Source organism: Marinobacter excellens LAMA 842 (assembly GCF_001574445.1).
Lineage (GTDB): Bacteria > Pseudomonadota > Gammaproteobacteria > Pseudomonadales > Oleiphilaceae > Marinobacter > Marinobacter shengliensis.
In genome coordinates, this window is the sequence record NZ_LOCO01000015.1 from 22,762 (window position 1) to 80,432 (window position 57,671).

Here is a 57,671-nt window from a genome sequence, read left to right on the forward strand (position 1 = left end):
GCCGCGGCCAATCTGGTTGGCCATCTCAGCGGTCTGGCCGTTCCGGCTATAGTAAAGCACAAGAACGTACGGTGTAGCGTTGCTCATGTCTGCTCCAAGGGGGTAGCTCAAAGAATATCCAGTACCTTCTCTGGCGGACGCCCGAGGGCTGCCTTTCCATTGGCCAGAACGATAGGGCGTTCGATCAGTTTCGGGGTATTTACCATGGCCTTGACCAGCTCTTCCCGGGTCAGTTCCGGGGCGTTCAGGCCAAGTTCTATGTACTCGGATTCCTTGGTACGCATCAGCTGGCGGGGTTCACAACCCAGAAGATCAAGAATGCGTAACAGTTCCTGCTCTGTCGGTGGTGTCTCGAGGTAGCGTATAATCTCCGGCTCGACACCCTTTTGCTGAAGCAGCTCAAGGGTCTGGCGTGATTTTGAACACCGTGGGTTATGGAAAATGCGGGTTGGTTCTGTCATGGTCATGCCCGGTTAACAGTGATGAGTACGGTCTTTAATGAGGGCCGTAGTCTAACAGGAGGATTTACCTTGCAGTACCCTCGGTACCCGTCCGTTCCCCGTCCCAAGGTTTCTGAATGGCCCAGGCACTTGCTGCTGATTCCAGCCGTTATTATGGTGCTGGCCCTGGCGGGTTGCGAGAGAACGGAGTTGCAACGTGCCGATGGTGTGGCGGTGGACTGGGACAGTTACCGTGGCCAGTGGGTGCTGGTTAACTACTGGGCCGAATGGTGCAAGCCCTGCCTGGAGGAGATTCCTGAATTGAATCACCTCGACAAGTCACCGGGAATTTCGGTGCTGGGCGTCAATTTTGACGGTGTTGAAGGCGCGGCACTTGTGGACCTGGGCCAGAAAATGGGTATCGAATTTACCATGCTTGGCCAGGATCCGGGCCCCGATTTTGGCTGGAAAACGCCGATGGCATTGCCCGCCACCTTTGTGGTGGACCCGGCGGGCAAACTGATAGAAACACGCTTTGGTCCCCAAACCGAAGAAGATCTGATGCAACTGATCGGTAGCTGACCATGGCACAGACGTTCGTACATCTTCGCGTACACTCTGAATACTCTATGGTGGATGGCCTGGTACGGGTCAAACCACTGATCAGCCGTGTGGCCGAGTTGGGCATGCCGGCGGTGGGTCTCACCGAACAATCCAATATGTGCTCTCTGGTGCGCTTCTACAAGGCGGCTATGGGTGCTGGTGTGAAGCCGATTATCGGTGCCGATCTCTGGCTGGAAAACCCGGACGAGCCGGAAAACCCATTCCGGCTCACCTTGCTGGCGCGGGATGAGAAAGGCTATCTGCACCTTACCGAAATCATTTCCCTTGGCTACACCGAGGGTCAGCGCTATGGCAAGCCGATTATCCGGAAGGCCTGGCTGGAAGCCCGCGCGGCGGGACTGATTGCGCTTTCCGGCGCAAAAATGGGCGATGTGGGCAAGGCCCTGCTGGCGGGCAAGCCGGAACTCGCCCGGGAACGGGCCCAGTACTGGAAGAATCTGTATCCGGGCAGCTACTACCTGGAACTGCAGCGTACCGAGCGGGCAGGTGATGAGGATTGTCTGCACCTGAGCGTTGAGTTGGCGGCCGAATTGGGTCTGCCAGTGGTGGCAACCAACGATGTGCACTTCCTGACGGCGGACGATTTCGAAGCCCACGAGGCCCGGGTCTGTATCGGTGAGAGCCGCACACTGGATGATCCTCGTCGGGACCGGCGCTTCAGCGACCAGCAGTATCTTCGCAGCGCCGAAGAGATGATCGAACTGTTTTCGGACATCCCCGAGGCTGTTGAAAACACGGTCGAGATTGCCCGCCGCTGTTCGGTCAAGGTCCGGATGGGCGAATACTTCCTGCCGAACTACCCGATTCCCGATGGCATGACCATGGACGAGTACTTCCGGCATGTGTCCGAAGAAGGTCTGGAGATGCGCCTGGAAACCATCCTGAGCAAGGATGATCCGGAGTATGACCAGAAGCGGGAAGAATATTACAAGCGACTGAAGTTCGAGCTGGACATCATTATTCAGATGGGCTTCCCCGGCTACTTCCTGATCGTTATGGACTTTATCAAATGGGCCAAGAACAACGGCGTACCGGTAGGGCCCGGCCGGGGTTCCGGTGCCGGTTCCCTGGTGGCCTACGCGCTGCTGATTACGGATCTTGACCCACTGGAGTACGACCTGCTGTTCGAGCGGTTCCTGAACCCGGAACGGGTTTCCATGCCGGACTTTGACGTCGATTTCTGCATGGAAGGCCGGGACCGGGTGATCGAATACACCGCTGAGAAATACGGCCGGGAAGCGGTTTCCCAGATCATTACCTTCGGTACCATGGCCGCCAAGGCGGTGGTGCGGGATGTGGCACGGGTACAGGGCAAGTCCTACGGCCTGGCCGACAAACTGTCCAAGCTGATTCCGTTTGAAGTGGGCATGACGCTCAACAAGGCTATCGAGCAGGAGCCCCAGCTCAAGGAGTTTCTGGAGCAGGACGAAGAAGCCCAGGAAATCTGGGAGATGGCCCTCAAACTCGAGGGCGTTTGCCGTAACGCCGGCAAGCATGCCGGTGGCGTGGTGATTGCGCCCACCAAGATTACCGATTTCTCGCCCCTGTACTGTGACGACGAAGGCGGCAGCCTGGTCACACAGTTTGACAAAGGCGATGTGGAAGACGCGGGCCTGGTGAAGTTCGACTTCCTGGGTCTTCGGACCCTGACCATCATCAAGTGGGCCTTGCACATGATTAACCCGCGCCGACAGGCGCAGGGTCAATCAGAACTGGACATTGCCACCATCCCGCTGGAAGACAAGCGCTCCTTCGAGTTGCTCAAAAAGGCGGAAACCACCGCCGTTTTCCAGCTGGAATCCCGCGGCATGAAAGATCTGATCCGGCGCCTGCAGCCGGATTCCCTGGAAGATATGATCGCCCTGGTGGCCCTGTTTCGTCCGGGGCCGTTGCAGTCGGGCATGGTAGACGACTTTATCGACCGTAAGCATGGCCGCCAGCCGTTGTCTTACCCACACCCGGATTATCAGTATGAAGGCCTGAAGCCGGTATTGGAGCCCACCTATGGGGTTATCCTCTACCAGGAGCAGGTCATGCAGATTGCCCAGGTGATGGCGGGCTACACCCTCGGTAACGCCGACATGCTGCGCCGGGCCATGGGTAAGAAAAAGCCGGAAGAGATGGCCAAGCAGAAGGCATTCTTCCTGGAGGGTTGTGCCAATAATGGCATCGATGAAACCCTGGCGGAAAACATCTTCGATCTGGTGGAAAAGTTCGCCGGCTACGGTTTCAACAAATCCCACTCCGCCGCCTATGCTCTGGTGTCGTATCAGACCTTGTGGCTCAAGGCCCACTACCCGGCCGAATTCATGGCTGCGGTACTCACCGCCGATATGCAGAACACCGATAAGGTGGTCACGCTGGTGGAAGAGTGCCGGAACATGAAGCTGGACCTGCTGGTGCCAGACGTCAGTCGTTCCGCTTACACCTTTACCGTCAATGACGACGGGCAGATTGTTTATGGTCTTGGCGCCATCAAAGGGTTGGGTGAGGGCCCGATTGATAGCATTGTGGAGGCCGCCAAAGACGGCCCGTTCCAGGATATTTTCGATTTCTGCCGCCGGGTTGACCTGAAGAAGGTCAACAAGCGTGCCATGGAGGCGCTGATCCGGGCCGGGGCCATGGATAAACTGGGTGCCGGGCGCGCGCAGCTGATGGCCAGTATCGACAAGGCTGTGCAGCAGGCAGACCAGCAATCCCGAAACGATGCCGCCGGCATGATGGATATGTTTGGCGAAATGCTGGAGAGCAGCGGTGAGGGTGAAGACCCCTACGCCGATGTGGCCCATGTGCGGGAGTGGCCTGAAAAAGAACGCCTGAAGGGCGAGAAGGATACCCTTGGTATCTATCTCACGGGCCATCCGTTTGATGAATACGAGCGGGAAGTCCGGCGTTTTGTCCGTAACTCCATCGCGGATCTGAAGCCCAACAAGTCACCCCAGCGGGTGGCTGGCCTGGTGGTTGCCCAGCGCACCATGAAAACCCGCACGGGTTCCACTATGTGCTTTATTACACTGGATGACCGCAGTGCTCGTATTGAGGCGACCCTTTTCTCCGAGGCGTTTTTCGAGAACCGGGAACTGTTGCAGTCAGATCAGGTGATCGTTGTCGAAGGGCAGGTTAGCCACGATGATTACTCCGGGCAAATGAAAATGCGCGTCAGTTCAGTGATGGACGTCGCCACGGCCCGACAGCAGTTCAGTCGGGGCATTCGGCTGGCGCTGCGCGCAGATCAACTGCAAAACGGGCTGCTGGACAAACTGGACGATACCCTGCGCCCGTTCCGCAACGAAGGCAGCCCGGTGTGGATTGAATACAGCAGTGCCGAGGCCAGAACCCGCATTGAGCTGGGTGAGTCCTGGCGAGTACAGCCGGATGACAACCTGTTGTTCGAGCTCAGACACCTGGTAGGCGAGAAGTCCGTGGAACTGGTCTATGATTAATACCAATGTCCGCTTTAGCTGTGCCGGTTGCACTGCTATCTTTGTCCCAAATTCTGGTTTTGGTGGGGTGAAACCTGCCTGGCAATCAAATGATGGAACATCATGAACCCTAATTACCTTGATTTCGAACAGCCGATCGCCGACCTGGAAGCCAAGATTGAAGAGCTTCGCATGGTGGGCAACGACACCGACATCAATATCACCGATGAAATCAGTCGGTTGAAGAAGAAGAGTGTCAGTCTGACAGAAAGCATATTTTCTGATTTGCAGTCCTGGGATGTTGCCCGTTTGGCCCGGCACCCGCGCCGGCCCTACACCCAGGATTACATTGATCTGATTTTCGAAGATTTCGACGAGCTGCACGGCGATCGCCGCTACGCCGACGATTTATCCATTGTTGGTGGTACAGCCCGGCTGGACAACAAGCCAGTAATGGTAATCGGCCATCAGAAAGGCCGCGAAGTGCGTGACAAGGTCAAGCGCAACTTCGGCATGCCTCGCCCGGAAGGTTACCGCAAGGCCCTGCGCCTGATGGAAATGGCCGAGCGTTTCAAGATGCCAATCCTCACCTTCATTGACACGCCGGGTGCCTACCCTGGTATCGGCGCCGAAGAGCGTGGCCAGAGTGAGGCCATTGCCTTCAACCTGGCGGTCATGTCCCGGTTGAAAACGCCGATTATCTCTACAGTGATCGGTGAGGGCGGTTCCGGTGGTGCCCTGGCCATTGGTGTGTGTGATCAGCTGAATATGCTGCAGTACTCCACCTATGCCGTTATTTCGCCGGAAGGCTGCGCTTCCATTCTCTGGAAAAGCGCCGAGTATGCAGCCCAGGCTGCCGAGGCCATGGGTGTCACCGCCCAGCGCCTGAAAGAACTGGGTGTTGCCGACAATGTGATTGAAGAGCCCCTGGGCGGTGCTCACCGTAATCCGGAGAAAATGGCGGAAACCCTGAAGGCCCGGTTGGCCAAGGGTGTCGCGGAACTGAGCCGGTTACCTCTGGACGAATTGGTTTCCCGCCGGTACGAGCGCCTTACCAAATATGAAAGCGGGCGGTAACACCGCCCGGGAATCTGGCTGGCCCGAGGATCTTCTCGGACCGGTCAGCTCACTCCCTGACAGCTCCCGCATCCTGGTCGCCCTCAGTGGTGGCCTGGATTCCAGCTTGTTGTTGTATGTGGCGGCAGCCTGTCACCGCAATGTCTGTGCTCTGCACATTAATCACCAACTCCAGCCCAATCACTCGCAGACTGAGCAGTTCTGCCGGTCGCTCTGTGAGCGGTTGGCGGTTCCCCTCCTTGTTGAGCGTGTGGACGTTTCAGTGGGCGAGTCTGGCTCCGGTGGTCTTGAGGAGGCGGCCAGGATGGCCCGATATGACGTGTTTCGGCGGGTACTGGGGGCTGGCGACCTGTTGTTGATGGCCCACCACGCAGACGATCAGGTCGAAACGGTGCTGTTTCGTTTGCTCCGGGGAACCGGTGTAACGGGTCTGGCGGGCATGCCTGAAAGCCGCCGTCTTGGCCAGGGAGCCCTGTTTCGACCCTGGCTGGCGGTAAGCCGTGACCGGCTGGAGCAGGTTGCCCGGGATGTCGGTCTCTCCTGGGTGGAAGATCCCAGCAATACCAGCCTGGCATTTGATCGCAATTACCTGCGCCACGCTGTGCTGCCGGGGCTCAAGGAGCGCTGGCCGGGCCTGCTGAAACGGGTGGAGCACAGTGCCAGGGCCTGCGCCGAAAGCGACATTCTCAATCATCGGTTGGCGGAATTGCAGTGGCAGATGTGTTCTGATTCAGGTCAGCTCCGACTGGCGTCGATTCAGGCCCTGAGCCCGTTGGAGCAGAGAAATCTGGTTCGATGGTGGATTCACCGGCAGGGTTTGAAAATGCCTGCCCTGGCAGATTGGGATCAGTCGCTGGCGGAGTTGGTTCAGGCCGGCGAAGACCGGACGCCGGAGATTCGTGGTGATGGTTTCAGTTTGCGGCGATATCGGGGCTACCTGTACCTGGTGCCAAACGTGGAAGTGCCGGCGCACTCCGCTGGCCTTGATCCCGGCCGCCCAATGCAATGGGGCCCCTGGACACTACGGCTCACGCCAACAGCCACTACACCGGAAGCAGCGCCCCCGCCAATACGGGTATCTACGAGGCAGGGCGGCGAAAGGCTTCGCTTTGAGGAGGGCGGACACTCTCGATCGTTGAAAACCTGGTTGCAGGAACAAGGAGTGCCGCCCTGGGAGAGGGCTTTACTGCCGCTGGTTTACCACGAAACACCCGGTGCCAGTGAGCTGATTGCCATTGGCGATTTGTGGTGTTCTGAACAATACTCGGGAGGCGCCCCTGCCACCGGTTGGCGGCTGATTGTGGAGAGGGATTGTGATTGAGTACAGGGGGGCTTTCTGGTAGTCTGGCGACCCATCTTGAGATGAACAATCTCCCTCCTTCACCGAACCAGATAATCACGGAATCTGCATGACGCGTTATATTTTCGTCACCGGCGGTGTCGTGTCCTCATTAGGCAAAGGTATTGCGTCTGCCTCACTGGCAGCCATCCTCGAGGCACGCGGCCTGAAGGTCACTATTCTCAAGCTGGACCCGTACATCAACGTGGACCCCGGCACCATGAGCCCGTTCCAGCACGGTGAGGTTTTTGTCACCGAAGACGGCGCGGAAACCGACCTCGACCTGGGCCACTACGAGCGCTTTATTCGTACCCCCATGAGCAAGCGCAATAACTTCACCACCGGCCGGGTGTACGAAGAAGTTATCCGTAAAGAGCGTCGCGGTGATTATCTTGGCGGTACCGTGCAGGTGATCCCGCACATTACCGACGAAATCAAACGCCGTGTGGTGGAAGGCGCAGCCGGCTCCGATGTGGCCCTGATTGAAGTGGGCGGCACGGTCGGGGATATCGAATCCCTGCCGTTCCTGGAGGCCTGTCGTCAGCTGAAGGTGGAAGTAGGTTCGCAGCGCGCGCTGTTCATGCACCTCACTTTGGTACCTTACATCGCGACCGCCGGCGAGATCAAAACCAAGCCGACCCAGCATTCCGTAAAAGAAATGCGCTCCATCGGCCTGCAGCCGGATATCCTGCTGTGCCGCTCCGAGCACGAAGTGGACGCCAGCTCCCGTCGCAAGATTGCCTTGTTCACCAACGTGGAAGAGCGGGCGGTTATCCCGATGCAGGACGCCAAGTCCATCTATGCCATTCCGCGCATGCTGCACGAATACGGCCTGGACCAGCTGGTCATCGACCGCTTCGGCCTGGATGCCCGTGAAGCAGATCTGGGCGAGTGGGATGCCGTTGTGGAATCGTTGATGAATCCGCAGCAGGAAGTCACCATTGCCATGGTCGGCAAGTACATGGAGCTGCTGGATGCGTACAAGTCGCTGATTGAATCCCTGCTGCACGCCGGCATCAAGACCCGCACCAAGGTCAATATCAACTACATTGACTCCGAAGACATCGAGCGTGATGGCACCCGTGTGCTGGAATCCGCCGATGCCATCCTGGTGCCGGGCGGTTTTGGCGAACGGGGCGTGGAAGGCAAGATCCGCACCGTTCAGTACGCCCGTGAAAACAAGGTTCCGTATCTGGGCATCTGCCTGGGTATGCAAGTGGCGGTTATCGAATACGCCCGCAACGTGGCCGGCCTGAAAGACGCCCACAGTACCGAATTCCGCGAGCACACCCCGGAGCCGGTGGTTGGGCTGATCACCGAATGGCTGGATGCCAGTGGTGCTACCGAAGCGCGTACCGAAGCCTCTGACCTTGGTGGTACCATGCGCCTGGGCGCCCAGGACTGCATTCTGACAGACGGCTCCACGATCGCTGCCTGCTATGGCAAGAAAACCATCCGCGAGCGCCATCGCCACCGCTATGAAGTCAACAACCACTTCCTGCCCAGCCTTGAGGAAGCCGGCCTGAAAATCTCTGGTCGTTCCGCAGATGGCAAACTGGTTGAAGTCGTTGAGGCGCCGGAACATCCGTGGTTCGTGGCATGCCAGTTCCACCCGGAATTCACCTCAACACCGCGCGACGGCCACCCGCTGTTCAAGGGCTTTGTTGAGGCGGCACTGGCCAACCGGAAAGGATCCTGAGCATGGCGCAGAGAAAGGTAAACGTCTCGGGCATTGAGGTTGCCAACGACAACCCGTTCGTATTGTTCGGTGGTATGAACGTACTTGAGTCCCGGGAACTTGCCTTTGAGGTTGCTGAAAAGTACGTGGATGTTTGCGGTCGCCTCGGCATCCCGTACGTTTTCAAAGCTTCCTTCGACAAGGCCAACCGCTCGTCCATCAACTCCTTCCGGGGCCCCGGCCTTGAGAAGGGGTTGCAGATCCTGGCGGACATCAAAAGCAAGTTCGGCGTGCCGATCATCTCTGATGTGCACGAGCCGGAGCAGGCTGCGCCTGCAGCTGAAGTCTGCGACATCATCCAGTTACCGGCATTCCTGAGCCGCCAGACCGATCTGGTGGTGGCCATGGCTAAAACTGGCGCGGTCATCAACATCAAGAAAGCCCAGTTCCTGGCGCCCCAGGAAATGAAGCACATCATCACCAAGTGTGAAGAAGCCGGCAACGACAAGGTTATCCTGTGCGAGCGCGGCAGCAGCTTCGGTTATAACAACCTCGTGGTGGACATGCTGGGCTTTGGCATCATGAAATCGATGAATGTGCCGGTGATGTTCGATGTGACCCATTCGTTGCAAATGCCCGGTGGACGAGCAGACTCAGCTGGTGGCCGGCGTGCGCAGGTTACCGACCTGGCGCTGGCGGGTATGTCTCAAGGCCTGGCAGGCTTGTTCCTGGAGGCCCATCCGGACCCGGACAAGGCCATGTGCGACGGCCCGTGCGCTTTGCGCCTGAGCCAGCTGGAGCCGTTCCTGCAGCGGGTGAAAGCTGTAGACGACCTGGTAAAAAGTTTTAAACCTATCGACACCGCCTGATTGGCGGTGTTCGTTTTTGTTTGCTTGGGGGGAACCGAGCGGGCGGGGATGGCTTTATGAAACACGCTCCTTGCGGCACGTCCATGTGACGCTTGGGCTCCGCCATCCATGGCTCCGCACAGTTTCATAAAGCCATTCCCGCCCGCTCTCGATCAAACTAATTTATAACCTTTAAGATATTGAACAAACGGAGATTCACTGGAATGACCAAGATTGCCAACATCAAAGCCCGTGAGGTTCTGGATTCCCGCGGCAACCCTACCGTTGAAGCCGATGTTATTCTGGAAGACGGCACCATCGGCACCGCTTGTGCGCCTTCTGGTGCATCCACCGGTTCCCGCGAGGCGTTGGAGCTGCGTGATGGTGATGCTTCTCGTTATCTGGGTAAGGGCGTCCTGAAAGCGGTTGATGCGGTAAACAGCAAGATTCGTGATGCATTGGTCGGTAAAGATTCTGCGGATCAGCGTGGTCTGGACCAGATTATGCTGGATCTGGACGGCACCGAGAACAAGGCCAACCTGGGCGCCAACGCCATTCTGGCAGTCTCCCTTGCAGCGGCCAAGGCGGCTGCTGTTTCTCTGAAGAAGCCGCTGTATGCGCACATTGCTGATATCAACGGCACTCCCGGCGAATTCTCCATGCCGGTACCGATGATGAACATCCTGAACGGTGGTGAGCACGCGGATAACAACGTGGACATCCAGGAGTTCATGGTTCAGCCGGTTGCTGTGAAGAGCTTTGCAGAGGCTCTGCGTGTCGGCGCCGAGATCTTCCACAGCTTGAAGAAAGTGTTGAAGTCTCAGGGCCTGAACACAGCGGTGGGCGACGAGGGTGGTTTTGCGCCGAACCTGCCGTCCAATGAAGCGGCCCTGGCTGCGATCAAGCAAGCTGTTGAAGACGCTGGCTATGAACTGGGCAAAGACGTAACCCTGGCGCTGGATTGTGCCTCTTCCGAGTTCTACAAAGACGGTCAGTATCAGCTGTCTGGCGAAGGCAAGAGCTTTGATTCTGAAGGCTTCGCCGATTACCTGGCAGGCCTGTGTGAGCGTTATCCGATTGTGTCCATCGAGGATGGCATGGACGAAAGCGATTGGGATGGCTGGAAGATCCTGACTGACAAGCTGGGCAGCAAGGTGCAGCTGGTTGGTGATGATCTGTTTGTCACCAACACCAAGATCCTGAAGCAGGGCATCGAGAAGGGCGTTGGTAACTCCATCCTGATCAAGTTCAACCAGATCGGTAGCCTGTCTGAAACTCTGGATGCCATCAAGATGGCTCAGGACGCCGGCTACACGGCGGTGATTTCTCACCGTTCCGGTGAAACGGAAGACACCACCATTGCTGACCTGGCGGTTGCGACCTGCGCCGGCCAGATCAAGACCGGTTCTCTGTGCCGCTCAGACCGGGTTGCCAAGTACAACCAGCTGCTGCGTATTGAAGAGGCGCTGGAAGGTAAGGCACCTTACCGTGGCCTGAGCGAGATCAAGGGTCAGGGTTAAGACCCGCGACATTTTTGAGTCTGCCAGCGCGCGCTGGTAAGTAACAAAATGTTAAGGCCATCGCGTTCCGGATGAAAATTCGGACACGATGGCCTTTTTGTACAGTGACTTACAAGAATTTGTTGCTAATCTACTATAAGGTCTATACTTGACCTTCGACTCTTTCGATAAATCTGGTTATTTTCTGAGCTGATTTGGCATGAAAACGCTTTGGGCCATTCTGGTAGTGCTGATTCTCCTGCTGCAGGTTCGCCTGTGGGTCGGGGAGGGTAGCTTTGCGCAGGTTTGGTCGTTGGAGAAGGCGATTGCTGAGCAGCGGGCGGAGAATGCCGGGTTGGCGGGGCGTAATGACCGGCTTTATGCGGAGGTGCGGAATCTTCGTAACGAGCAGGGGGCGGTGGAAGAGCGTGCCCGCATGAATCTCGGGCTAATTCGCGAAGACGAGACATTCTTTCTGGTCGTCGAGAATTAGTTCTGGAGTTAGAAGCGCCGGGGGTGTCCTTTCCGGGAAACGCTACGAGCACCCGCAAGCGGGTCCGGCCAGCAATCGCAGATTGCTGTCGTTCGGCTGCGCATGAAGCTATGCTTCATTAACGCTTGCCTCACCCATGTGCGCTTCTCTCAGGCCATCCATGGCCTTCGAAATTCCCGGAGAGACACTCCCCGGCGCTCTCCTGACACAGTGCGGGCCTTCCGATTATGAAACCTCAACTTTGGCTTGTTGTTCCTGCCGCCGGCATCGGCCAGCGCATGAAAGCTGAATGTCCCAAGCAGTACCTCAAGATCAATAACCGTTTTATCCTCGATATCACGCTCTCCCGTTTACTGGATAACGCGCCGTTCAAGGGCTGTATGGTGCCGTTGAGTCCGGCGGATCACTGGTGGCCGGATAGTGAATCCTCCAGAGACGATCGTATCCAGACCTGTACTGGTGGCAAGGAGCGGACGGATTCGGTGCTTTCGGCGTTGCATGCGCTGGCGGAGCAGGCGGGTGATTCCGATTGGGTGCTGGTGCATGATGCGGCTCGGCCGTGTTTGCATGCCGATGATCTTTCCAACCTGATCGATACGCTGTCTGGCCACCCTGTTGGCGGGCTTTTGGCGGCGCCGGTGGCGGATACTTTGAAGCTGGCGGATGACGGCGTTCCGCCAGAGGTGGCGCAGACGGTGGATCGGAGTCGGTTGTGGCGGGCGTTGACGCCGCAGATGTTTCGGTTTGGTGCGCTCAGGGCCGCTCTTGAATCCTGTCTGGAAAGTGGTCACGGGGTTACCGATGAGTCCTCTGCGATGGAGTTTTCCGGTAAGATGCCTGTTCTGGTGGAAGGGCGGCCGGATAATCTGAAGGTTACGGTGCCGTCGGACCTTGCGCTGGCCGAGTTTATTCTGGGTCGGCTGTAGGGTTTTCCCGCCTCTTGTTTATTTCTGTTTTTCTCGGAGACGATGATGCGCATTGGTCAGGGCTTTGATGTCCATGCCTTTGGTGAGGGCAGTTCTGTCATTCTGGGTGGTGTTGAGATTCCCCATAGTCATGGCTTGAAAGCCCATTCGGATGGCGATGTGCTGTTGCATGCACTGGCGGATGCCCTGCTCGGTGCGGTGGCGCTGGGTGACATCGGGCATTTTTTTCCGGACACCAGCGACGAGTGGGCGGGGGCCGATAGCCGGGATCTGTTGCGTCGGGTGATGCAGCGGGTATTGGAGGAAGGCTTTGCTGTGGTGAATGTGGATACCACGATTATTGCCCAGGCGCCGAAGATGGCACCTCATGTGGAGGCGATGCGTCTCAATATTGCTGAGGATCTGGGGGTGCCGGTGAATCGGGTGAGTGTGAAAGCCACCACCACGGAGAAGCTTGGCTTTACCGGGCGCGGTGAGGGCATTGCCTGCCAGGCAGTGTGTTTGCTCGAACCGGTGGCCATGTGAGTCAGGATAACGGTGGGCCCCGCTGGCGGCTTGAGTGGCCCACGTCTTCGGGCAAGCGCCCGGGCAAGGCGCAATTAAAGTCGGTTCCTGAGGATTTCCGGGTTACGGAGAGACTCTGGCCAGATTCTGAATTGCCAGGTTCCGTGCATGGAGGGGCCGGTGAGCACTTGTGCGTGCGTCTTGAGAAGTCTGGCGACAATACCGAGTATGTTGCCCGGGAGTTGGCGGCCTTGGCGGGTTGCAAGGCGTTTGAGGTGGGCTTTTGTGGTTTGAAGGATCGCCATGCGGTTACCAAGCAATGGTTCAGTCTCTACTGCCCGGGCCGGGAATCCGAGGATGCTGCGCTGCTGCAAGCCATTGGTGCCCGGTGGCCAGTGTTGGCGAGTGGCCGCCATGCACGCAAGCTTCGCCGGGGCGAGCATCTGGGCAATGAATTTGATCTGGTGTTAAGGCAAGTCAGTGGCAATAGAGTGGACATTGAGCAGGCGCTGACGTTGCTTGGCGAGCGGGGAGCCCCAAATTATTTCGGGCCGCAGCGGTTTGGCATTGGCGGCGGCAATCTGGAACGGGCAGTGAATCTTGACCCTTCCCGATTGAACCGGAAGAAAGGCGGCCGTCGCGGCGGTGGCGGAAGCGGTTCGAAAAACGTATTGTACTTTTCGGCGGCACGTTCCTGGTTGTTTAACGAAGTCCTGGCTGCTCGGGTTGAAGCGGGCAACTGGTTCAACGGTGTGCCCGGAGAGCCCTCTGAAGACGGCCAGCCTACCGGGCCACTGTGGGGCGATGGTGGCACTCTGGCAACTGGAGAATTGGCGGAGCTTGAGCGGGCAGTGGTGTCAGAGCACCCGGAGTTTGAGCGGCTGTTTCTCAGCACCCGCATGAAACCGGAGCGTCGGGCCCTGGTAACCCGGCCTGAGCAAATGAACTGGCAGTGGCAGGATGACAATGCCCTGCGGATACAGTTTTTCCTGCCACCGGGGCAGTATGCCACCACGGTGCTGGGAGATATTTTTGAGCTGCAGGACATGAGCCTCAGCCGTGATAATAAGCAAGAAAGCTAGCGGAGAACACTGTGCGTATTTTGTTGTCCAATGATGATGGCGTGCATTCGCCGGGTCTTGTGGCCCTGTTTGAAGGCCTTGGGGGCCTTGGTGTGTTGGAGGTGGTTGCGCCGGACCGTGACCACAGCGGAGCCAGTAATGCCTTGACGTTAAGCCGCCCGCTGACGGTGGAAGAGCACCCCAACGGGTTTCACTCGGTTGATGGTACGCCCACCGATTGCGTGCATCTGGCGGTGAACGGCCTGTTCGATCAGCCTTTTGATCGAGTCGTGTCCGGTATCAACACCCACGCCAACCTGGGCGACGACATTATCTATTCCGGAACGGTAGCTGCGGCCACTGAAGGTCGTCACCTTGGGCTACCGGCTATTGCCGTATCACTGGTTAACGATGGCCATTTCCATTATGACACCGCCGCACGGGTGGTTCGTTTGCTGCTGGAGGACAAGCGGGCCCTGGCGTTGGGGCCTCGTTCAATCCTCAATGTGAACGTTCCTGATCTGCCTTGGCACGAACTCTCCGGTATCCAGGTCACTCGCCTGGGCCATCGGGAGAGGGCAGAAGGGGCGGTTCCGATGACTTGTCCCCGAGGCAAGCAGCGCTACTGGATCGGTGCCGCAGGCCGCGGCGGCGATGCCGGGCCTGGCACGGATTTTCATGCGGTACGTGAGGGTTATGTTTCCATTACCCCTGTCCACGTTGATATGACCCGTTACGAAGCACTGCCGGGGCTGCGGGACTGGGTAGATGGTTTGGAAGGTGCCAGGGGGGCGACATCGTGATCGCTCAACTTGAAGGGATCGGTATGACGTCCAGGCGCACCCGCCTGCGACTGGTGCAGCGGTTACGGGAAGCTGGCATTGAATCAGACCGGGTACTGGAGGTGATTGGTCAGGTACCCCGGCACATCTTCCTGGACGAAGCCCTTGCCCACCGCGCCTACGAGGATACCTCACTACCCATCGGCTATGGCCAGACCCTCTCCCAGCCCTACATTGTTGCCCGCATGACGGAGCTGCTGCTGGCGCATCAGCCGGCCCGGGTGCTGGAGCTGGGCACCGGTTCCGGGTATCAGACCACGGTGTTATCGCAGTTGTTCGATGACATCTACAGCGTTGAACGCATACGCCCGTTGCAGGAGCGAGCCCGGGACCGTCTGCGGCAGCTCAATATTCGCAATGTCATGCTCAAGCATGCGGATGGTGGTATGGGCTGGCCCGAGCGGGGGCCTTTTGATGGCATTATCGTGACCGCTGCGCCGGTAGACGTGCCACAGGAATTGCTCGATCAGCTAGCCGACGGTGGTGTACTGATCGCCCCGGTTGGCGAGCACCAGCAGGTTCTGGTGGAGATCATTCGTCGTGGGGAACGTTTTGAGCGGCGCGAACTGGAGCCTGTTCATTTTGTACCCTTGCTGGGTGGGGTTGTTCGCTGATGCAGCCTAAGCCCGATAGCGAAACAAACCGCGCACATCACCCGGCCGCGGTATTCCTGCGGGGTATGGCCATGGGCGCTGCGGATATCGTGCCGGGGGTGTCTGGCGGCACCATTGCGTTCATAACGGGCATCTATTTCCGCCTGCTGGAAGCCATCAGCGCCACACCGGTGGCCTTTGTCCGGAAACTGCTCAAAGGGGATGTGGCCGGCTTCTGGCGCTCGGTGGATGGTACCTTCCTGGTGTGCCTTCTGGCCGGTGTGTTAACCAGTATTGTCAGCCTGGCCTCGCTGATTACCTGGCTCCTGGAGAGCCATCCGGTGTTGATCTGGAGCTTCTTTTTCGGCTTGATTGTTGCGTCTGTCTGGCATGTGGGGCAACAGATTCGACGGGCAACGCCGGCAATGTTGGTTCCTTTGGCCTGCGGTATTGTGTTTGCCTGGTGGGTAACCACGTTGCCAGCCAGTGAGCTGGCACCAACGGGCATTGCCTTCCTGGGTGCGGGGGCACTGGCTATCTGTGCGATGATCCTGCCGGGTATCTCCGGCAGCTTTCTGTTGTTGATCATCGGTATGTATGCACCGGTCCTGGCGGCAATAAAATCCGTGGAACTGATCCATCTGGGGTTGTTTGCCACGGGCTGCCTGATCGGCCTGCTGTCGGTGGCCAGGGTAATCACCCTGGCGTTCCGGCATTTTCACGACACCGTATTAGCGCTATTGACGGGCTTTATGGTGGGGGCGCTGAGCAAGGTGTGGCCGTGGCAGAAAACCCTGAGTTGGCGTACCAATAGCGCTGGTGAGCAGGTGGCCGTGAGCCAGGCTCCGGTAGGCCCGGAAACCTGGGCCAGCCTGTATGGCCAGGACCCGCAGATAATGCTGGCCATCGCCATGGCCATTGCGGGTTTAGTCGTTGTGCTTGCGTTGGAATGGTTTGGGCGGATATCGGCCCGACGGCACCAGAATGTCGGGCCTTGACCGATAAAAGTGTTACCTGACGCACAAAATGTCGTTCCGGACGGTAACAAACCTGTGCGCAGAGTAACTTGGAATTGATTACAAAATGTGCAATATATTAGTAGGTTAGTCCTGAAACATGAGAAATTGCATCGAAAGTGATCAGTTTCTTAGATAGATTTATCATAATCAGGCGTTTGTTATTACGTGATTCTCTTTAGCCGGCACATTCAAGCTGTTCTTCCTATCAGGCTGCCGCCTGCTACGGAAGCGTTCTGCCGGCGGCGCACCGGCCTGCCCGTTGTGGTATCTGCTGTCCTGTTGCTGTTGGCAATGCTTGGCTTATCCGGCTGCAACACCAACGCGATCTATGGCGACGACCTTTACAACCCCCCTGTGTATTGGGGTAGTCATGTTGTGAAACCCGGGGAAACCCTGTACGGCATTGCCTGGCGTTATGGTCGCGACTATCGGGAGCTGGGTGATGCCAATGGCCTGGCGCCACCCTGGAACATCAAAGCCGGGCAGGTGCTCCGGCTCGACAGGAAGGGCACCATTCGCCAGACCGCGCAGGCATCTCCTCCGCCCAGACAATCCGCGCCTGCTCCCAGGCCCAGCACCAGCACGAGGGCACCAGCGCCCACAGCCTCCAAACCGGCTGCCAGAGCACCGGCCCCGGCGCCTCAGACGCGCACGGGTGGCCAGGTGGCTTCTGACATCCGCTGGAACTGGCCGCACTCTGGCACCGTTATTGCAAACTTTTCAGAGTCAGGAAAAGTCAATAAAGGTATTGATATTGCCGGGAATCCCGGTGATGCTGTGAAGGCGGCGGCGAATGGAAGTGTGGTGTATGCCGGTAACGGGTTGCTGGGTTACGGGAACCTGATTATCGTTAATCATAACGAGCACTACCTGAGCGCATACGCACACAACCGCAAGATTTTGGTGCAAGAAGGGGAGGATGTAAAAGCCGGACAGGTAATCGCGGAACTGGGAAGTTCTGGCACCGACAAACCGATGTTGCATTTCGAGATTCGCAAGAACGGCAACCCGGTTGACCCTGCCAGATACCTGCCACGACGTTGATTGATCAGAAAACTGGATATTTCTGAACAGATTACCGGTAAGGCCTGACTGAAAACCGCAAAGTAAAAAAAACAAGAACGGCAACTGTGATTGCCAGCCAACAAGCTAATGTCCTGAAGAAAACCAAACCGGAATAGGCCCGCAATAACAAGAAGTATCGGGCGTAACAGGATTATTGAGAGGCGGGGTAAACCATGTCAGCAGAGCAAGAAGACATCATTATTGATCGTGTTGCAGATCTGGATGAAGCAGACGATCATCTGTTAGCGGAAGATAAGCCTGAAAAACCATCGGCAGACGACTCGGTGGCAGAAGCGGAAGACGATTTTCCCACCCAGGGAAAGTATTTCACCAGTCAGAAACAGCTCGATGCTACGCAGCTGTACCTCAATGAAATCGGTTTCTCACCACTACTCACGCCTGAGGAAGAAGTCTACTTCGCGCGGCTCGCCCGTAAAGGCGAAGAGTCCGGTCGCAAGCGCATGATCGAAAGCAACCTGAGACTGGTTGTGAAAATCGCCCGGCGCTATGTGAATCGTGGGCTGACCCTGCTCGACCTGATTGAAGAGGGTAACCTGGGCCTGATCCGTGCCGTTGAGAAATTTGACCCGGAGCGGGGCTTCCGGTTTTCAACCTACGCCACTTGGTGGATTCGCCAGACCATCGAGCGGGCGATCATGAACCAGACCCGCACCATCCGCCTGCCCATCCACGTGGTCAAGGAGCTGAACCTTTATCTTCGGGCAGCCCGGGAGTTGACCCAGAAGCTGGACCACGAGCCCACCGCCGAGGAAATCGCACGCATGGTGGACAAGCCGGTGGCGGATGTGAAGCGCATGCTCGGCCTGAATGAGCGCGTGGCGTCCATGGACACGCCGATTGGTGCCGGCAGCGACAAATCGCTGTTGGACACCGTCGCCGATGAGGGCGCTCTGGACCCGGCGGATCTGCTTCAGGACAACAACATGTGTTCCTGCCTGGAAAAGTGGATTGACCAGCTGAGCGACAAACAGCAGGAAGTGCTTTCCCGCCGTTTTGGGTTGCGCGGTTACCCCATCAGTACCCTGGAAGAGGTGGGCCAGGAAATCGGGTTGACCCGTGAACGAGTGCGCCAGATCCAGGTTGAGGCGTTACGGCGTCTCAGGGAAATTCTGGAAAAAGAAGGTTTGTCTGGTAGCTTGCTGTTTAAATAGCCCCGGAGCCAGGGATAAGGAAAAGCCAGCCATGGCAACATGGCTGGCTTTTTTGTTAAATGTGGCAGCAATTGAGAACCAGGTGGCGATAGGCCTCTAATTTTCATTGTTAGAATGTCGTCTCCCGGCGGGAATAGGGTGTCGAATCCGGGGACGAATGAAACATTCAATAATAATGATCGAAAGGAAAGGACTATGAAGAAGACGCTTATCACAGGTTTCGCATCTCTGCTGCTGACAGGCGCTTTGGCTGCACCGGCTTATGCCCTGAATGTTGGCGGTGTCGATGTGCCGGACACCTATTCTGCCATGGGGCAGGAGTTGCAGCTTAATGGCGCAGGAACTCGCTCCAAGTGGTTTATGAATCTGTACGTTGGTGGCCTTTATGTACCGGAGAAAGTGGCCGATGCTGAAGCGGTTATTGATGCCGATGAGCCCCAGGCCATTACCCTGCATATCACCTCTGGCATGATCACCAGCGAGCGCATGACGGAAGCCACTATGGAGGGATTCCAGGCGTCCACCGGTGGTGACCTGTCTGGTATTCAGGCTGAGGTAGACCAGTTCATGGCGGTATTCCAGGAAGAGATCAAAGAAGGCGATGTCTTCGATCTGGTCTATGTGCCGGAGCAGGGCGTTCAGGTGCTTAAAAACGGTGAACAGCGCGACACCGTGGGCGACCTGGAGTTCAAGAAAGCCTTGTTTGGTATCTGGCTGTCTGACAAGCCGGCTCAGAAAGACCTGAAAGAGAAGATGCTGGGCAAACGCTGAAGCAATCTGTTTGCCTGCAAAAAAGCCGGCATTTGCCGGCTTTTTTAATGTTGGATTACTGGTAGTCCCGTTTCTGCTTGAATTCGCAAAGATCTTCAATCAGACAGGCCCCACACTTGGGCTTGCGGGCGGTACAGGTGTATCGGCCATGCAGAATCAGCCAATGGTGGGCATCCATCAGAAACTCTCTAGGCACCAGCCTCATCAGTCGTTTCTCAACTTCGACCACATTTTTGCCCGGCGCAATACCGGTGCGGTTTGAAACCCGGAAAATATGGGTATCAACCGCCATTGCAGGCTGTCGGAATGCTGTATTCAAAACCACGTTGGCGGTTTTACGACCAACGCCGGGCAGGGCTTCCAGGGCCTCACGATTGTCCGGTACCTGACTGTTGTGCTGCTCCATCAGAATCTTGCAGGTTTTGATGACATTCTCGGCTTTACTGTTAAACAGACCGATGGTTTTGATGTATTCCTTCAGGCCGTCCACGCCCAGTGCGTAGATGGTCTCGGGTGTGTTGGCGACGGGATACAGTTTATCGGTGGCCTTGTTCACCCCTACGTCCGTTGCCTGAGCAGACAGAATCACGGCAATCAGCAGCTCAAACGGCGTACTGTAGTTCAGCTCTGTCGTGGGATTGGGGTTTTCGTCCCGTAGCCGGGTGAAAATCTCAATTCGCTTCTGTTTGTTCATCGTGGCTCAAAATTCATTGTTCAGGAAATGGTGCCGGTTACCCGTACCCGTTTACTGCCTGCGCTGGTGCTCGCGGGCTCTGCCGCCTTCCGGCGCTCTTTGATCTGGTGATCAATGCCGTTCTTGAGTGCAATCAGCAAGCCGAGACCAACGAAAGCCCCCGGCGGCAGTACCATAAACAGCATATCCGGATAGTGTTCAAAGGGCCGGATCACCCAATCACTCGCCATGGGGCCCAGCAAAAGATGCATGTCGGCGAACAGGGTGCCCTGGCCAACGAGTTCCCGCATTCCACCCAGTACCACCAGCACCGCCAGAAAGCCGAGGCCCATCATCGCGCCGTCCAGCAGGGCCGGTAGTGGCGGGTTCTTGGATGCAAAGGCATCGGCACGGCCGAGAATGGCGCAGTTGGTCACGATCAGCGGAATGAAAATGCCAAGAATCTGGTAAAGCTCGTAGGTGAAGGCCTGCATCAGCAATTCGGCACAGGTTACAAACGATGCAATGATCATCACAAACGCCGGAAGGCGGACGGATTCGTTGACGAAGTTACGGATGATGGAGACCGACAGGTTGGAGCCAATCAGAACCATCAGCGTGGCGATACCGAGGCCAATGGCATTCACCACGGTGCTGGTTACGGCCAGCAGCGGGCATAAGCCGAGCACCTGAACCAGGGCCGGGTTATTGGTCCACAGGCCGTCTCTGATGATTTCAGCGGATGATTTAGTGGCCATGATCAGGAATGCTCCGCAGGAGTGGATTCACCGGCAATGGCTTCCGGAGTCAGGGTTCGGTTTCTGGGCGCGGGTGGTTCGTTCAGCCGCTCCCGGATAATATCCCGGTTCTGGTGGAAGTAGACCAGCGAATGCTGTACGGCTTTGACCACCGCCCGGGGCGTGATGGTGGCACCGGTAAACTGGTCAAACACACCACCGTTCTTTTTTACGTTCCACTGCTCGGCGGGCGGACTGCCCAGCGAGCGACCATCAAAACTGTACACCCAGTCGGATTTCCGGGTTTCAATACGGTCTCCGAGCCCCGGGGTTTCCCGGTGGTTAGTGACCCGCACACCCAGTATGCGGCCGTCCAGATCAATGCCTACCAGCAATCGGATTTCGCCGGAATAACCATCCGGAGCAACGGCTGGCAGGATCATGCCAATTGGCTGGCCATTGCGCCGGGCCACCCAGGCTTTGACCGGTTCACTGCCCGGTTGGCGAGCATTGGCGGGCAGAGTGATGACATCGCGCAGCATATCGTTGTCGTGCTGGTGTTCGGGGATAATCTCAAACAGGGCGCGCGCTTCGGCCCGCTCGGCCTGTTCCTGAATGCGGTCTTTGGTGATGCCCTGGGTCAGGGCAATGGTGCCACCCGTGATGACGGCAAACAGCCCAAGGCCGATGGCACTGCGACGGATAGAGGTCGTAATGGCATTCATCGCTTAACCTCCACTTTTGCTGGGCACGCCACGCTTGGCCTTGTGATGACCATAGGTTCTGGGCGGGGTGTAGTGGTCGATAAACGGCACCGCGAAATTCATCAGCAGCACACTGAAGGCTATTGCATCGGGGTAATTGCCCCAGGTTCGAATCAGATAAACCAGCACGCCAATGCCGGCGCCATAGATCAGCTTGCCCTGGTGACTGGTGGCGGCGGAGACCGGGTCGGTGGCGATAAAGAAAGCACCCAGCATGGTGCCGCCGGCCAGTAAGTGAAGCTGCAATGGTGCGTACAGGTCGGCATTGCTACCGAATGCCAGACTCATCACAACGATGGCGGCCAGGAAAGCGACGGGTATATGCCAGGTGATGATTCGGAGCCAGATCAGTAACAAGCCGCCAGCCAGAAAGGCCAGGTTGACCCATTCCCAGCCACGGGCAACCAGGTCGCCAAAGGTTGGGTGCTGCAGCACTTCGGCGGCGGTGTGGGTGGCGATCTTGTGTTTGTATTCGTCCAGTGGCGTCGCCATGGTCCAGGCATCGATGGTGGTCTGGCTGGCGGAGAAGATAGTGGCCAGGGTTTCACCAAAACCCGGTGCGCCGCCCCATAAGGTTGCCGCCTGGGACCAATTGGTGGTCATTGCCACCGGGAAGGAAATGAGTGCCAGGGCATAGCCCACCATGGCCGGATTGAATGGGTTCGAACCCAGCCCGCCGTAGAGCTGTTTAGCCACGACGATGGCGGAAATTACCGCGATGGCGGAAACCCACCAGGGCGCAAACTGTGGCAGCGACAAGCCGAGCAGCAGTCCGGTTACCGCGGCGGTATTGTCTTTAAGGAAAAACGAAATGGGCTTGCCGCGCAGCTTCAGGATCGCCGCTTCCGACGCCAGGGCCAGGGCGATACACCAGACCACATTGATCAGGTTACCCCAGCCGAAAAACAGGGTCTGGGCAATCAGGCCGGGTATGGCTGCCAGAATAACCCAGAGCATAACCCGGGATGTCGGCCGGGCATTTCGGGCATGGGGTGATGACTGTTGAACTAATGCCATAAACGATAAGCCTGCAGTGGGTTACTCGGAGGACGCATCCGAGGTGTTGGCGGCCATCTGGCCCCGGGCCTCGGCCAGGGCCTCGCGGGCCCGTTCCACCCGGTCGTGATTCTTGGCCACAGCCCGTTCCAGCTTCTCCACGTTGTCGGCCTGCTGGGCACGGGCTTCATCCAGCATCCCTTGCATGGTGCTGAGTTTGGTTTCGGCCTGCATTAACTGTTTTTCCAGCGTTTCGATGTCCGGCTGCCCAACAGCAGCGGGCGCCGGTTCTGCTGCCTGGGCAGCCTTGGCTTTCTTGCGTTCCAGGGCCTGTTGCACCAGTGCTGCCTTTGCCGCCCGCTCATCGGTGGCTTCACCCTCGGCAACCGATTGTTCCGCTTCGGCCTGTTTCTGGGCCTGGGCTTCGGCGGCCGCCTTTGCCCGTTCCTTGCGCCGCAGTTCTTTCTCCTGCTGTTCCCGCTCCAACCGGGCCTGGCGGGCTTCAAAGCGCTCGCGGGCGTGGTCGGATTTCAGCTGCTCTGCACGCTGCTTGCGGATCTCATCCTTGGCGTAGCGGTAGTACTGAACCAGTGGAATGGAGCTTGGGCAAACGTAGGAGCAGGCGCCACACTCGATGCAATCAAACAGGTTCAGGTGTTCCGCTTTCTCGAATTCGGAGGCCTTCGAGTACCAGAACAGCTGCTGGGGCAGCAGTTCCATCGGGCAGGCCTCGGCACACTGGCTGCAGCGGATACACGGCTGTTCCGGTGGTGGTGCGGGCAACTCGTCAACGGTGGCGGCAATGATGCAGTTGGATGTTTTAACCAGCGGTATGGTGTCCGTGGTGAGGGTGTACCCCATCATGGGCCCGCCAAGCACCAGTCGGTTCAGCTGGCCCTCCTGCAGGCCGCCACTTTCCAACAGGTAACTGACCGGAGTGCCCACCAGTATCTCGAAGTTGCCCGGCTCCCGAATGGCCTTGCCAGTGACGGTGACAATACGAGAGATCAGAGGCTTACCTTCGAAAACAGCCCGGGACACCGCCATTGCGGTACCGACGTTCTGGCACATTACCCCGATATCGGCAGGAATGCCTCCGCTGGGCACTTCCAGGCCGGTCAGAATCTGGACCAGCTGCTTTTCCCCACCGGACGGATACTTGGTGGGAATCACTGCAATCTCAATCTGGGTGCCCTGAACCGCTTCCCGCATGGCGGCAATGGCCTCCGGCTTGTTGTCTTCGATACCGACCACACAGCGGGACGGCCGAAGAATCCAGGCCATCACTTTCAAGCCATTGACAACCTCTGTGGCGCGTTCGCGCATGGTCATATCGTCGGCGGTGATGTAGGGCTCGCATTCAGCGCCATTGAGGATCAGGGTTTCGACTTTTCGGTCTCGGGGCGGGCGCAGTTTGATGTCGGTAGGGAAGCCGGCGCCGCCCATACCGGCAATGCCTGCTTCCCGGATCAAGTCCAGTACCGTCTCCCGGTCCAGTTTGTGATAATCGCCGATGGGCTCAAGCTGGCACCACTGGTCTTCACCATCGGGTTTCAGCACCACGCACAAGTCAGACATACCAGAAGGGTGCGGAACCGGTCGCAGTTCGATGGCTTCAATAACGCCAGATGTAGACGCATGCACCGGCACGCCCATGCCAGTGGTGACATCGGCAATCTTCTGGCCTTTGAGTACACGCTCGCCAACCTCAACAATGACTTCAGCCGGCTCACCGATGTGCTGTTGTAACGGAAGTACCAGCCGCTCGGGTAGGCCGGCCATGCGAATGGGGCGGCTGGTGGACTGGTGTTTGTTTTCAGACGGATGAACGCCGCCGGAAAAATCCCATAGTTGCGTCATCAGGCACGGGCTCCCTGGCGATCAGTAGCAATAATGGTTGGTTCCGGAGGAGACCAGGTCCAGCTTCGGATGTCTGGCTCAATGGTGACCATGTCAATACAGTCCACGGGGCAGGGCTCCACACACAGGTCACAGCCTGTGCACTCGCTCTCAATAACGGTGTGCATATGTTTTGCGGAGCCAAGAATGGCGTCCACCGGGCAAGCCTGAATGCATTTGGTGCAGCCAATGCATTCGTCTTCGCGAATAACCGCAACCCGCTTGGCCTGAGCCACACCATGTTCGGCGTCCAGCGGCTGAGGTTCCACATCCAGCAGGTCGGCCAGCGCCTTGATGGTGGTTTCACCGCCTGGCGGGCATTTGTTGATGGCATCACCGTTGGCAATGGCTTCGGCGTAGGGGCGGCAGCCGGGGAAACCGCATTGGCCGCATTGGGTTTGAGGCAGCAGGGCATCTATCTGCTCGACCAGGGGGTTGCCTTCAACCTTGAAACGCTCCGAAGCAAAGCCCAGCAATCCGCCGAACACCAGGGCCAGGGCGAGCAGTACCACAACGGCAATCAGGAAACTTGTCCACATAAATCAACCGCTCCGTCAGACCGCAACCAGGCCAGTGAAACCCAGGAATGCCAGCGCCATCAAGCCTGCAGTGATCAAGCCGATAGACGCCCCCCTGAAGGCCACTGGTACATCCGACACGGCAATCCGCTCCCGCATGGCGGCAAACAGCACCAGCACCAGCGAGAAGCCTGCAGCAGCGCCGAAGCCGTACAAAACCGATTCAACGAAGTTGTTGTTCTTGTTGATGTTCAACAGCGCCACGCCAAGCACCGCACAATTGGTAGTGATCAGCGGCAGGAAAATGCCCAGTACGCGGTAGAGCAGGGGACTGGTCTTGCGGACCACCATTTCGGTGAACTGAACCACCACGGCAATCACCAGGATAAACGTGATGGTTCTCAGGAACGCAAGATCAAGGGGTTCCAGCAAATAGGTGTAAGCCAGGTAACTGCACACCGATGCAAGAGTCAGCACAAACGTGGTGGCCAGGGACATACCCATGGCGGTTTCCAGCTTGCCGGAAACCCCCATGAACGGACACAGCCCCAGGAACTGCACCAGTACGAAGTTGTTCACCAGAATGGTACTGACCAGTATCAGCAAATACTCTGTCATCGGAGTGTCTCTGCCTGTTGCTGCTTACATGACCCGCATGCCGGGCGTGGCACCGGAATCGGGCGACAGAATGAAAATCTCTTTACCCCCGGGGCCTGCCGCCAGGACCATGCCTTCGGACATGCCGAACTTCATCTTCCGGGGTTTCAGGTTGGCCACCATCACGGTCATACGGCCTTCCAGATCTTCCGGTTTGTAAGCTGACTTGATACCAGCAAACACATTGCGCTCGCCATGCCCCACATCAAGAGTCAGGCGAAGAAGCTTGTCTGCGCCTTCCACATGTTCGGCTTTGACAATCTTTGCCACGCGAAGATCCACTTTGGCGAAATCCGGGAACTCAATTTCATCGGCAACCGGCTCCAGATCCGGGGTCGGTTGTTTATTGGTGTCGCCCAGCGCCGCTGGCAGCTCTTCTTTCGAGGCATCCAGCATTTTCTCGATCTGAACCATGTCGACCCGGTTCATCAATGGCTTGAACTTGTCGATACCATGATCTTCCAGAAGTTCATGGCGGCGATTCCAGTTCAGCCGGTCATTCAGGAACGACTCGGAGGCCTGGGCCATCTTGGGCAGTACCGGTGCCAGGTAGGTGATCAGCAGGCGGAACATGTTGATGGCGTTGGTGCAGATGGCCTGTAGCTTGTCATCCTGGCCTTCCTGCTTGGCGATCACCCACGGCTGCTCGTCGTTCACGTACTGGTTGGCAATGTCGGCCAACTCCATGATCCGGCGCATCGCTCGGCCGAACTCGCGAGTTTCGTAGAACTCGGCGATCTGTTCACCGGCGTTGATAAACTCTTTCAGCTTGTCCTGTTCGGTGACCTTGCCCAGCTTGCCGTCGAAGCGCTTGGTGATGAACCCGGCGCTGCGGCTGGCGATGTTCACCACCTTGCCCACCAGATCCGAGTTCACCCGGGCAGCAAAGTCTTCCAGGTTCAGGTCCATATCATCCACACCGCCAGTCAGCTTGGCGGCGAAGTAATAGCGCAGGTATTCCGGGTCCAGATGGTCCAGATAGGTGCGGGCCATAATGAAGGTGCCGCGGGACTTGGACATCTTCTTGCCGTTGACCGTGACAAAGCCATGGGCCCAGACCGCCGTTGGCGTGCGGAAGCCGGCATCGTGGAGCATCGACGGCCAGAACAGGGCGTGGAAATTGATGATGTCCTTACCGATGAAGTGGTACACCTCGGCGGTGGAATCTTTCTTCCAGAAATGCTCGAAATCAATGCCCTCGCGGTTACACAGGTTCTTGAAGCTGGCCAGGTAACCGATAGGCGCGTCCAGCCAGACATAGAAATACTTGCCGGGCGCGTCCGGAATTTCGAACCCGAAATAGGGCGCATCCCGGCTGATGTCCCACTCCTGAAGGCCCGCATCCAGCCACTCGGCCAGCTTGTTCGCCACCTGCGGCTGCAGGGCACCACTGCGGGTCCACTTGCTCAGGAAATCGTGGAACTCCGGCAGCTTGAAGAAATAGTGCTCGGATTCTTTTTCCACCGGGGTGGCACCAGATACCGCAGAGCGCGGATTGATCAACTCGGCAGGGGTGTAGGTGGCGCCGCAGGCTTCGCAGTTATCGCCATACTGATCTTCCGCCTTACACTTGGGGCAAGTGCCCTTGATGAAACGGTCCGCCAGGAACATCTGCTTTTCAGGATCATAGAACTGGGTGATATTGCGGGTGGCGATATTCCCGTTCTGCTGGATCTGGCGGTAAATATACTCGGAGAAAAACTGGTTCTCCTCCGAATGGGTGGAATAGTAGTTGTTGAAACGGATATGGAAGCCGGCGAAGTCTTCCTGATGCTCCTGGCGAATCCGGTCAATCAGTTGCTCCGGGGTAATCCCCTCGCGCTCGGCCCGCAACATGATGGCGGTGCCATGGGCATCGTCGGCGCAAACGTAGTAGCAGTTGTGGCCACGCATATTCTGATAGCGCACCCAGATATCGGTCTGAATGTATTCCAGCAGGTGCCCCAGATGAATGGGCCCGTTGGCGTAGGGCAGGGCGCTGGTAACCAGGATATCGCGCTGTTGCTTGCTCGCTTGCGTCATGGTGATGTCCGAACCTTATGTTGAGTCGGGTTGGAAAGACAAAAACGGGGTTCCGGCGACAATCGAAATTGATTGTTCCAGGTAAAGACCCCATATGGTCAGAAACGGGCACAGATGATACCTTCCAAGCCATCATTTTTCACCTGCATTCAAGCTTATGAGCTTATTCCGGAGACCCCGATGACCCAGATTTCCCAACAGGCCCTAGAAACTGCCGTCAAAGAATACCGAGACCCCTATCTCAACAAGGACCTGTACGAGCTGGGTGCCGTGAAAAACCTGGCCGCAGACGACAACGGCAAGGTCACCCTGATGGTGGAACTGCCATACCCCTCCAAAGGCATCGCTGGAGGCCTCAAACAGATCGTAGCCAACGCCCTGGAATTTGTGGATGGCGTTGAAAGCGCCGAAGTCCACGTAGCCCAGAAAATCCACAGCTACAAAACCAACAAAGACCTCCCGGCCGTACCCGGCGTAAAAAACATCATCGCCGTCGCCTCTGGCAAAGGCGGCGTCGGCAAATCCACCACCGCCGTCAACCTCGCCTTGGCCCTGCAGGCCGAAGGCGCCCGGGTTGGCATCCTCGACGCCGACATCTACGGCCCCAGCATCGGCATGATGCTCGGCGTGCCCGAAGGCAAGCGCCCGGATGTCAGAGAAAACAAATACTTCGTCCCCATGCAGGCCCACGGCCTGCAAGCCAACTCCATGGCCTTCGTCACCACCGACAAAACCCCCATGGTCTGGCGCGGCCCCATGGTCAGCGGCGCCGTCATGCAGCTGCTCCAGCAAACCCTCTGGGACGAACTCGACTACCTCATCATCGACATGCCCCCCGGCACCGGCGACATCCAGCTCACCCTGGCCCAGAAAGTCCCGGTCACCGGCGCCGTCATAGTCACCACCCCCCAGGACATCGCCCTGCTGGACGGAAAAAAAGGCATCGAAATGTTCCGCAAAGTCGACATCCCGGTGTTGGGCGTGGTCGAAAACATGAGCGTGCACATCTGCTCCAACTGCGGCCATGAAGAACCCCTCTTCGGCCACGGCGGCGGCGAACGCATCGCAGAAGAATACGAAACCACCCTCCTGGGTCAGCTCCCCCTGCACATGACCATCCGCGAACAAACCGACAGCGGCGCCCCGACCGTCGCGGCTGAACCGGATTCCGAAGTGGCCCGGCGCTATCTGGATATCGCCAGAAGAGTGGGGGCGGAGCTGTCTACCCGGGAGCGGAACCTTGGTGGCACTATCTCCAGTGTTTCCGTCACCGAGCACTAACGAGTAAGCCAATAGGTAGTTTTAGTCAGGCGAGTAAGAATATACCTCGTATGTGGCGCTGCTCTGTTGGCGGCGATTCCACCAGAGTTTTGTCGGCAGGGGCAGGGATAGCTTTCCAAAAATCTCGTAGGCCATGGATGGCCGGAGCGAAGCGCACATGGATGTGCTCGTAGCGTTTTTTGGAAAGCTATCCCTGCTCCTGCCAAGCTCCAAACCAAGAAGGCTAGGAGGTCCAAGCGCCAGACCTTCGACAGGCACCAAGGTACAAGGTAAACTACGCCCCAATTTTTCCCAGCTGGAAACGAGAATTCACCATGAGCATCAAGTCCGATAAGTGGATCCGCCGGATGTCCGAACAACACGGCATGATCGAACCCTTCGAAGCCGGGCAAGTTCGGGAAAGCGAAAAGGGCCGCGTCATCTCCTACGGCACCTCAAGCTACGGCTACGACGTACGCTGCAGCAACGAATTCAAAATCTTCACCAACGTCCACAGCGCCACCGTAGACCCAAAGAACTTCGATGAAAACAGCTTCGTCAACTACACCGGCGACGTCTGCATCATCCCGCCGAACAGCTTCGCCCTGGCGCGCACCGTGGAATACTTCCGCATCCCCAGAAGCGTACTCACCATCTGCCTCGGCAAAAGCACCTACGCCCGCTGCGGCATCATCGTCAACGTTACCCCGCTGGAACCAGAGTGGGAAGGCCAGGTAACCCTGGAATTCTCCAACACCACCAACCTGCCAGCGAAAATCTACGCCAACGAAGGCGTCGCCCAGATGCTGTTCTTCGAATCCGACGAAATCTGCGAAACCAGCTACAAAGACCGGGGCGGCAAGTACCTTGGCCAGACCGGCGTGACCCTGCCCAGGACATGAACGCCAACCAGTTTCTTAAAGCCGTCTCACAACTGCAGGGCTGGCGCGAATGCGCCTTCCTGCTGGCCCTGGCCGAACGGGCCTTCCCCAACTACGCCCTGTTCGCTGACGCCGTTGGCATGAAAAGCGGTGGCAAAATGCGCCAGCTGCTTGACCTGGCCTGGGATACACTCCAGCAGGAGGCCACCGAAGCGGCCATCCCCCAGTTGCTCACCAAGCTCGAGAGCCTGAGCCCCAACGTTGACGACTACGACGCTTACGGTGTTTACCCGGCCTTCGACTTTTGCCAGTTGCTGGAACAGGCACTGCTCAACCGCCTGAACCCCAACAAACACCGCGCAACCGACGCATCCCAGCTGGCCACCAGGACCATAATGGACTTCGTTGAAATGTCCGAGGGTGAAGAGCTGGATGAAGACCAGTTGGTGCGCCTGTTTGAACAGCATCCGCTGCTCAAGGAAGATAAAATCTTCCAACGCGACACCGTGCTGGCCCTCAAGCGCCAGCGCACGCCACTGGAAGACTTTATCGCCGAACTCAAGGCGGATGCCGCCAGCGACGGCGTCAGCAATCTCGGTATTTCCCTCGATAGCTGAGCCGCTCCGGCTCACGCTACACTTATCAGCTACCTATTGAATTGCCTGTAGAACGGATCAGCGCCATGAAACTCTCTGCTTTTGGTCGTAAGTTCACCGCCGACGCCGGTATCACTTCCCTGATGGATGACCTGGGTAACGCCATGGCCTCCGGTGAAGGGATGATCATGATGGGAGGCGGTAATCCCGGGCATATTCCCGAGATTCAGGAGCGGGTGCAGGAAATTCTGGCGGGTATCGCGGCAGATGAGGGGCAGATGCGCCGGCTGGTCGGGATATATGATCCCCCCCAGGGTGAGAAGCAATTTATCGCCTCGCTGGCGGAATTGCTGAACAAGGAATACAACTGGGGGCTGAAGCCCGAGAACATCGCCCTGACCAATGGCAGCCAGGCGGCGTTCTTCATGCTGTTCAACATGTTTGGCGGCGACTATGGCGATGGCCACCGTAAACACATCCTGCTGCCCCTGGCGCCGGAATACATTGGCTATGCCGATGCTGGTATCGAGCCCGGTCTGTTTCAGGCGGTAAGGCCCGACATTTCCTTCACCGACGCCCATGAGTTCAAGTATCGGGTGGATTTTGATGCGGTGGAAGTGACCGGTGAAACCGGCGCCATCTGCGTATCCCGCCCCACCAACCCGACCGGCAATGTGATTACTGATGAAGAGCTGGCGAGGCTGGAGGGGTTGGCCCGACAACACGATATTCCGTTGATTGTCGATGGCGCCTACGGCACACCCTTCCCGAGCCTACTGTTTGTGGACGCCCAGCCCACCTGGAACGAGCAGATTATTCTGTGCCTGAGTTTGTCCAAGCTGGGTCTGCCGGCGGCTCGCACGGGTATCGTGATTGCGGCGGAGCCGATTATCAAGGCGTTGTCTGGCATTAACGCCATCATGAACCTGGCGACCGGAAGTTTTGGTGCCATGCTGGCCGAGCCTTTGGTGCGCTCTGGTGAGATCCTGTCACTGAGCCGTGATGTGGTTTGTCCGTTCTATAAAGCCAAGATGGAAAGAGCTGTGGAGGCGTTTCGTGACGCCATGGGTGAGGACAGTTGCCGCTGGTACATCCACAAACCAGAAGGCGCTATGTTCCTGTGGCTGTGGTTTCCGGATCTGCCGATTTCCAGCCTGGAACTGTATCAGCGGCTCAAGCAGAGAGGGGTGCTGGTGGTGTCTGGCCACTATTTCTTCCCGGGCTTGCCGGAGGATGACTGGCGCCACCGTCACGAATGCCTGCGCGTAACCTACTCTCAGGACGACGCGCAGGTGGCAGAAGGGCTGAGGATTATCGCAGATGAGGTCAAAGTGGTCTGGGCGGAATCCGGCCGCTAGGGCCGGAGCCGCCCGACGGGTAATCAGTCCCGAATGGTCGCGTCTTTAAGCTTCAGCTCGTATTCGCTGCCATCCGGCTCCACCTGGAGTAATCTGAGCAGCAGGTGGCCCTGGTTTGGATCTATCCACATCAGCGTCTGGCGCTTGGAATCCTCGCCTCGCACCTTTTCCACCTTCAGGGTTTGCGTTGTCTGGCCATTGGTGTTGATGGTGCTGTCGTCGTCAACAACCGCAAAACGATCCTCGTTATAACGGCCTTTATCAATGATGTTGTAGGTCAGGTCCCGTTTACCGGCTTTCAGATCCTGGTGCATCTGCAGCTGGAAGCCCAGTGGGTCCAGCGCCCCGTCCTTGAGTTCCAGTTCAAAGGATTTGCCCCGGTATTTCCCTGTTGCAATACCTGTCTGCCAGTCGAAATCTATGGACTGCTCCCGATTCCGAATCATCAGGCCTTTGAGGCTGTAGCGGTAGCGAAGCGGAACCACGCGGTCATCTTCCCAGAGAAGGACCACCGATTCGTCTATATCTGCAATAAACGACCTTACCTCTGTGCGATACAGCCACACATTATTGCCCTGATCGGTCAGGCTGCGTTTGCCAGCGCCACTGAGGCTGATGCCTTTTGACATGGACGCAGAGTAGGTGGCCTCGTGGGGGAAGAGGGCTGGGGTCGTGTCTTGAGTATCGGCGGCGGCAACCGTTATCGAGGCCAAACCGAACCAGAGTCCGGCCAGCCAGGTAACGATGCGCAAGGACGCTCTGAGTGTCTTCATCCGGAGCCTCTTTCACTGTATGTGTTTGCGACAGTGTAGCTTTTCAAAAGCCCGAGGGGGATGACAATCTGTTCAGCTGGCGGGTAAGCGCATGGGTTGTGACAGGGGGGCGCCATCAAAGAGCACGCCGTCACTCGCCAGTTGAATCCGGCCTTCACAGAACCAGCGAACCACGATCGGGTATAGCACGTGCTCCTGTTGCTGAACCCGCTCCGCCAGTGAGTCAGGCGTATCGTTTTCCTGCACGGCTACCTCGGCCTGGGCAATCACCGGCCCGCCGTCCAGTTCTTCCGTCACAAAGTGGATGGACACGCCATGCACTTTGTCGCCAGCTTCCAGTACTCTCTGGTGCGTGTTCAGGCCGGTATAAGCTGGCAGCAGGGACGGGTGAATGTTCAGCATCTTGCCGCGGAAGGCCCGAACAAAGTCTTCGGTCAGAATCCGCATGAAGCCTGCCAGCACAATCAGATCCGGGTTGTGGCGGCGGATCTCGGCCATTAGGGCGCCGTCGAATTCCTCACGGCTGCCATAGTCCTTGTGATTGATCACAAAGGTTTTGATATTCGCCTGGGCTGCCCGTTCCAGGGCAAAGGCACCGGGTTTGTTGCAGCCTACGGCCACAATGTCGCCCGGGAAGTCCCGGTCCCGCGAGGCGTCAATCAACGCCTGCAGGTTGGTGCCGCTGCCGGAGGCCAGTACCAGGATGGTCGGGAGTGGCGCGGGATCAGCCTTCATGCTGTGAGTAGTCCCGGTGCGTAGCGCACTTTCGGCTCATCATCGGCTGAGCTGGCCGCTTCAATGACGCCTACCTGCCATACTTTCTCGCCCATGGCATTCAGGGCATCCATGGCCAGCTCTTTCTGGTCGGCAGGAACGCAGACAATCATGCCGATACCGCAGTTAAAGGTGCGGTACATTTCCTCGCTGGCGACACCGCCGGAGTTTTGCAGCCATTGGAATACCGGTGGCAGTTCCCAGCTCTGGGTGTCGATGGCGGCAACTGTGCCAGCCGGCAGCACTCTGGGGATATTCTCAGGCAGGCCGCCGCCGGTGATGTGAGACAGGGCCCGCACGTCCACTTCACGAATCAGTTGCAGTATGTTCTTCACGTAAATGCGGGTGGGCGCCATCAGAGCGTCAGCCAGGGTGCTGTCGCCCATGGGCTGGCTCAGGTCGGCACCGCTGACTTCAATGATCTTGCGAATCAGTGAGTAGCCGTTGGAATGCGGGCCGGAGGAGCCCAGGGCCAGCATCACATCACCCGGCTGGGTGCGGCTGCCATCGATGACTTCACTACGCTCTACAATGCCCACACAGAAACCGGCCAGGTCATAGTCTTCGCCTTCGTACATGCCCGGCATCTCGGCGGTTTCGCCACCCACCAGTGCACAGCCGGACAACTCGCAGCCCTTGCCGATGCCGTCCACGACCTGGGCGGCAATATCCACGTTCAGCTTGCCGGTAGCGTAATAATCCAGGAAAAACAGGGGCTCTGCGCCGCCTACGATCAAATCATTCACGCACATGGCGACCAGATCAATGCCGATGCTGTCGTGCTTTTCGAGTTGCATGGCCAGGCGCAGTTTGGTGCCAACGCCGTCGGTGCCCGAGACCAGTACAGGTTCACGGTAACCGGCCGGGATGGACACCATGGCGCCGAAGCCGCCAAGCCCGCCGAGGACTTCGGGGCGGCGGGTACGGGCTGCCGTGTTCTTGATGCGGTTGACCAGATCGTTACCTGCGTCGATATCAACGCCGGCATCGCGATAGGTGAGGGAAGGCTTCTGTTCGCTCATGGAAATGTAACCGTTGGCCTGTGGGTCAGGCGGCGGATTTTAACAGGTGCGCACGGGCGCTCCAACCGGAATTCGGCAATGCGTGCAAATATTCAGGGTACATCATTGCCAACCTGCAACGGGGCCTTGCTACTCTCGTTTGTGGTGATGGTGTATCCTGTGCGCCAATCATGGGAACGGCAGGGTGTTACATGACTGGAACGGAAAAAAATGACGTTCGGACTTTCCGGGCAATGACTCTGTGGCTGGTGATGGCCGGGGCATTGTCAATGCTATTGGCCGGGACTGCGTCGGCAGTCACGGTGTCAGGACTGTATAACATTGAGGTAGCGGTCGACGGAACCGGCCAGAATGACCTTCAGGCAGGTTATGCCGAGGGTCTGCGGCGGGTTATGGTCAGGGTTTCCGGTACGCGGGACGTACTGCAACTTGAGGGCATAGACGATGTGCTCAAAGATGCAGAATCCCTGCTGCTGTCCTACCAGGTACGTCGTGAGAGTGGGGAGTCCAGGTTGCAGATGAGCTTCGGGGCGGTTGGCGTCAATCGGGCCCTGGCTTCGATTAATGCCCCGGTCTGGGGCGCAAATCGACCACTCACACTGGTTTGGGCTGCTATTGAAGACCGCGGTGAACGCAAGCTGCTGACTGCAGCAGCGGATGATGGCGAACAGGGTGACAGCGCCGTTGCTGATTGGCGCAGGGCGTTCCTGGCGGCAGCGGAAGAGCGCGGCTTACCCCTGGCCTTCCCGCCGCAGAGTGTCCAGGGAGACCGGGCGCTGCTGTCGGATCTCTGGGGCCAGTTTGTGGGCCGTATAAAGGAGGCATCGTCGGATCTGTCTCATGATGCCCTGGCATTGATGCGTATTAGTCGCTCTGGTGGTCAATGGCGCGCAGGCTGGGTATTCGACGGTATGAGCATGGATGCCTCGGAGCAATCGGTGACCGCGGCAGACCCGGAAGAACTGGCACGGCGTGCTGTTGGTCGCTGGGCCGATGCCTATGCCAGCCGCTACGCGGTTGCTGCCGGCGAGGTAGGTGAGGCGCCGCGAGTGGATATCGTGCTTGAGGGCGTCAATTCCTTAGCGGACTACGGCAATGTCGGAAAAGCACTGAACAGCTTTACGCCAGTGGTGTCTGTTGGTGCTTCCCGGGTGCGTAATGAGCGTATGACCGTTCAGGTGACCTTCACAGGGGAACTGGACCAGCTGAAAGAGTACATTGCGCTTGATCCCCGCTTTGTGGTCATGGACGGGCAGCCAGAGGAAACCGTACCGGCACCGCGCAGTGCGACCGCAGTAGCGCCAGTTGCCGAACCGAACGGTGCTGAGGAACCGGGCGAGGCCGGCGACCAGTACCCGGAGGGTGCCATGTTCGTTTACCAGCCGCTCGATGACGGCGACGAACAGGATGCCGAGCAGGCGTTCGAATCCCTGTATCAGGTGCTTTACTATCGCTGGCAGCCGGCTCCGGTTGTCCGTGGTGGCGGCAGCTAGGCGACGGCGGAGGTCTGCGCGTGACTTTGCAGCGTTGGCGATGGATTCCCAATGCCCTGACATTCCTGCGGATACTGCTCATTATTCCGTTCGCGTGGGCATTGCTGGAGGGGAATTATCGCCAGTCGCTGTTGATTTTCTTTCTTGCTGCCGCAACTGATGCTTTGGACGGCTTTCTGGCACGGCAGTTTAACTGGCGTTCCCGGCTTGGGGCCATTGCCGATCCGCTGGCTGATAAGGCATTGCTGATCACCGCTTACCTGATGCTGACCATCACCGGCATTATTCCGCTTTGGCTCTTCGCACTGGTGCTTGGCCGCGATCTGGTCATTGTCGGCGGTGCATTGATGTATCACTATGGTGTTGGCCGTTTTGAGATGGAGCCGAGTATTCCGGGCAAGATCAATACCTTTATTCAGATTCTCGTGGCGTTGGCGATTATCATTCTGATGGCAGACCTGCCAATGCAGCCCTGGGTAATGGACGTTGGCATATTGCTGGTTGCCTTGTCGGCCATATTCAGCGGCTGCCATTACATTCTGATTTGGGGTGCGCGCGCCTGGAGAGCCAAACGCTCATGACCACGTCACAGATGGTTCTCGGGGTGAAGCTCCGTGACGACGCCCGGTTTGATAACTTCCATGGCGATCGCAATCGAGATGCGGCGCTCCGGCTGGAGGCAGTTTGCACGCAGCCGGCCGGAGCACCTGTTGTGGTGATCTGCGGCGACTCCGACACCGGCAAAAGCCATTTGTTGCAAGCGGTCTGTCATTTTGCCGAGCAGCGGGGCCAGAGCGCTGTGTGCATCAGTATCGGTGAGTTGATGCCGTTTGGGCCTGAGGCGCTTGCGGGATTGGAAGGGCATGACGTGGTCTGCCTGGATGATCTTGACCTGATAGCGGGTGATGCTCACTGGGAGGAAGCCGTTTTCCATCTGTACAACCGGATTCTGGACCGCCAGGGGTTGTTGATGGTGACCCTGTCGGAGGTGCCGGCGGCGTTGCCGTTCGGTCTCGCTGACCTTGGTTCCCGGCTGGCACACGGCTTGCTGGTTCAGCTTGGTGTTTACCGGGATGAAGACCGGTCAAGAATTTTGATGGCCAGGGCCGAGCAGCGTGGTCTGGTGATGAGCGATGATGTGGCCGGATTTATCATGCGCCGGGCTCCGCGCCGCCTTGGTCAACTGCTTGGGATTCTGGACACACTGGATGAGAACTCCCTGCAGGCCCAGCGGAGATTGACCATTCCGTTTGTGAAGTCGGTAATGGGATGGTAGTGACGGATTTATAACGATAAAGGCCATTGGAGAGACGACATGAGACGGGTTGTATTCAATCAGAAAGGCGGTGTGGGTAAGTCCAGCATCACCTGTAACCTGGCGGCGATCAGCGCGGCCCGGGGCAAGCGCACCCTGGTGGTGGATCTGGATCCGCAAGGTAACTCAACACACTATCTGCTGGGTAAGCCGGCATCTGAACTGAAAGATACCGCAGCGGATCTTCTGGAGCAGACCGTTGCCTTCAGTATGTTCACCCGCCGCCCGGATGAGTTTGTGCATGCCTCATCTTTCAATAATCTGTTTGTTCTGCCGTCCAGCCCGGAGCTGGACTTCCTGGAGCGCAAACTCGAAGCCAAGCACAAGATCTACAAGCTTCGTGAATTTCTGAAAAAGCTCAGCGATTCTTTCGATGAGATCTACATCGATACCGCGCCCGCCCTGAATTTCTACACCCGCTCGGCCTTGATTGCGGCTCAGCGGTGTTTGATTCCTTTCGACTGTGATGATTTCTCACGCCAGGCGTTGTACAACATTCTTCATGAAATCAAAGAGCTGCAGGAAGATCATAATCAGGAGCTGGTGGTGGAGGGTATCATTGCCAACCAGTTCCAGCCGCGTGCCAGCCTGCCCAAACAGTTGGTGAAAGAACTCACGGAGGAGGGGTTGCCAGTGTTGCCGGTGCGGCTATCCAGCTCGGTGAAAATGAAAGAATCCCATCAAAGCCGGCAGCCGCTGATTCATATGGCACCCAAGCACGCATTGACCCGCCAGTTTGAAGACCTGTACCGGGTATTGCATGGTGAGTCGGTTGAACTTGAGCCCTTGGCCGACTGATCGGGTGACCATGAGTAATCGAGTGGACCAGGTAACCGACAGCCTGCTGAGAATCGAGATTGAGCTCCGGCGGATGGACGTCTGGGAGGCGAGCCCACCACCGGAGCATGCGTTCCGGAGCACCCAGCCGTTCTGTCTCGACACTATGGAGTTCACCCAGTGGCTGCAGTTTGTCTTCTTGCAGAAAATGAAAGCGCTGGTGGAGGCGGGGCAACCGTTACCCTCGGTATCTGGCATTGCGCCCATGGCGGAAGAGCATTTCCGGGGGCGGGCGCAGTCAGGCCAGCGCCTTGTTCAGGCGCTGGAAGAGATAGACCGGTTGTTGTCTGGTCGTTGAGTTCGACGCCAGGCGGTGGAATCAGTCCAGCCGCATGGAGAGGTCGATCGCTCTGACGTCTTTGGTCAGGGCGCCGATGGAGATGTAATCCACCCCGGTTTCCGCCACCGGTACCAGTGTCTGGGCATTGATGCCGCCGGAAGCTTCCAGTTTTGCCTTGCTGGCGGTAATTCGCACGGCTTCAACCATGTCCTCAAGCGAGAATTCATCCAGCATAATGATGTCGGCGCCCGCGCTCAGGGCCTGATTCAGCTCGTCCATCGATTCCGTTTCTACCTCCACCGGGCGGCCCGGTGCAATGCGCCGGGCTTCACTGATGGCGTTGGCAATCGAGCCGCATGCGGCAATGTGGTTTTCCTTGATCAGAAAGGCATCCCACAGACCCAGGCGATGATTGTGGCAATCACCGCAGGTGACCGCGTATTTTTGCGCCAGGCGCATTCCTGGCAGGGTTTTCCGGGTATCCAGTAATCGCACACCGGTATGGGCGACCTTCGCCGCGTAGGCTGCGCAGGTGGTGGCAACGCCAGACAGTGTTTGCAGCCAGTTAAGGGCGGCTCGCTCTGCGGTCAGGAGTGATCGGGCCGGGCCAGCCATCCGGAAGATAACGTCATCGGCCGCCAGATCATCGCCGTCCTTGAAGAACCAGGTCAGTTCCATGGCGGGGTCTACCTGGCGGAATACCTCCTCAACCCAGGCTCGTCCTGACAGGCGTGCCGGTTCGCGAGTGATCACCCGGCCGGTTGCGGTTTTGTCCGCCGGAATCAGCATGGCGGTAATGTCGCCGTCACCAATGTCCTCGCGAAGGCTTTGGGCAACGGATTCAATTCGGGCCTGGCGGAGCAGTTCAGGGGCAATCATGTCGGGTTTCCGGCGGTCTGGATGAGTTGAAATCTGCGAGCCCGGCAATTCTACTGCCAGCCTGCCGTTTCGCAAAATGCCCTGGCCAATAACTGCTAAAATGTGACGCAGGTCGTTGTTACACAAAAGGTGACAAATTCTGACACAAGGTGACGATGATCGGCCGTATCATGTCATTAATAGAAATTCCCAGCGATATTGCCGATCAACACCGGAGCATCTCCATGGCGCACGATAACAAGGTTGTCCATTTATCCGGCCAGAAACCGGTGGGCCGGTTTTCGCTTCCGCCTGCTCTTATACGGTTACGTGACGCATCCGGTCAGTCTCTGAAATCTGTGCTGGGGTCTTTCTTCGAGCAGGCAGACGACAGCCTGTTCGCCCTTGCGGATCGGGCTGGCTCTAATCAGGACCAGACAGCGTATTTCGATGCCATGCGGGAGCTCAGACTGCGCCGCAAATCCATGGCGGTCTCGATGCTTCAGTATGTCAGCCAGGCCTTCAATGACTTTGGGCGCTTCAAACCCTCGCACTCCGGTTCTGCCCTTGAGGAAGTCGATCAGGATTCTCTGAGCCTTTTGGATCACTCCGAACTCGAGCAACAGGTCGCCATTGATAACCTGGTGACCAAGCTGCGCAATCGTTACCAGGAGCCGGTCCGGATGCTGGCCGCTCGCGTGCGCCACCTGATGCCCGAGATTCAGATGTCTGATGATCAGATGCCCCTGAGCCCCGAGGTTATCTGTGGCGGAATTGCCGAGGCCTGTTCTGACCTGGATATCGATATTCGTGCCAAGCTGGTTGTACTCAAGCTTTTTGAGCGCCTGCTGGTGGATAAGCTTGCAGCCCTGTATGACCAGGCCAATAAAACCCTGGTAGCCGAAGGCGTGTTGCCAGATATGCGCCGGGCACCTGTCGGCGGTTCGTCGCCCCAGCCGAAGAGGCCGGTGCCACAGGCTGGAGCCCCGGCTTTGTCGCCAGGGCAGGCAGGTGCCGAGCACGGGGCGAGTGGTGCTGCCAGTTTCCCCACGTTTTCGGAATTGAGTGCGCTGCTGCATCAGGGAGAGACATCGTCCGCCGCGGGCGGCCTGCCCGCGGGTGGCGTGACACTCGATACTGGCGGGTTGATGGCCCGGCTCAGTGATCTGCAAGGTTCTCTCACCCAGGTATCCGGGGCAGAAGTGGTGCCATTGCGCCAGCAGATTGTCTCGGTCCTGCAGGAGCCGGGCGGCAAGAAAGCTACTTTGGGCCAGGTGGACGGCGATGTCGTCAATCTCGTCTCGATGCTGTTTGATTTCATACTGGAAGATCGGCAATTACATCCGGTGATGAAGGCGCTGATCGGGCGCTTGCAGATTCCGGTCCTGAAGGTTGCCCTGAGCGATCGTAATTTCTTCAATCGTGGCGGTCATCCGGTTCGCAAATTGTTGAATGAACTCGCACTGTCGGCCATTGGCTGGTCCGAAAAGCGCCAGGGCATGCGGGACCCGCTCCGGGAAAAAATTGAAGAAGTGGTTGATCGTGTCCTGAATGAGTTCACCGACAATGTCGAATTGTTCGAGGAGTTGCTCAAGGATTTCGGGCACTTTATGGATCTGGACCGGCGCCGTCGTGAGCTGGTTGAGCAGCGTCTTCGGGACGCTGAGGAAGGTCGGGCTCGCCAGGAACGTGCAAGCCAGGCGGCCATCAACCTCATTCAGGAAGAAACAGCCGGCCGTGAAATACCAGCTGCGGTGATGCAGATTCTCAGCGAGCCCTGGACTCGTTACCTGCAATGGGTGGTACTGCGTCAGGGCGAAGAAAGCGAGCAGTGGCAATCCGCCTGCGCGGTAACCGAGCGACTGATCTGGAGTGTGGACCCAAGGCCGGTATCGGATGAAACCCGCTCTGAGCTGCTTCGAGCAATACCGGAGGTGGTCGAGGACCTTCGCAGTGCTTTGCAGGAAATTTCCTGGGACCCGTTCTCAACCGACGCTGCCATTCGTGACCTGGAATTGGCTCATGTTGATGTTTTCCAGAAACTGGTAACAGCTCCGGTCAGTGATGTCGAGAAGGCGCCGGAAGACCCTGCCCTGGCCGAAGAGGAGCTGGATCAGCCGGAGCAAATGCTGGCGCCACCGGAACCTCAGGTGGATGCCGGTGCCCCAGAGGAAATCGCGCAATCTGAAACCGAACCGGTCGTGGCGGAGAGCGTTCAAAGTGACGCGCAGCCGGCAACGGAAGCGCCGGTGGCTGCTGAAGAAGCGCCGTCTGCCTCGGTTGTTGCGGCGGAATGGTTGGCCCGGGCAGATCAGCTCAGGGTTGGCTCGTGGATCGAGATGGTGCGCGATGATACCCGTGTTCGCTGCAAACTGGCGGCCTTCATAAAGGCAACCGGCAAGTACATTTTTGTCAATCGCAGCGGCGCCAAGGTGGCAGAGTACCATCGGGATGATCTGGCGGTGGCGCTGCAGGACGGCGTTATTACGCTTCTGGACGACGGCCTGATTTTTGACCGGGCGCTGGAATCCATCATCGATAACCTTCGCCATAGTCGAAAGGATTGAAGGCGCGAATCCGCACCGTTCCATCCATAGCATCCACCGTCGCTTTATGATTCAATCGATTGAACATCATAAAGCGACAGTGGATACGCCTTGCCAATCTCTGACCCTTTCAATCAAGACAACAAGCATAACAACGACTCCCTCTCCAGCCAGGCTGAACAGTTAAGGCTGACCGGCCGTTACCCTGGCAGCCGATGGGTGCCCTCGCCGAATTTTGGTGCAAGGCCTGAGGGCTCTGCCATTTCCCTGCTGGTGGTTCACAACATCAGCCTGCCTCCCGGGCAATTCGGGGGAACGGAGATTGAAGACTTTTTCTGCAACCGGCTTGACCCAGCCGCCCATCCCTATTTTGAATCCATCGCCGCCATGCAGGTCTCCGCTCATGCCCTGGTGCGTCGCGATGGTTCAGTGGTGCAGTTTGTCAGTTGTTTGGACCGGGCCTGGCATGCCGGCCGGTCCTGTTTTGACGGCCAGGAAGAGTGCAACGATTTCTCTATCGGTATCGAACTGGAGGGGGCAGACGATGTTCCCTATACGCCCGAACAGTACCGGACACTCGCAGACATGGCGCGGTTGACCATGATGGCCTGGCCCGAAATCAGCACCGAGCGCATTACCGGCCACAGCGATATTGCGCCTGGCCGGAAAACTGACCCTGGTCCAGCGTTCGACTGGCGGTATTTTTCCCGGCTGTTGGCCCATGAGGAGATCGCCTGAATGGTGTTTGTCGTGTTTCTTTTGGCCTACCTTATTCGGCGTCAGCTGGATAGCCGGAACCGGCTTGATGGCGACGTGCTTTGGCGTGCCTGGTTTCACCGGGGCGCGAAAATTCAGGCCGGAAAGGAGGATGCCATTACCTCCGGGCTGATCTGGATTCTGCTGCCCGGACTGGTGTTGGTGGGCGTTGTGTGTTTACTGGAATGGTATGGATTCAGGCTGGCGGCCTATCCGCTGGAGCTGATCGTGCTGGTGTTGCTGATGGGCGCGCCGGGTTGGCGGCATCAGTTACGTGACTATTCGGAAGCCTGGAGTCGGGGCGACATGCAGGCTGCCTGGCGACATATCCAGAACCGGTTGCCACCGGAAGAGCGGGGCGCCGCGCTGTCACCAGAGGCCATGCATCTGTCGTTATCCAAGGCTCTGGTGATCGGGGTTTTCGAGCGGTTCTTCCTGGTGGCTTTCTGGTATGTGGTGGGTGGAATAGGTGCTGCCCTGGTTGCCCGAGGCCTGGTGGCGTTGTCTGAGCAATGGCCGCAGCAAGCGGCCCGCGCCCGATTCCGGACTCTGGCCAACCTGGCCAGCTGGATTCCTGCTCGCCTACTGTCCTGCACGCTGGGGCTGGCCGGTGATCTCGCGGGCTGGTCGAAGGAGGCGAAGAAAGTCCTGCCCGGTTTTGGAAGAAAAACCTCGGAAGTCCTCATGATTTCCGCAAACGGGTCGTTAACCGGTTATGCGCTTGATCCAGCCCAGTTTGCGCGGTTGCACCCGGATGAGTGGACAAGTTTTGGCGGGCGTAGCCTGGCGGCCATACGGGGATTGTTGAACCGGAGCATGCTGGTGTGGATCTGCGTTGCTGCATTGCTGGTCATTGCCGGGGTGGTCTGAGGAGTGTCATAAAACATTACAGAATAACACTTAAAGGTGATTAAGTTTTTCCGACCTTGGGCGATAATCAAACAAAGAATAAAGATTCAGTTATTAGAATCAGCGAGAGGGCGCCGTGAAATATTTGATCAATCCAGCTGTTAGCCTGATGAATCGGTTGCCCATGGTCTACAAGTTCAGCCTAATCAGCATCTTGTTCCTGGGCCCGATCATTGTCCTGTCGTGGTTGGTTATTTCCAGCCTCAATCAATCCGTTCAAACCATGACTCGCGGTATCGAGGGCCTTGCCGAACTTCGCAAGGTAGACCAGCTGTTGTCTTCGTCTATGGCTTACCGCGACTACCAGGCGCCGGGTGTGCTCAAGGATGAAGACGAACTCCTGGGTAAGGCAGGTGAGGCTGCCGAGCTGATTGATGGCCTGCTTTCAGACCTTGCGGGGAACAACCGCTCGTTCGATACCTCTGGTTCCTGGAAGGATCAGGTTCTGGCCTTGCAGGCGGAGTGGGAGCAACTGAAACAGGACGACAACTACCAGGGCAACATAGACCCTCAGTTCAAGTATTACCACGAGTTTGTTCAGAAGGTGCTGGCCCTGTTGCCGGCTACGATTGAAATTTCGGGACTTGGACAAGACGCCTCGCGGGAAAATTTGTTGCTGCTTGGGCTGGTGCGTAATGCGCTGCCTGAGGCGAGGACCGTTGTTGGCAGGGCCCGATCTTACGGTATCTTTGCCCTGGTGGATGGCCAGGTGGGTTATAACCTGAGCGAGATTTTGAATGAAATCTATGACCAGCTGACCAACCGCAGCTCCCTGTTGTCGCCTGCCTTGTCGGTTGCGGTTGAAACCTCTCCCAAACTTTCAGGCAGAGCCGGCGGCGCTGTGACGCGGGTCGATGAAAGCCTGATGGCGCTGCGCGAGCAGCTGGACCTGAACATCATCACCCCGATGCGTCTGGAACAGCCCTGGCAGGAATTTGACGCCACCGTATCCTCCCAGCTGGACTACTACGATTCACTCAATGACAGCATTTTCAGTGTGGTTTCTGGCAACCTTGAACAGCGACTGCAGCGGGAGACCGGCCAGCGCAGGTTGATTGTAGGGGCTCTGATCGGCGTGATGCTTCTTGTGGTGTACCTCTACATCGGCTTCTTTATGTCAGTAAGAACCGCCATCAACCGGTTTAGTGAGGCGGCTCGCAGCGTCGCCGCTGGTGATATGACGGCGCACATCCAGCTTAACAATCGTGATGAGCTGGGCGAGCTGACCACCGAATTCAATAATATGACGGACCGGATTGCCGAACTGATCCGCTCTGTCAGCGGGACCACGAATGATGTTGACAGTCAGGCGGTGAGGGTTAACGAGACTGCAGCAGCCAACAGTGAAGCGGTTGCCCGCCAGATGGAAGAGACCGGCCAGATAAACGAAGCCATGGGGCAGATGGTGGAGGCGGTCAACGAGGTGACTGAGAGTGCCCATCGGGTAGCGGACAGCGCCGGTAGCGCAGAGCGTGATACCGAGACGGGCCGACAGGTTGTGGCGGCTACTGTGCAAACTATTAACCGTCTTGCGGAAGAAATCGCTGGTGCGGTAGCGGTGATAAACAGGGTCAGTTCAGACAGCGACAACATCAGCCAGGTATTGGTCGAGATCAAGGCCATAGCCGAGCAGACCAACCTGTTGGCTCTGAACGCGGCCATTGAAGCGGCCCGGGCCGGTGAACAGGGGCGCGGTTTTGCGGTGGTGGCTGATGAGGTGCGCTCACTGTCTCAGCGCACCCACAAATCGACCGAAGAGATTGAAGGCATGATCTCCCGCCTGCAGGGTGGTGTTAAAGAAGCGGTCTCGGCCATGACCTCCAGCCACGATGCCACGGAGCAAACGGTTCAGAAATCCGGTGAGGTGACAGAAGCGCTGGACCGCATTGCTTCGGGCATATCTGAGATTGTGGATATGAGCCACCAGATTGCCCAGGCTGCAGAAGAGCAGTCTGCGGTGGCCAAGAACGTCAACGCCAACGTGGAGCGTATCGGCGAGTTGGGGCAGAGCACCGCGTCCAACGCCGAGGAGACGCTGGCGTCGTCCCGCCAGATGTCTGAGCTGACGGCATCGCTTCAGCGGCTGGTAGAGGCGTTCAAGGTATAAGGCAGGTGCCTTTGATCAGAAAAATCCGGCCCTCAGAGGCCGGATTTTTTTTGTTCCCAGAGAATTTCCTGGCTGCCATCCCGGCGGGCCAGCACGCGGGCAATGACAAACAGCAGGTCAGACAGCCGGTTCAGATAGTGGCGGGACGCAGTATTGATGGAATCTTCGTGGCCCAGCGCTACCACCACGCGCTCTGCGCGACGGCAAACGGCCCGGGCCAGATGGCATTGTGCGGCGGCAGGGCAACCTCCGGGCAGAATGAAGTTCTTCAATGGCGGCAAGTCGGCATTATGCTCATCCAGGGTCTGTTCCAGCCAATCAATGTGGTCGTCGCTGATGACCTTGCTGCCAGGAATTGCGAACTCGCCGCCAAGATCAAACAGGTGGTGCTGAATCCGCCGGAACGTCTCGATCAGGCCGTCACCGGCTGGTAGCGTTTCAATCAACACTCCGATGTGGCAGTTGAGTTCATCCGCCATGCCCATGGCTTCCACGCGCTGGGCATTCTTGGCGATGCGGTTGCCATCGGCCAGCCCGGTAGAGCCGTCGTCACCGGTGCGAGTGTAGATTTTCGACAGGCGGTTGCCCATGTGTTTGCTCCCTGAATAAGTGATCAGTTCAGTTGTTGTACCCGTTCGGTGAGCATTTGGTTCACCGGTGTTGCAATGCCGTGCAGTTGGCCAAGCCTGGCCAGGTAACCGTTGATGAAGTCGATTTCCTTGGGGCGACCTGCCAGCACATCCGCGCGCATGGAGGAGGTGTTGGTGGCGGTTCTGCGGGCGACCGCCTCAATGCTTTCGCGCAGGGCTTCCGGCGTGTGTTCCGGTTGCCCGACGGCAGCCAGCAGGTGGCTGATTTCCCTGCACAAGGGGGTAATCCACCGTTGGTAAAACGGTCGCTCCAGTATCTCGCCGTTGGGGCAATCCAGTACGGCGGTAAAGGCGTTGATGCCGGCATTGATTACCAGTTTCTGCCAGAGTCGGCCAAGTATGTCCTGTTCAGGGTGAACCTCAAGGCGGCTCTCGGCAAGCTGCTGCGCAACCCGGTTCACCAGGGGTTGCCCGGTAGGGTTTAAAGCACCTACCCAGGTAGCGCCGCAGCCCGCGTGAACGGTCAGGCCTTGCTCGGGCCGGTTGGCGCCTTCGGTGGTGGAGGCTGCCAGCACCGGGCGTTGCGGCCAGGTTGCGGCAACCTGCTGTTGGCTGCCCAGGCCGTTCTGGAACAACACAATGGGTGTCGAACTGGCAATAGAGGGCAGGGCAGCTTTGAGGGCTTCGAGGGTATCGCCGGCTTTGGTGGTCACCAACAACAATTCAGGTGACTGACCGCGCTGCAGCCAGGGAACAGTGACGCTGAAGGATTCGCCTACGAGGGGTTGAAAACGGTAGCGGGCGGGTTCGGGCGCCTGGCCCGGGCGGGGCACAAACGCTACCTGCCCGGCAGGTAGCGTTGCGGCCCAGAGCCGGCCCAGAGAGCCGGCGCCGAGGATGGCAATCATGGCCTTACATGGCCTCGATTTCAGCCCGTTGTGCGCTGAGCCGTTGCAGGCTGCCTTGCGCATCCTTCAGCTTCTCCTGCTCTTTCTCGACCACTTCGGCCGGGGCCTTGGCGGTAAACTTCTCGTTGTTCAGCTTGCCTTCCAGGCGGCCGATTTCCTTGTTCAGGCGTTCCAGTTCCTTGTCCAGGCGCTTGAGTTCGGCATCCTTGTCAATCAGGCCGGCCATGGGCACCAGCACTTCCATTTCGCCCACCAGCTGGGTGGCGCTCATGGGGGCCTTGTCGCCTTCAAACCATTCCAGTTTCTCCAGCTTGGCCAGGGACATCAGGAATTGGCGGTTGTCGTTCAGGCGGCGTTCATCATCAGCATTGCCGCCTTTCAGCAGCACCGGAACCTGTTTGGCCGGGGAGATGTTCATCTCGCCACGGATGTTGCGTACGGCCACGATCACGCCCTTGAGCCATTCGATATCGGCGGCCACGGCGGCATCCTGCTTGCTGGTATCCGGCTGCGGGTACGGCTGCAGCATGATGCTGTCGCCCTGTTTGCCGGCCAGCGGGGCAATGCGCTGCCAGATTTCCTCGGTGATGAACGGCATCATCGGGTGTGCCAGGCGAAGTACAGCTTCCAGGACGCGAACCAGGGTGCGGCGGGTGCCGCGCTTGGCCTCGGCACTGGCGTTGTCGTCGCTCAGGGCCGGCTTGGACAGTTCCAGGTACCAGTCACAGTATTCGTTCCAGATGAACTCGTACAGGGCGTAGGCGGCCAGGTCGAAGCGGTACTGGTCCAGGTGGCGGATCACTTCCTGCTCGCAGTGCTGCAGCTGGCTGATGATCCAGCGGTCGGCCAGGGACAGCTCCACCGGCTCGTCGTTCACGCCGCAGTCTTCGCCTTCGGTGTTCATCAGTACGTAGCGGGCAGCGTTCCACAGTTTGTTACAGAAGTTGCGGTAGCCTTCCAGGCGCTTCATGTCCCAGTTGATGTCTCGGCCGGTGGTGGCCATGGCCGCCAGGGTAAAGCGCAGGGCGTCGGTGCCATGGGCCGCGATACCTTCCGGGAATTCTTTCTCGGTGCGCTTACCGATTTTCTCGGCCAGCTTCGGCTGCATCAGGTTGCCGGTACGTTTTTGCAGCAGATCCGGCAGGCTAATGCCGTCGATCATATCCAGCGGGTCGATCACGTTGCCCTTGGACTTGGACATCTTGTCGCCGTGCTCGTCCCGGATCAGGCCGGTCACGTAAACGGTTTTAAAGGGTACCTGTGGGGTGCCGTCTTCGTTCTTCATGAAGTGCATGGTCATCATGATCATCCGGGCAACCCAGAAGAAGATGATGTCGAAACCAGTCACCAGCACGTCGGTGGGGTGGAAGGTTTTCAGGCGTTCGGTGATTTCCGGCCAGCCCAGGGTGCCGAAAGTCCACAGGGCGGAGCTAAACCAGGTGTCCAGTACATCGTCGTCCTGCTTGAGTTCCAGTGTGTCCGAAAGCTGGTGCTTGCTGCGCACCTCAGCCTCGCTCCGGCCTACGTAAATATTGCCGTCGGCGTCATACCAGGCCGGAATCCGGTGGCCCCACCAGAGCTGACGGGAGATACACCAGTCCTGGATGTCGCGCATCCAGGCGAAGTACATGTTTTCGTACTGTTTGGGCACGAACTGGATGCGGCCATCTTCCACCGCTTCAATAGCCGGTTTGGCCAGGGTCTTGGCATCGGCAAACCACTGGTCGGTCAGCATCGGTTCAATGATCAGGCCGGAGCGATCGCCGCGGGGCACGCTCAGTACGTGGTCTTCGATCTTCTCGACCAGGCCCGCCAGTTCCATGTCGGCGACAATCTGCTTGCGGGCCGCTTCCCGGCTGAGGCCGGCGTAGGCGGCCGGCAGGGCGCTGTTGATTTCGGAATTCTCGGTGCCGTCGGCATTGAAGACTTCGGCCACATCGCGGATGTTGGCATCCTGGGTCAGGACGTTGATCATTGGCAGGTTGTTGCGCTTGCCTACGGCGTAGTCGTTGAAGTCGTGGGCCGGGGTGATCTTCACGCAGCCGGAGCCTTTTTCCGGGTCCGCGTGGTGGTCGGCCACGATGGGGATGCGGCGGTTTACCAGCGGCAACAGTACGTGCTGGCCGATCAGGTGCTGGTAGCGTTCGTCGTCCGGGTGGACGGCCACGGCGGTGTCGCCCAGCATGGTTTCCGGGCGCGTGGTGGCCACGATCACGTAGTCTTTGCCGTCCTGGGTTTTCTGGCCGTCAGCCAGTGGGTAGCGCAGGTGCCAGAAGTAGCCTTTTTCTTCCTTGTTCTCTACTTCAAGGTCGGAGATGGCGGTGTGCAGTTTCGGGTCCCAGTTCACCAGCCGCTTGCCGCGGTACACCAGGCCTTCGTCGTACAGGCGGATAAACACTTCCTGCACGGCTTTGTAGAAGCCGTCGTCCATGGTGAAGCGTTCGTTGTCCCAGTCGACGGAGTTGCCGAGGCGGCGGATCTGGCGGGTGATGGTGCCGCCGGAGTGTTCTTTCCAGTCCCAGATGCGCTTGATGAATTCTTCCCGGCCCAGGTCGTGGCGGGTTTTGTCTTCTTCTGCGGCCAGTTTGCGCTCGACGACCATCTGGGTGGCGATGCCGGCGTGGTCGGTGCCGACGGTCCACAGTGCGTTACGGCCCTGCATGCGTTTGAAGCGGGTGAGGGTGTCCATGATGGTGTGCTGGAACGCATGGCCCATGTGCAGGCTGCCGGTCACGTTGGGTGGCGGGATGGCGATGCTGTAGGAGTCGCCTTCGCCGCTGGGGCGGAAATAGCCTTTGGATTCCCAGTTTTCGTACCACTGGCGCTCGATGTTTTCTGGCTGGTAGGTTTTTTCCATGGGATTATGCAGTGACCGTTTTGGTTGATTCACATAGGGAAATTTTGAATTGGCCGATTATACATGGTCGCTGTTGATGCGGCGAACCTCTGTGAAACCTAGCCTGCTGATTTGGTGCCGTGTGGGGTTGTGGGTAGGCTTTCCAAAAAACGCTCCTTGCGGCACATCCCTGTGGCGCTTCGCTTCGGCCATCCATGGCCTACGAGATTTTTGGAAAGCCTACCCCCAACCCCACAGATTTGACTTTGTGCTGTTCGCTGGTGAGTTTAGCTTTTCGTTTTTTGTCCGTGTCGGTCCGTGAGCGTCCGTGGCAAAAATCTTTTTCCTTTCGTGTCCTTTCGCGGATTTAGTGGCAAAAAACAATCACCGCCGCCGCATATCATGCACCCGCGCCTCAATCCCCATCGTCCGCAGCTGCTTGTAATGCCCCCGAGCCTGGTTTAGCACCGCCGGATCATTGTGGGCAACCAAGGCCAGCCGCCTGTAGTGGTCAGCATCTTCCGGCAGTGTCGAGGACAGCACGATAACGGTATCCCAGTCCGTGGCGGCCGGTGGGTAGAGCAGGATGCCTACTGGGTCGGAGCAGGGGGTGGTTGGGTCTTTGGCGATGCTGTGGGGGATGAAGGCATCGGGGGCGATGTTCCACAGCAGGTCGTCGAGTTCTTTGGCCTGGTCTTCGGTGTCGCAGAGGATGCATACGCGGTCGCCCTGCTGCCAGGCTTTGTCCACGAGTTTGGCGGCGTGGAGGTTGCGGGCGGCTGGGGTGTTCTGGGCGAGGATGTGGAACCAGTAGCGCTGGTTCTGGTCGTCCCGGCCGGAGGGGCCGGCAGCTGGGCTGCCGGGTTCCGGTGGGGTTGGCTGGTTATCCTGCATGGGTCATCAGGTAGTCGACAAGCAGGGGGACCGGGCGGCCGGTGGCGCCTTTGGCTTTGCCGGAGTTCCAGGCGGTGCCGGCGATGTCCAGGTGGGCCCAGCGGTAGTCTTTGGCGAAGCGGCTCAGGAAGCAGGCCGCGGTGATGGTACCAGCCGGGCGGCCACCGATGTTGGCCATGTCAGCGAAGTTGCTGTCGAGCTGGCTCTGGTATTCGTCCCACAGCGGCAGGCGCCAGGCGCGGTCGCCGGTGCGCTCGCCAGCGGCCAGCAGTTCGTGCGCCAGTTCGTCGTTATTGGACAGCAGGCCGGTGGCCTGGTTACCCAAAGCAATGATGCAGGCGCCGGTGAGGGTGGCCATGTCGACCACGGCTTCCGGGTCGAATTTTTTTACGTAGGTGAGGGCGTCGCACAGCACCAGGCGGCCTTCGGCGTCGGTGTTGAGGATTTCAACGGTCATGCCGCTCAGGGTGGTGACAATGTCGCCGGGGCGGGAGGCGCCGCCGTCCGGCATGTTTTCGGCAGCGGCGATTACGGCAACCACGTTGATCTTGGGTTTGGTTTCGGCCAGCACTTTCATGGTGCCGAATACGCTGGCGGAACCGCCCATGTCGTATTTCATTTCATCCATGCCTTCGCCGGGCTTGAGGCTGATGCCACCGGTGTCGAAGGTGATGCCTTTACCCACCAATACGTAGGGTTTGTCTTTGGCTTTGCCGCCACGGTATTCCATCACGATCAGGCGCGGGGGCTGTTTGGAGCCTTTGCCCACGGCCAGGATGGTGTTCATGCCCAGCTTTTCCATCTGCTTTTCATCAAGCACTTCGGTCTTGATGCAGTCGTATTCCTTGGCCATGCTCTTGGCCTGCTCGGCCAGCCAGACCGGATGGCAGATGTTGGGTGGGGTGTTGCCCAGATCTTTGGTGTAGTTCATGCCGCGCCCGGTCGCCAGGCCCTGGTTGAAGGCGTCTTTCAAGGCTTTGGCGGAACCGGAGGCCTGCACCACCACCTTTTTGAGTTTACGGGCAGCTGGCTTTTCACTCTTGAACTCGGTGAAGGTGTAGAGCTGGTCTTCCAGAATACGCCCGATCAGGTTCAGGCGGGCTTCTTCGGAGCTGACGGCGTCCTCGCCCTGCAGGCTGGTGTCGGCCAGGCAGATCAGTGCGCTCTTGGATGGGCCGTCTTTCAGGGCGCCCATCATGGCGATCAGTGCCTTGCGAAAGTTGGCTGGCGTGCGGTCGCTGTCTTTGCCGGTGCCGACCACAATCACACGCTGCCATGGTTGGTCGACCAGGGGCAGGGTGTTTACAGACGCGTTCTTGCCAGTCAGGTCGCCTGCTTTTTCAAGTTGCTTGATCAGCCCTCCCAGTGCTTCGTCTGCTGCTTTTGTGGTTTCCGGCCACTCGCCCTTCTCAGGCACCGCGATAACCAGGCAATCGGTTTTGGTGGCGGTGATGGCTTTGCTGCTCAGGCTGAAATTCATGGCAACTCCCGTTGTCAGGTTGTGCTTTGTTGAATGTGGTAGGCGTTGTTCATCCGATGCCAATAGGATTGGGGCAAAAGCTCTATTAATCAAGCGGCAGGCTTGTATCGTTACGATGGCTTTATCGTGTCAGGCTTATACTGTCATTCATCGCCAAGGTTACATAGAATACCCGCAGTTTCCGTTATCGACCATCTCACGCTTCGGCGCTGCCAGAGAGACTGATTTGAACATCGTTTTCCGTTACCTCATTCGCCAGATCATGGTCAGCATGGTTGCCGTTTCCGGCATCCTGTTGCTGGTGTTTATGAGTGGGCGCTTTATCAAGTACCTGGGCAATGCCGCAGAAGGCGAGATTCCCGCCGGCGTTCTGTTTTCCATCATGGCCTACCGCTTTCCGGGATTCCTGGAGCTGATTCTGCCTCTGGGGTTGTTTATCGGCATTCTGCTGGCTTACGGGCGGATGTACCTTGAAAGTGAAATGACGGTGTTGTTTGCCTGCGGTGTCAGCGACAGGCAGTTGCTGGCGAAGACCCTGATTGGCTGTGTACCGGTGATGCTGGTTGTGGCCAGCATGAGCCTGTATGTGTCGCCGTGGGGTATGAAGCAGGTGGAGGCTATCTTCAACGAAGCGCGCACCGCAACAGAGTTCGAGATGCTGGCGCCGGGGCGTTTCCAGGATTTTACATCCGGTAGCCGGGTTACCTATACCGAGGCTTTGAGCGATGACAAGCGACAGCTCCAGGGAGTGTTTATTGCTGAGTACGACCGAAATGGCCAAGGGGTGACCTTGATTACTGCCGAGTCTGGCTCTCAGCTGATTGATCAGGAAACCGGCAGTCGGTTTCTGATTCTGGAGAATGGCGGGCGTTTTCAGGGGCGGCCGGGTAACCTGGATTACAACGTTACCCGGTTTGAGGCTTATGGCCTGAAGGTGATGGGCGGTGAGGCAGGTAGCCGGGAACTGGAGGAAGGCATCAGCACGAAGGCGCTTTGGCAATCGGACGATCCGGAAGACCGAGCGCTGTTGCATTGGCGTTTTTCACTGCCATTGATTGTACCCATCGTGACCCTGCTGGCGGTTCGGTTGAGTCGGGTCAACCCCCGCCAGGGCCGTTTCTTCCATCTACTACCGGCGATGCTGGTTTATATCACCTACCTCGGGTTGCTGATCGTTGCGCGGGACGCCCTGGCGGATGGCAAGGTGCCGGAGTGGATAGGCATGTTATGGGTGCATGTGATTTTCCTGGCGCTCGGGCTTTGGTTGCAGTTTGGCCCAGCCTGGCTTTATAAGCGGCGCCTGGAAAAGGAGGCCCGTGCCCATGCGTAGAATTGATGGCTACGTCATGCGCACCGTGGGCGGTGCGATGTTCCTGGTAATGATGGTGGTGTTGTCACTGGACGTGATCTTCGCCTTTATTGCGGAACTGGACGACACCCGCAACGATTACCAGACCCTGCAGGCGCTCTGGTATGTATTTCTGACCTTGCCAAGGCGAATATACGATTACCTGCCGCTGGGTGCTTTCATGGGGTGCCTGGTTGGGTTGGGTGCCATGGCCAGTTCTTCGGAGCTGACGGTTATCCGGGCTGCCGGTGTTTCCATTCGCCGGATTGTCTGGTCGGCGATGAAGCCGGCCCTGGTTGTTGTGGTGCTGGGGCTGGCCATCGGTGAATACGTTGCGCCGACCACGGAGCGCATGGCGCAGAGCGACAAAGCGGTGGCTCTGGGGGCGAGCAGGAATGTCGCGTCGGCCCATGGTGTCTGGCACCGGGAGGGGAACACGTTCATGCACCTGAATGCCGTTCAACCAAACGGCGTATTGCACGGCGTATCTTTGTTCCGTTTTGGAGACGACCGGCAGCTGGAGGTGTCCAGCTTTGCTGAAAGGGCGATTTTCCAGGGCGATCACTGGTTGCTGGAGAAGGTGGTGTCCACGCGCATTGAGGAAGAACGCACCCTTCGCAATGAGCATGCCGTTTTGCGCTGGGAGACCGGGCTGTCTCCGGAAGTGCTGAGTGTGTTGATCGTCAAACCAGAAAATCTTTCCATGGCCGGCCTGTACACTTATGCCACCTATCTGGGAGAGCAGGGGTTGACGGCTGCCCGTTATTGGCTTGCGTTCTGGAAAAAGGCGTTGATGCCGCTGGGTACGGCGGTGATGGTGTTGGTGGCCATTTCCTTCATCTTCGGCCCGTTGCGCTCTGTGACCATGGGGTTCCGCGTGTTCACCGGCCTGCTGGTGGGCCTGTTGTTCAAGTACATGCAGGATTTGTTGGGGCCCATGAGCATGGTATACGGGTTTAATCCGCTCTTGGCGGTACTGGTGCCGATTCTGGTAAACGCTTTGGTGGGGGCTGTGTTGATGCGGCGGGCCGGCTGAGATGGCCGGCCCGGGCGCATTACTTTTTGTTTTTGGCGGTTTTTGATTTGTCTGGTGCGGGCACGGCCACAACCACGCTGTTGGATGCGCGATCGGTCAGCGACAAACCGTTGATCGGGTAGAACAGGGCGATCACAGCGGGCACGGTGAGCAGGAGCGTAAGGGAGCCTACGTAGTAGGCGGCGATCATGGTCAACACGATGACTGCCGCAGCGCTGCCATAACGGAGCAAGGCCTGGGTCCAACTGACGGACGTGCCATCCAGGTTCTCGATTCGAATGCGCCACACCTGCATGCCCAGGGTTTGGCCGATACGGGTCCAGAAATAGGCGAAGAACAGGTAGAGCACCAGGAACAGGGTGAAGGTGAGGCCCGGGCCGCCCTCGAGTTCGCCTGCCTCGGCCATCTGTTCGTACTGTTCCCAGCCGGTTATCCAGCCTGCAATCATGGTGTAAGCCCAGGTGGCTACCAGCAGCACGGCGATACTGATCAATCCATCGTAGATAATGGCCAGGGCTCGCTTCAGTGCGGTGGCTGGCGGTAAAAGTTCCTCGGCGTTATGAAAGCGTCGGGGCATGGAGTCTCCTGTGAGGTTTCACGTTTTTCCTGTTCTCGGCGTGTGCTAGAGTAGCGGATTTGCACACGCATGTAAGTATTCGTATTTCAATCGCGGACTTGCCGGCTATTCCGGCGGGTTTCAGGCAAGGTGTTAAAGGTCGAAAGGTATCAAAGGTCTATGAAAACCGCAGAGTTGCGACAGGCGTTTCTGGAATATTTCAAGCAGCAGGGTCACACCATTGTGCCGAGCAGTTCACTGGTGCCGGCAGACGATCCTACACTGCTGTTTACCAACGCTGGCATGAACCAGTTCAAGGATGCCTTCCTTGGCCGGGAAGAACGCGACTACACCCGGGCGACCTCATCCCAGAAGTGTGTGCGCGCCGGTGGTAAACACAACGACCTGGAAAACGTTGGCTACACCGCCCGCCACCACACGTTCTTCGAAATGCTGGGTAACTTCAGCTTTGGCGATTACTTCAAGCGTGAAGCCATCAATTTTGCCTGGACCTTCCTGACCGGTGAGCAGCACCTGAACCTGCCCCAGGAAAAGCTCTGGGTAACTGTGTACGCCGAAGACGACGAAGCCTTTGATATCTGGAACAAAGAAGTAGGTGTTCCGGCTGAGCGGATTATTCGCATTGGTGACAACAAAGGCGGCCGCTACGCTTCCGACAACTTCTGGCAGATGGGCGATACTGGCCCTTGTGGTCCTTGCACCGAAATTTTCTACGACCACGGCCCGGATGTGGCGGGCGGACCTCCCGGAAGCCCCGAAGAAGACGGCGACCGCTACATCGAGATCTGGAACGTGGTGTTCATGCAATACAACCGCACCGCCGATGGCGAGATGTTGAACCTGCCCAAGCCTTCGGTAGACACAGGCATGGGGCTGGAGCGGATTGCGGCTGTGCTGCAGGGCGTTCACAGCAACTATGAGATTGACCTGTTCCAGGATTTGCTCAAGGCGGCTTCCGAGATTCTGGGCGGTGCGGCGACCACCGAAGCGTCGCTGCGGGTGGTGGCAGACCACATTCGCTCCTGCGCTTTCCTGATTGCCGATGGTGTGATGCCCTCAAACGAAGGTCGTGGCTTTGTACTGCGCCGAATCATCCGCCGTGCAGCCCGTCACGGTAACAAGCTGGGCGCAACCCAGCCGTTCTTCTACAAACTGACCGGCGCCCTGGTGGAATTGATGGGCGAGGCCTACCCACAACTGGTCAGCAGCCGCAAACAGATCGAAAAGGTGCTGTTGCAGGAAGAAGAGCAATTCGCCAAGACCCTGGACAAGGGGTTGCGTCTGCTGGAGCAGGACATCGCCGAACTGAAGGGTACGGAAATTCCTGGTGAAACCGTGTTTACCCTGTATGACACCTACGGCTTCCCGGTGGACCTGACCAACGACATCGCCCGTGAGCGTGGCCTGACCCTGGACTACGAAGGCTACGAAAAGGCCATGGACGCCCAGCGTGACCGTGCCCGCGCGGCCAGCAAGTTCGGCATCGATTACAACGCCGCCGGCATCACCATTGACGGCAAGACCGAGTTCACCGGCTACGATCATATTGACGGCCATGAGCGCATCCGGACGGTTCTGGTCAACGGTGAAGAGAAAACCGCCGAGGCCGGGGACGAGTGTGTGGTGGTGCTGGAGCGAACGCCGTTCTATGCGGAATCCGGCGGCCAGGTGGGTGATACCGGCCTGCTGACCTGGAGCGGTGGTCGCTTCCAGGTAACCGATACCCGCAAGGAAGGCGACAACCACCTGCACGTGGGCACACTGGTAGAGGGCGAGTTGTTCCCGGGCCTAGAGGTAGACGCCCGCATTGATCACGCCCGCCGTGAGCGCACCAAACGCAACCATTCCGCCACGCACCTCCTGCACGCAGCGCTGCGCAAGGTTCTGGGGGAGCATGTCACCCAGAAGGGCTCACTGGTTGACCCGGACAAATTGCGTTTCGATTTTTCCCATTTTGAAGCCGTTACACCGGAACAGTTGAAAGAGATTGAGCGTCAGGTAAACGAACAGGTTCTGGAGAATACGCCGGTTCAGGTTGACGTGACCGACATGGAGTCCGCCAAAGAGAAAGGTGCCATGGCTCTGTTCGGTGAGAAGTATGGCGATGTGGTGCGCGTGTTGAGCATGGGGATCGACAGCTACTCCGTTGAGCTTTGTGGTGGCACTCACGTGTCTCGCACCGGTGATATTGGTCTGTTCAGGATTACCTCGGAGAGCGGTATCTCCTCCGGTGTTCGCCGCATTGAGGCGGTGACCGGGTTTGGCGCGTTGGAATGGCTGGACGCCACTGAACGAACCCTGCGCGAAACGGCCCGCCTGGTTAAAGGCACCCGTGAGACCGTCGTGGACAAGGTTCAGCAGGTCCTCGACCGCAACCGCCAGCTTGAAAAAGACGTTGATACTCTGAAAGCCAAGCTCGCCAGTTCCGCAGGCAGTGATCTTGCTGGAAATGCTGTAGAGGTGGCGGGACTAAAAGTCGTCGCGGCAGAGCTGGAAGGTGCTGATCGCAAGGCGCTGATGGAAACCGCCGACCAGTTGAAGAATAAGCTGGGCGAAGGTGTGGTGGTTCTGGCCACTGTTGACGACGGCAAGGTTACC

Annotated in this window: 52 protein-coding genes (1 of these 52 running past the window's edge); 33 read left to right on the forward strand and 19 right to left on the reverse strand. The window is 58.0% G+C overall.

All coding sequences use genetic code 11. The features are described 5' to 3' along the window. Positions 1-107 precede the first annotated feature (107 nt). Entirely contained in the window at positions 108-461 is a 354-nt protein-coding gene (gene arsC, locus J122_RS12885; protein WP_061332658.1) for an arsenate reductase (glutaredoxin), read from the reverse strand. Positions 462-530: 69 nt separating this feature from the next. Between arsC and J122_RS12890 the strand changes: the two genes are divergently transcribed. The 17 genes from J122_RS12890 to J122_RS12970 all read left to right on the forward strand — a co-directional run bounded on the left by J122_RS12890 (position 531) and on the right by J122_RS12970 (position 19,373). Further along, entirely contained in the window at positions 531-1,022 is a 492-nt protein-coding gene (locus J122_RS12890) for a TlpA family protein disulfide reductase (RefSeq protein WP_227510201.1), read from the forward strand. 2 nt (positions 1,023-1,024) lie between these two features. Continuing rightward, on the forward strand, positions 1,025-4,507 hold the full coding sequence (gene dnaE, locus J122_RS12895) for a DNA polymerase III subunit alpha (RefSeq protein WP_061332659.1): 3,483 nt from the start codon (positions 1,025-1,027) through the stop codon (positions 4,505-4,507). Positions 4,508-4,609: 102 nt separating this feature from the next. Then, positions 4,610-5,563 carry an acetyl-CoA carboxylase carboxyl transferase subunit alpha gene (accA, locus tag J122_RS12900; RefSeq protein ID WP_061332660.1) on the forward strand — a complete coding sequence of 318 codons (954 nt, stop codon included), beginning with the start codon at positions 4,610-4,612 and terminating at the stop codon, positions 5,561-5,563. Beyond that, positions 5,547-6,884 carry a tRNA lysidine(34) synthetase TilS gene (gene tilS, locus J122_RS12905; RefSeq protein WP_061332661.1) on the forward strand — a complete coding sequence of 446 codons (1,338 nt, stop codon included), beginning with the start codon at positions 5,547-5,549 and terminating at the stop codon, positions 6,882-6,884. The genes accA and tilS overlap by 17 nt, the downstream gene beginning before the upstream one ends. 88 nt (positions 6,885-6,972) lie before the next feature. Further along, entirely contained in the window at positions 6,973-8,601 is a 1,629-nt protein-coding gene (locus tag J122_RS12910) for a CTP synthase (RefSeq protein ID WP_061332662.1), read from the forward strand. A gap of 2 nt (positions 8,602-8,603) precedes the next feature. Further along, positions 8,604-9,449 (forward strand): 3-deoxy-8-phosphooctulonate synthase, encoded by an 846-nt coding sequence (kdsA, locus tag J122_RS12915; protein WP_061332663.1) that lies wholly within the window; start codon positions 8,604-8,606, stop codon positions 9,447-9,449. Between the two features lie 203 nt (positions 9,450-9,652). Next, entirely contained in the window at positions 9,653-10,948 is a 1,296-nt protein-coding gene (gene eno, locus J122_RS12920; RefSeq protein ID WP_022990066.1) for a phosphopyruvate hydratase, read from the forward strand. A gap of 199 nt (positions 10,949-11,147) precedes the next feature. Next, entirely contained in the window at positions 11,148-11,420 is a 273-nt protein-coding gene (locus J122_RS12925) for a septum formation initiator family protein (RefSeq protein ID WP_022990067.1), read from the forward strand. 227 nt (positions 11,421-11,647) lie between these two features. Beyond that, the gene (gene ispD, locus J122_RS12930; protein ID WP_061332664.1) at positions 11,648-12,346 is read left to right on the forward strand and encodes a 2-C-methyl-D-erythritol 4-phosphate cytidylyltransferase; all 699 of its coding nucleotides are present in this window, start codon (positions 11,648-11,650) and stop codon (positions 12,344-12,346) included. 45 nt (positions 12,347-12,391) lie between these two features. Then, positions 12,392-12,871 carry a 2-C-methyl-D-erythritol 2,4-cyclodiphosphate synthase gene (gene ispF / locus J122_RS12935; protein WP_061332665.1) on the forward strand — a complete coding sequence of 160 codons (480 nt, stop codon included), beginning with the start codon at positions 12,392-12,394 and terminating at the stop codon, positions 12,869-12,871. After that, positions 12,868-13,932 (forward strand): tRNA pseudouridine(13) synthase TruD, encoded by a 1,065-nt coding sequence (gene truD / locus J122_RS12940; protein WP_061332666.1) that lies wholly within the window; start codon positions 12,868-12,870, stop codon positions 13,930-13,932. Before ispF ends, truD begins: the two co-directional genes overlap by 4 nt. 11 nt (positions 13,933-13,943) lie before the next feature. Beyond that, positions 13,944-14,714, forward strand: a complete 771-nt coding sequence (surE, locus tag J122_RS12945; RefSeq protein ID WP_061332667.1) for a 5'/3'-nucleotidase SurE — start codon at positions 13,944-13,946, stop codon at positions 14,712-14,714. Further along, on the forward strand, positions 14,711-15,367 hold the full coding sequence (locus J122_RS12950; protein ID WP_061332668.1) for a protein-L-isoaspartate(D-aspartate) O-methyltransferase: 657 nt from the start codon (positions 14,711-14,713) through the stop codon (positions 15,365-15,367). Before surE ends, J122_RS12950 begins: the two co-directional genes overlap by 4 nt. Continuing rightward, positions 15,367-16,344 carry a DUF368 domain-containing protein gene (locus tag J122_RS12955; RefSeq protein WP_061332669.1) on the forward strand — a complete coding sequence of 326 codons (978 nt, stop codon included), beginning with the start codon at positions 15,367-15,369 and terminating at the stop codon, positions 16,342-16,344. The genes J122_RS12950 and J122_RS12955 overlap by 1 nt, the downstream gene beginning before the upstream one ends. Before the next feature lie 312 nt (positions 16,345-16,656). Beyond that, on the forward strand, positions 16,657-17,409 hold the full coding sequence (locus J122_RS12960; protein ID WP_082780594.1) for a peptidoglycan DD-metalloendopeptidase family protein: 753 nt from the start codon (positions 16,657-16,659) through the stop codon (positions 17,407-17,409). A 194-nt stretch (positions 17,410-17,603) separates the two neighbouring features. Next, positions 17,604-18,602: an RNA polymerase sigma factor RpoS gene (gene rpoS, locus J122_RS12965; RefSeq protein WP_061332670.1), complete on the forward strand. Its 999-nt coding sequence runs from the start codon at positions 17,604-17,606 to the stop codon at positions 18,600-18,602. Between the two features lie 195 nt (positions 18,603-18,797). Beyond that, positions 18,798-19,373: a chalcone isomerase family protein gene (locus J122_RS12970; RefSeq protein ID WP_058090333.1), complete on the forward strand. Its 576-nt coding sequence runs from the start codon at positions 18,798-18,800 to the stop codon at positions 19,371-19,373. Positions 19,374-19,428: 55 nt separating this feature from the next. Here J122_RS12970 and nth read toward each other — a convergent pair whose 3' ends face one another. The 8 genes from nth to metG are packed head-to-tail and all read right to left on the reverse strand — an operon-like array spanning position 19,429 to position 27,639. Further along, the gene (gene nth, locus J122_RS12975) at positions 19,429-20,067 is read right to left on the reverse strand and encodes an endonuclease III (RefSeq protein ID WP_061332671.1); all 639 of its coding nucleotides are present in this window, start codon (positions 20,065-20,067) and stop codon (positions 19,429-19,431) included. Positions 20,068-20,087: 20 nt separating this feature from the next. After that, positions 20,088-20,804, reverse strand: a complete 717-nt coding sequence (locus tag J122_RS12980) for an electron transport complex subunit E (protein ID WP_061332672.1) — start codon at positions 20,802-20,804, stop codon at positions 20,088-20,090. Between the two features lie 2 nt (positions 20,805-20,806). Then, positions 20,807-21,508, reverse strand: coding sequence for an electron transport complex subunit RsxG (rsxG, locus tag J122_RS12985; protein WP_061332673.1), 702 nt, complete (start codon positions 21,506-21,508; stop codon positions 20,807-20,809). A 3-nt stretch (positions 21,509-21,511) separates the two neighbouring features. After that, a complete protein-coding gene (gene rsxD, locus J122_RS12990; protein ID WP_061332674.1) occupies positions 21,512-22,564 on the reverse strand; it encodes an electron transport complex subunit RsxD in 1,053 nt (350 codons plus the stop codon). Positions 22,565-22,585: 21 nt separating this feature from the next. Then, a complete protein-coding gene (gene rsxC, locus J122_RS12995) occupies positions 22,586-24,403 on the reverse strand; it encodes an electron transport complex subunit RsxC (RefSeq protein ID WP_061332675.1) in 1,818 nt (605 codons plus the stop codon). Further along, positions 24,403-24,981 (reverse strand): electron transport complex subunit RsxB, encoded by a 579-nt coding sequence (rsxB, locus tag J122_RS13000; protein WP_061332676.1) that lies wholly within the window; start codon positions 24,979-24,981, stop codon positions 24,403-24,405. Before rsxB ends, rsxC begins: the two co-directional genes overlap by 1 nt. Positions 24,982-24,996: 15 nt before the next feature. Then, on the reverse strand, positions 24,997-25,578 hold the full coding sequence (gene rsxA / locus J122_RS13005) for an electron transport complex subunit RsxA (RefSeq protein WP_058090326.1): 582 nt from the start codon (positions 25,576-25,578) through the stop codon (positions 24,997-24,999). A gap of 24 nt (positions 25,579-25,602) precedes the next feature. Next, positions 25,603-27,639: a methionine--tRNA ligase gene (gene metG / locus J122_RS13010; protein WP_061332677.1), complete on the reverse strand. Its 2,037-nt coding sequence runs from the start codon at positions 27,637-27,639 to the stop codon at positions 25,603-25,605. A gap of 180 nt (positions 27,640-27,819) precedes the next feature. Between metG and apbC the strand changes: the two genes are divergently transcribed. The 4 genes from apbC to J122_RS13030 all read left to right on the forward strand — a co-directional run bounded on the left by apbC (position 27,820) and on the right by J122_RS13030 (position 31,734). After that, positions 27,820-28,920, forward strand: coding sequence for an iron-sulfur cluster carrier protein ApbC (apbC, locus tag J122_RS13015; protein WP_061332678.1), 1,101 nt, complete (start codon positions 27,820-27,822; stop codon positions 28,918-28,920). A 314-nt stretch (positions 28,921-29,234) separates the two neighbouring features. Further along, entirely contained in the window at positions 29,235-29,801 is a 567-nt protein-coding gene (gene dcd, locus J122_RS13020) for a dCTP deaminase (protein ID WP_011784457.1), read from the forward strand. Next, positions 29,798-30,397 (forward strand): YjaG family protein, encoded by a 600-nt coding sequence (locus J122_RS13025; RefSeq protein ID WP_061332679.1) that lies wholly within the window; start codon positions 29,798-29,800, stop codon positions 30,395-30,397. Before dcd ends, J122_RS13025 begins: the two co-directional genes overlap by 4 nt. 65 nt (positions 30,398-30,462) lie before the next feature. Continuing rightward, positions 30,463-31,734 (forward strand): valine--pyruvate transaminase, encoded by a 1,272-nt coding sequence (locus tag J122_RS13030; protein ID WP_061332680.1) that lies wholly within the window; start codon positions 30,463-30,465, stop codon positions 31,732-31,734. A gap of 23 nt (positions 31,735-31,757) precedes the next feature. On the opposite strand, the gene J122_RS13035 is transcribed toward J122_RS13030, so the two are convergent. From J122_RS13035 to purM, 3 genes are all read right to left on the reverse strand, one after another. Continuing rightward, the gene (locus J122_RS13035) at positions 31,758-32,507 is read right to left on the reverse strand and encodes a DUF3108 domain-containing protein (RefSeq protein WP_061332681.1); all 750 of its coding nucleotides are present in this window, start codon (positions 32,505-32,507) and stop codon (positions 31,758-31,760) included. A gap of 72 nt (positions 32,508-32,579) precedes the next feature. Then, a complete protein-coding gene (purN, locus tag J122_RS13040) occupies positions 32,580-33,242 on the reverse strand; it encodes a phosphoribosylglycinamide formyltransferase (RefSeq protein WP_061332682.1) in 663 nt (220 codons plus the stop codon). Beyond that, a complete protein-coding gene (gene purM, locus J122_RS13045) occupies positions 33,239-34,303 on the reverse strand; it encodes a phosphoribosylformylglycinamidine cyclo-ligase (RefSeq protein ID WP_061332683.1) in 1,065 nt (354 codons plus the stop codon). Before purM ends, purN begins: the two co-directional genes overlap by 4 nt. A 233-nt stretch (positions 34,304-34,536) precedes the next feature. Here purM and J122_RS13050 point away from each other — a divergent pair, with 233 nt between their 5' ends. From J122_RS13050 to J122_RS13070, 5 genes are read left to right on the forward strand one after another with little or no spacing between them, the layout of a single operon-like run. Continuing rightward, positions 34,537-35,796 carry a DUF2066 domain-containing protein gene (locus J122_RS13050; protein ID WP_061332684.1) on the forward strand — a complete coding sequence of 420 codons (1,260 nt, stop codon included), beginning with the start codon at positions 34,537-34,539 and terminating at the stop codon, positions 35,794-35,796. A gap of 20 nt (positions 35,797-35,816) precedes the next feature. Beyond that, entirely contained in the window at positions 35,817-36,377 is a 561-nt protein-coding gene (locus tag J122_RS13055; protein ID WP_061332685.1) for a CDP-alcohol phosphatidyltransferase family protein, read from the forward strand. Further along, the gene (hda, locus tag J122_RS13060; protein WP_061332686.1) at positions 36,374-37,072 is read left to right on the forward strand and encodes a DnaA regulatory inactivator Hda; all 699 of its coding nucleotides are present in this window, start codon (positions 36,374-36,376) and stop codon (positions 37,070-37,072) included. The genes J122_RS13055 and hda overlap by 4 nt, the downstream gene beginning before the upstream one ends. A 39-nt stretch (positions 37,073-37,111) precedes the next feature. Further along, complete coding sequence (locus tag J122_RS13065) at positions 37,112-37,909, forward strand: ParA family protein (protein WP_061332687.1); 798 nt, start codon at positions 37,112-37,114, stop codon at positions 37,907-37,909. Positions 37,910-37,919: 10 nt separating this feature from the next. Further along, a complete protein-coding gene (locus J122_RS13070) occupies positions 37,920-38,246 on the forward strand; it encodes a YqcC family protein (protein ID WP_061332688.1) in 327 nt (108 codons plus the stop codon). 21 nt (positions 38,247-38,267) lie between these two features. Here J122_RS13070 and nadC read toward each other — a convergent pair whose 3' ends face one another. Then, positions 38,268-39,107: a carboxylating nicotinate-nucleotide diphosphorylase gene (gene nadC, locus J122_RS13075; RefSeq protein WP_061332689.1), complete on the reverse strand. Its 840-nt coding sequence runs from the start codon at positions 39,105-39,107 to the stop codon at positions 38,268-38,270. Between the two features lie 224 nt (positions 39,108-39,331). Between nadC and J122_RS13080 the strand changes: the two genes are divergently transcribed. From J122_RS13080 to J122_RS13095, 4 genes are all read left to right on the forward strand, one after another. Beyond that, entirely contained in the window at positions 39,332-41,653 is a 2,322-nt protein-coding gene (locus J122_RS13080; RefSeq protein WP_061332713.1) for a DUF1631 domain-containing protein, read from the forward strand. A 96-nt stretch (positions 41,654-41,749) separates the two neighbouring features. Then, positions 41,750-42,370: a 1,6-anhydro-N-acetylmuramyl-L-alanine amidase AmpD gene (gene ampD / locus J122_RS13085; RefSeq protein ID WP_061332714.1), complete on the forward strand. Its 621-nt coding sequence runs from the start codon at positions 41,750-41,752 to the stop codon at positions 42,368-42,370. Then, the gene (gene ampE / locus J122_RS13090; protein WP_061332690.1) at positions 42,371-43,258 is read left to right on the forward strand and encodes a regulatory signaling modulator protein AmpE; all 888 of its coding nucleotides are present in this window, start codon (positions 42,371-42,373) and stop codon (positions 43,256-43,258) included. It begins immediately after the preceding gene. Positions 43,259-43,373: 115 nt separating this feature from the next. Then, positions 43,374-45,404, forward strand: a complete 2,031-nt coding sequence (locus J122_RS13095) for a methyl-accepting chemotaxis protein (RefSeq protein WP_061332691.1) — start codon at positions 43,374-43,376, stop codon at positions 45,402-45,404. Between the two features lie 32 nt (positions 45,405-45,436). Here the strand turns inward: J122_RS13095 and J122_RS13100 are convergent, their stop codons facing one another. The 5 genes from J122_RS13100 to J122_RS13120 all read right to left on the reverse strand — a co-directional run bounded on the left by J122_RS13100 (position 45,437) and on the right by J122_RS13120 (position 52,112). After that, complete coding sequence (locus J122_RS13100; protein ID WP_061332692.1) at positions 45,437-45,994, reverse strand: cob(I)yrinic acid a,c-diamide adenosyltransferase; 558 nt, start codon at positions 45,992-45,994, stop codon at positions 45,437-45,439. Between the two features lie 23 nt (positions 45,995-46,017). Further along, positions 46,018-46,902 (reverse strand): ketopantoate reductase family protein, encoded by an 885-nt coding sequence (locus tag J122_RS13105; RefSeq protein ID WP_061332715.1) that lies wholly within the window; start codon positions 46,900-46,902, stop codon positions 46,018-46,020. A gap of 4 nt (positions 46,903-46,906) precedes the next feature. Continuing rightward, positions 46,907-49,759 carry a valine--tRNA ligase gene (locus J122_RS13110; RefSeq protein ID WP_061332693.1) on the reverse strand — a complete coding sequence of 951 codons (2,853 nt, stop codon included), beginning with the start codon at positions 49,757-49,759 and terminating at the stop codon, positions 46,907-46,909. 363 nt (positions 49,760-50,122) lie between these two features. Further along, the gene (locus tag J122_RS13115) at positions 50,123-50,632 is read right to left on the reverse strand and encodes a DNA polymerase III subunit chi (protein WP_061332694.1); all 510 of its coding nucleotides are present in this window, start codon (positions 50,630-50,632) and stop codon (positions 50,123-50,125) included. After that, on the reverse strand, positions 50,622-52,112 hold the full coding sequence (locus J122_RS13120; protein WP_061332695.1) for a leucyl aminopeptidase: 1,491 nt from the start codon (positions 52,110-52,112) through the stop codon (positions 50,622-50,624). Before J122_RS13120 ends, J122_RS13115 begins: the two co-directional genes overlap by 11 nt. Positions 52,113-52,338: 226 nt before the next feature. On the opposite strand from J122_RS13120, the gene lptF reads away from it, so the two are divergent. Both lptF and lptG read left to right on the forward strand, forming a co-directional pair. Next, positions 52,339-53,442, forward strand: a complete 1,104-nt coding sequence (gene lptF, locus J122_RS13125) for an LPS export ABC transporter permease LptF (protein WP_061332696.1) — start codon at positions 52,339-52,341, stop codon at positions 53,440-53,442. Further along, complete coding sequence (lptG, locus tag J122_RS13130; RefSeq protein WP_061332697.1) at positions 53,435-54,496, forward strand: LPS export ABC transporter permease LptG; 1,062 nt, start codon at positions 53,435-53,437, stop codon at positions 54,494-54,496. Before lptF ends, lptG begins: the two co-directional genes overlap by 8 nt. 19 nt (positions 54,497-54,515) lie before the next feature. Here lptG and J122_RS13135 read toward each other — a convergent pair whose 3' ends face one another. Next, positions 54,516-55,073: an RDD family protein gene (locus J122_RS13135; protein ID WP_058090304.1), complete on the reverse strand. Its 558-nt coding sequence runs from the start codon at positions 55,071-55,073 to the stop codon at positions 54,516-54,518. A gap of 159 nt (positions 55,074-55,232) precedes the next feature. Between J122_RS13135 and alaS the strand changes: the two genes are divergently transcribed. Further along, a protein-coding gene (gene alaS / locus J122_RS13140) for an alanine--tRNA ligase (protein ID WP_061332698.1) crosses the window boundary here: on the forward strand, positions 55,233-57,671 show its 5' portion. It continues 192 nt past the right edge of the window; 2,439 of the gene's 2,631 nt are visible here — the first part of the coding sequence; it begins with the start codon at positions 55,233-55,235; the stop codon falls past the right edge of the window.

Bases quoted from the DNA above. Each gene is read 5' to 3' on its own strand.
- arsC (WP_061332658.1), bottom strand. From the start codon at position 461: ATGACAGAACCAACCCGCATTTTCCATAACCCACGGTGTTCAAAATCA.
- dnaE (WP_061332659.1), top strand. From the start codon at position 1,025: ATGGCACAGACGTTCGTACATCTTCGCGTACACTCTGAATACTCTATG.
- accA (WP_061332660.1), top strand. From the start codon at position 4,610: ATGAACCCTAATTACCTTGATTTCGAACAGCCGATCGCCGACCTGGAA.
- tilS (WP_061332661.1), top strand. From the start codon at position 5,547: ATGAAAGCGGGCGGTAACACCGCCCGGGAATCTGGCTGGCCCGAGGAT.
- J122_RS12910 (WP_061332662.1), top strand. From the start codon at position 6,973: ATGACGCGTTATATTTTCGTCACCGGCGGTGTCGTGTCCTCATTAGGC.
- kdsA (WP_061332663.1), top strand. From the start codon at position 8,604: ATGGCGCAGAGAAAGGTAAACGTCTCGGGCATTGAGGTTGCCAACGAC.
- eno (WP_022990066.1), top strand. From the start codon at position 9,653: ATGACCAAGATTGCCAACATCAAAGCCCGTGAGGTTCTGGATTCCCGC.
- J122_RS12925 (WP_022990067.1), top strand. From the start codon at position 11,148: ATGAAAACGCTTTGGGCCATTCTGGTAGTGCTGATTCTCCTGCTGCAG.
- ispD (WP_061332664.1), top strand. From the start codon at position 11,648: ATGAAACCTCAACTTTGGCTTGTTGTTCCTGCCGCCGGCATCGGCCAG.
- ispF (WP_061332665.1), top strand. From the start codon at position 12,392: ATGCGCATTGGTCAGGGCTTTGATGTCCATGCCTTTGGTGAGGGCAGT.
- J122_RS12955 (WP_061332669.1), top strand. From the start codon at position 15,367: ATGCAGCCTAAGCCCGATAGCGAAACAAACCGCGCACATCACCCGGCC.
- J122_RS12960 (WP_082780594.1), top strand. From the start codon at position 16,657: ATGCTTGGCTTATCCGGCTGCAACACCAACGCGATCTATGGCGACGAC.
- rpoS (WP_061332670.1), top strand. From the start codon at position 17,604: ATGTCAGCAGAGCAAGAAGACATCATTATTGATCGTGTTGCAGATCTG.
- J122_RS12970 (WP_058090333.1), top strand. From the start codon at position 18,798: ATGAAGAAGACGCTTATCACAGGTTTCGCATCTCTGCTGCTGACAGGC.
- nth (WP_061332671.1), bottom strand. From the start codon at position 20,067: ATGAACAAACAGAAGCGAATTGAGATTTTCACCCGGCTACGGGACGAA.
- J122_RS12980 (WP_061332672.1), bottom strand. From the start codon at position 20,804: ATGGCCACTAAATCATCCGCTGAAATCATCAGAGACGGCCTGTGGACC.
- rsxG (WP_061332673.1), bottom strand. From the start codon at position 21,508: ATGAATGCCATTACGACCTCTATCCGTCGCAGTGCCATCGGCCTTGGG.
- rsxD (WP_061332674.1), bottom strand. From the start codon at position 22,564: ATGGCATTAGTTCAACAGTCATCACCCCATGCCCGAAATGCCCGGCCG.
- rsxC (WP_061332675.1), bottom strand. From the start codon at position 24,403: ATGACGCAACTATGGGATTTTTCCGGCGGCGTTCATCCGTCTGAAAAC.
- rsxB (WP_061332676.1), bottom strand. From the start codon at position 24,981: ATGTGGACAAGTTTCCTGATTGCCGTTGTGGTACTGCTCGCCCTGGCC.
- rsxA (WP_058090326.1), bottom strand. From the start codon at position 25,578: ATGACAGAGTATTTGCTGATACTGGTCAGTACCATTCTGGTGAACAAC.
- metG (WP_061332677.1), bottom strand. From the start codon at position 27,639: ATGACGCAAGCGAGCAAGCAACAGCGCGATATCCTGGTTACCAGCGCC.
- apbC (WP_061332678.1), top strand. From the start codon at position 27,820: ATGACCCAGATTTCCCAACAGGCCCTAGAAACTGCCGTCAAAGAATAC.
- dcd (WP_011784457.1), top strand. From the start codon at position 29,235: ATGAGCATCAAGTCCGATAAGTGGATCCGCCGGATGTCCGAACAACAC.
- J122_RS13025 (WP_061332679.1), top strand. From the start codon at position 29,798: ATGAACGCCAACCAGTTTCTTAAAGCCGTCTCACAACTGCAGGGCTGG.
- J122_RS13030 (WP_061332680.1), top strand. From the start codon at position 30,463: ATGAAACTCTCTGCTTTTGGTCGTAAGTTCACCGCCGACGCCGGTATC.
- J122_RS13035 (WP_061332681.1), bottom strand. From the start codon at position 32,507: ATGAAGACACTCAGAGCGTCCTTGCGCATCGTTACCTGGCTGGCCGGA.
- purN (WP_061332682.1), bottom strand. From the start codon at position 33,242: ATGAAGGCTGATCCCGCGCCACTCCCGACCATCCTGGTACTGGCCTCC.
- purM (WP_061332683.1), bottom strand. From the start codon at position 34,303: ATGAGCGAACAGAAGCCTTCCCTCACCTATCGCGATGCCGGCGTTGAT.
- J122_RS13050 (WP_061332684.1), top strand. From the start codon at position 34,537: ATGACTCTGTGGCTGGTGATGGCCGGGGCATTGTCAATGCTATTGGCC.
- hda (WP_061332686.1), top strand. From the start codon at position 36,374: ATGACCACGTCACAGATGGTTCTCGGGGTGAAGCTCCGTGACGACGCC.
- J122_RS13065 (WP_061332687.1), top strand. From the start codon at position 37,112: ATGAGACGGGTTGTATTCAATCAGAAAGGCGGTGTGGGTAAGTCCAGC.
- J122_RS13070 (WP_061332688.1), top strand. From the start codon at position 37,920: ATGAGTAATCGAGTGGACCAGGTAACCGACAGCCTGCTGAGAATCGAG.
- nadC (WP_061332689.1), bottom strand. From the start codon at position 39,107: ATGATTGCCCCTGAACTGCTCCGCCAGGCCCGAATTGAATCCGTTGCC.
- J122_RS13080 (WP_061332713.1), top strand. From the start codon at position 39,332: ATGGCGCACGATAACAAGGTTGTCCATTTATCCGGCCAGAAACCGGTG.
- ampE (WP_061332690.1), top strand. From the start codon at position 42,371: ATGGTGTTTGTCGTGTTTCTTTTGGCCTACCTTATTCGGCGTCAGCTG.
- J122_RS13100 (WP_061332692.1), bottom strand. From the start codon at position 45,994: ATGGGCAACCGCCTGTCGAAAATCTACACTCGCACCGGTGACGACGGC.
- J122_RS13105 (WP_061332715.1), bottom strand. From the start codon at position 46,902: ATGATTGCCATCCTCGGCGCCGGCTCTCTGGGCCGGCTCTGGGCCGCA.
- J122_RS13110 (WP_061332693.1), bottom strand. From the start codon at position 49,759: ATGGAAAAAACCTACCAGCCAGAAAACATCGAGCGCCAGTGGTACGAA.
- J122_RS13115 (WP_061332694.1), bottom strand. From the start codon at position 50,632: ATGCAGGATAACCAGCCAACCCCACCGGAACCCGGCAGCCCAGCTGCC.
- J122_RS13120 (WP_061332695.1), bottom strand. From the start codon at position 52,112: ATGAATTTCAGCCTGAGCAGCAAAGCCATCACCGCCACCAAAACCGAT.
- lptG (WP_061332697.1), top strand. From the start codon at position 53,435: ATGCGTAGAATTGATGGCTACGTCATGCGCACCGTGGGCGGTGCGATG.
- J122_RS13135 (WP_058090304.1), bottom strand. From the start codon at position 55,073: ATGCCCCGACGCTTTCATAACGCCGAGGAACTTTTACCGCCAGCCACC.